This window comes from Paracoccus sp. (in: a-proteobacteria), from assembly GCF_047605025.1.
In the GTDB taxonomy this organism is placed as follows: domain Bacteria; phylum Pseudomonadota; class Alphaproteobacteria; order Rhodobacterales; family Rhodobacteraceae; genus Paracoccus.
Genome location: NZ_JASGGO010000002.1, coordinates 113,252 through 170,532, shown reverse-complemented (window position 1 = coordinate 170,532; position 57,281 = coordinate 113,252). Strand labels below are relative to the sequence as shown.

The window sequence follows — 57,281 nt, the reverse complement described above, 5'->3', positions numbered from 1 at the left end:
CCCGCGCCATCTCGGCGGCGATTTCCTCGCTGACGGCGCCATGGGCGTCCAGCGTCTCGGGGCGGATGCCCAGCATCTGGATCTTGGCGGCGTTGGAATAGGTCACGAAGCCCCGGTCAACGGCGTCGGACGAGCCGGGCACATCCGTCAGCCGCCCCGCGATCAACCCGCCGGTGCAGCTTTCGGCGGTGGTGATCGTCACCCCGCGACGGCGGGCCAGGTGCAGCACATCGGCGGGATTGGTCACAGCATCGGCTCCAGCACGGCATGATAAAGCCCCGCCAGAATGACCGAAGAGACGCCCGCGAACAAGCCCGCCCACAGGTCGTCCAGCATCAGCCCGGCCGCGTCGCCCCGCCGGTCGGCGCGCCCGACCAGCCAGGGCTTCCAGATGTCGAACAGGCGAAACAGCAGGAAGGGGACGGCATAGGCGGGCCAGGCGTCCAGCATGGACACGCCGTGCCGGGCCAGCGGGATCGCGGTGAAGCACAGCGCGAGCCATTGCCCCGCCACCTCGTCGATGACGATCCAGGATGGGTCTTTGTCGGCGCTGTCGGCCAGCACCAGAGGCACCGCCCAGAAGCCCAGGCCCGTCGCCAGCACCATCCCCGCCGGCACCAGCCAGGGCGAAAGCCATTCATAGGCCAGCACCGCCAGCACCACGGCGGCGGCGGAACCCCAGGTGCCCGGCGCGGGGCGCAGGCGCCCGATGCCGAAGAAGGTGGCGATCATGCGCTCCATGGCTCAACTCCTGATCAAGGTGGCGGTGGCGATGGCGGCGATGCCTTCCTCGCGCCCGGTGAAGCCCAGCCGCTCGCTGGTGGTGGCCTTGACGCTGACGCGGTCGGCCTCGATCCCGATGATCTCGGACAGCCGCAGCGCCATCGCGCCGGCATGGGGACCGATCTTGGGCCGCTCGCAGATCAGCGTCACGTCCGCATTCGAGACCGCATAGCCCATCTGCCGCGCCAGTTCCGCCGCGTGGCGCAGGAAGACATGGCTTTCCGCGCCCTTCCATTGCGGGTCCGAGGGCGGGAAATGCCGTCCGATGTCGCCCTGCGCCAGCGCGCCGTAGATCGCATCGGTCAGCGCGTGCATGCCGACATCGGCGTCGGAATGACCCAGCAGGGCCTTGTCATGGGCGATCTTCACGCCGCATAGCCAGACGTGATCCCCCTGGGTAAAAGCATGCACGTCGAAACCGTTGCCAAGGCGAATGTCCATCATCCCCTCCAGAATGCGTTCGGCCCGCGCGAAATCGGGCGGATAGGTCAGTTTCAGATTGTCCTCGTGGCCCTGGGTCACGGCGACGGCATGGCCCGCGCGCAGGGCCAGTTCGACATCATCGGCCGCGCCCTCGGGAAAGGCGCGATGCGCGGCCAGGATCGCGTCCAGCCGGAAGCCCTGCGGCGTCTGGGCGCGGAAAAGTCCGTCGCGGGGCACGCTTGCTCGGACCGTGCCGGTCTCGGCCCGCCACAACGCGTCCGAGACCGGCAGCGCGGGCGCGGCGGCGGCGGCGCCCGCGTCCAGGGCGGCGATGACCCCCGTGATCACCCGGTCCGGGACCAGGGGCCGGGCGCCGTCATGGATCAGCACATGGGTCACGCCGCTGCCTTCCAGCGTCTCCAGCGCGGCCCGGACCGAGGCGCTGCGCGTCTCGCCGCCGGCGACCAGGATGACGGGGCCGGAAAGCTCGGCGATGCCATGCGCCATATCCTCGGGGGAAAGCGTCACGATGATGCGGTCAAAGCCCGCGAAGGCGGCGATGCTGCGCGACAGGACGCTTCGGCCGTTCAGCATCCGCCATTGCTTGGGCAGGCCCGCGCCCGCGCGGGTGCCCCGGCCTGCGGCGGTGATGATGGCGGCATAAGATGCGGGTCTGGTCATGATCCCGCAGCTTTAGGCGAGGGCGCGGGCTTCTGCAATCTTCGCAAGCGCGCGAAAACTGCCCGCGCGGCATTGGCCCTTGGCCGGGCTTTTGCTTATAAGTCTCGCGACCGCCCCTTTCCCCTACCGGAACGCGGGGGCCAGACCCTATATCGCCGGAGCAACCGCCATGACCAAGACCCCGCCCGTTGACCTCGCCAAGGACGCCGCCGCCCGCGCCGCCGTGGCGCTGGTCGAAAGCGGCATGAAGCTGGGCCTGGGCACCGGCTCGACCGCCAGGATCTTCGTCGATCTGCTGGCCGAGCGCGTCCATGCCGAGGGGCTGGACCTGCGCTGCGCCGCGACATCGAAGGCCACCGCCGACCAGGCCCGCCGCCTGGGCCTGGTGGTCGAGGAGTTGAACGATATCGGCTGGCTGGACCTGACCATAGACGGCGCCGATGAGGTGGACCCGGACCTGAACCTGATCAAGGGCGGCGGCGCCGCGCATCTGCGCGAGAAGGTCGTCGCCACCGCCTCGGACCGGATGGTGGTGATCGCGGATGCCGGCAAGGTCGTGGACATGCTGGGCGCCTTCAAGCTGCCGGTCGAGGTCATCGCCTTCGGCTGGAAGGCCACCCGCGTCCTGATCGAGCGCGCGCTGGACGATCTTGGCATGGCGGGCCGCGAGATCACCCTGCGCGAGCGGGACGGCCAGCCCGTCCTGACCGACGAGGCCAACCTGATCCTGGACCTGGACCTGGGCGAGATCCATGACGCGCCCGCCCTGGCCCACCGGCTTTCGGGTATCGCGGGGGTGGTTGAACACGGGCTGTTTCTGAATATCTGCACCCTGGCGATCATCGGCGGCGCCGATGGCTCGGTCGTGGAATTGCAGCGCGAGGACCTGGGACAATGACTTTCGACTATGACCTTTTCGTCATCGGCGGCGGTTCGGGCGGGGTGCGCGCGGCACGCATCGCGGCCAGCGAATACGGTGCCAGGGTCGCCCTGGCCGAGGAAAGCCGGATGGGCGGCACCTGCGTCATTCGCGGCTGCGTGCCCAAGAAGCTGATGATCTTCGCATCGCAGGCGCCGGCCATGGTGGCCGAGGCGCGGGCCTATGGCTGGCAGGCGGCCAGCGCCGGTCCCTTCGATTGGGCCATGTTCCACCAGAAGCTGGAAACCGAGCTGACCCGCCTTGAGGGCGCCTATACCGGCGGCCTTGTCGCGGCCAAGGTCGATATTCACAAGTCGCGCGCGCGGCTTGCCGATGCCCATACGGTCGAACTGGCCGACGGGCGGCGTTTCACCGCCAAGCATATCCTGATCGCCGTGGGCGGGCGCCCGCAACTGCCGGGCATTCCGGGCCAGGAACTGGGCCTGATCTCGGACGATCTGTTCCTGATGAAGGAATTGCCGGGCCGGGTGCTGGTCGTGGGCGGCGGCTTCATCGCCTGCGAATTCGCGACGATCCTTCGGGGCCTGGGCTGCGAGACCACGCTTTCCTATCGCGGCGACGCGGTGCTGCGCGGTTTCGACGGCGAGATGCGCCGCCACGCGACCGAGCAGTTGCGCGGCATCGGCGTGGATCTGCGGCTGAACTCGGCCCCCGTTGGGCTGGAAAAGGTTCAGGGCGGCATCCGCGTCGTCTATCGCGACGGCACCGGCGAGACCTATGATCAGGTCATGTTCGCCACCGGCCGCGCGCCCTATACCAAGGGGCTGGGCCTTGAGGAGATCGGCGTCAAGCTGGGCGAGAACGGCCGCGTGCTGGTCGATGAATGGTCCCAGACCTCGGTGCCGTCGGTCTTCGCGGTGGGCGATGCGACCGATCGCGTGAACCTGACCCCGGTGGCGATCCGCGAGGGGCACAGCTTCGCCGATACGGTTTTCGGGGCCAATCCCCGCAAGGTCGATCACGCGCTTTACGGCGCCGCCGTCTATGTCCGCCCGCATGAGGTCGCCAGCATCGGCCTGACCGAGGAAGAGGCCGCCGCGCTTGGCCCGCATGAGGTCTATGCGGCCAGTTTCCGGCCCATGCGCTCGCTTTTCGGGGGTTCGGATGCGCGGGCGGTGATGAAGCTGATCGTCCAGGATGGCAGCCGCAAGGTCGTGGGCTGCCATATCTTCGGACCCGAGGCCGGCGAGATGATCCAGCTTGTCGCCATCCCCATGGGCATGGGCGCCAGCAAGGAACAATTCGACGCCGCGATCGCGGTCCACCCGACCCTGGCCGAGGAATTGGTCACCATGCGTCGGCCCACGCGCCATATCGGCGGCCGGATTTCTGACAAAACCGTTGGTTCGGCTTGATTTTCGGCTGAACGGCACCAGTTACACCCAAGTGATGTTGCAAGGATAAGAGGCAGACGCGGATGGCAGGACAAGGCCCTTGGGGCAGCGGAGGAGATGACGGCAAGGGCGGCCAGCAGGGCGGCCCACGGCCTTGGGGCAATGCCGGGGGCGATCAGGGCGGCGACCGCAACCAGGGTCCGAACGGCCCGAAACGCGGCGACCAGCGCCCCGAGATCGAGGATCTGGTCCGCAAGGGCCAGGACAAGCTGCGCGTCCTGATGGGCGGCAAGGGCACCGGCACGGGCGGTCCTCGCGGTTCGGGCGGCGGACCGCGCCGTCAGCAAGGCCCGCAGATGCAGATGGGCCGCGGCACCTGGGGTATCGTGGGCCTTGGCGCGGCCGCGGTCTGGGCGTTCATGTCCTTTTATACGGTCAGCCCCGATCAGCGCGCGGTCGAATTGCTGTTCGGGCGTCCCTTCGCCACGGCGGGAGAGGGCCTGAACTTCGCGCCCTGGCCGGTCGTGCGCGCCGAGGTGGTTGCCGTCACGGGTGAGCGCACGACCGAGATCGGCACCGGCCGCGCCGGGCCGCTGGATTCGGGCCTGATGCTGACCCGCGACCAGAATATCGTGGACATGGCCTATCAGGTGGTCTGGAATATCTCGGACCCGGAAAAATATCTGTTCAACCTGGCCGATCCCGAGGACACGATCCGCGCCGTCGCCGAATCGGCCATGCGCGACATCGTGGCACGCTCGGAATTGGCGCCGATCCTGAACCGCGACCGGGGCACCATCGCCGAGGATCTGAAGCTGGCGGTGCAATCGACGCTGGACGCTTACGAATCGGGGATCAACGTGGTCCGCGTCAACCTGGACCGCGCCGACCCCCCGCGCGAGGTGATCGACAGCTTCCGCGAGGTGCAGGCCGCCCAGCAGGAACGCGACCGCCTTGAAAAAGAGGCCGACGCCTATGCCAACCGCGTGCTGGCCAGCGCCCGAGGCGAGGCCGCGACCCTGATCGAGCGCGCCGAAGCCTATCGCGCCGATGTGGTCAACGCCGCCGAGGGCGAGGCCGCGCGCTTCAACTCGGTCTATGATGAATATGTCAAGGCGCCGGATGTGACCCGCCGTCGTATGTATCTGGAGACGATGGAGAAAGTTCTGGGCCAGGCCAATAAGGTCATCATCGACGGCGAAGGGGGGCAGGGCGTCGTGCCTTATCTGCCCCTGGATCAGTTGCGCAGCGGCGCCTCGAAACCGGCCAATGAGGAGAACCAGTGATGGCGCGCGCGATTTCGCTTCTGGCCTTGCCCTTCCTCGTGGTCTCGGGGCTTTTGATCTCGGCCTCGGTCTATATCGTCGATGTGCGCGAAAAGGCGCTGGTGCTGCGCTTCGGCGAGGTGGTCGACGTGCGGGAAAATCCCGGCCTGGGCCTGAAGGTGCCCTTCATCGACCAGGTGGTGCGCTATGACGCGCGGATCCTGGGCATCCCGACCCCGCCGATGGAGGTGACGCCGCTGGACGACCGCCGCCTGGTGGTCGATGCCTTCGCGCGCTGGCAGATCACCGATGTGGTGCAATTCCGCCGCGCCACCGCCGCAGGGGGCGTGCAATTCGCCCAGCAACGCCTGGCCGATATCGTGACCAACGCGATCCGGCAGGTGCTGGGCTCGGTTCCCTCGACCACGGTGCTGTCGGATGACCGCACGCCGCTGATGAACCGCATCCGCGACCTGGCCCGCCAGAACGCGCAGGATCTGGGCGTGCGCGTGATCGATGTGCGCCTGACCCGCACCGACCTGCCCGAGCAGAACCTGAATGCCACCTATGCCCGGATGCGGGCCGAGCGCGAGCGCGAGGCGGCGGATGAGATCGCCCGTGGCGGCGAGGCAGCGCAGCGCGTCCGCGCCGCCGCCGACCGGACCGTGGTGGAACTGACCTCGGAAGCGCGCAAGAAGGCCGAGATCGTGCGCGGCGAGGCCGATGCCCGCCGCAACGGCATCTATGCCTCGGCCTTTGGCCGCGATCCCGAATTCTTCGCCTTCACCCGCTCGATGACCGCCTATGAGCGGGCGTTGAAGGGCGAGAACAGTTCGCTGGTGATCAAACCCGAGGGCGAGTTCTTCGACTATCTGCGCAATGACGGCGCGGATCGGGCGAACCCGGTCCCCGCTGCCGCCAGCACCGCGCTGTCGGTGGTCACGGGCGCCGAGGGCGAGCCGGCCCAGTCCGCGACCGAGCCGGCCGCCGTGGCTCCGACCGAGACCACGCGCGAGGGCGAGCCCTTGGGCGAGGCGGCGGGCGTCAAGCTGACGCCGATGCCGGAATTGCTGTCCAGCCCACCGCAAGAGGGTAGCGTCGTGCCCAGCACGCAGGGTAATTGATGTGCCCAGCACGCAGGGTAATTGACGTGCCTGCTAAGCCGGCAAGCGCCCGGCGTGATGGGCGCCGACGTAGCGGATAGGCGATGAGAAAGAGAAAGGGCGAAGCTTCGGCTTCGCCCTGTTTCGTCCGGGATCCTACATCACGTCCAGGCGCAGGCCATGGCCGTCTTCGGAACCGCGCGCGCCGCGCCGGACGATTTCGGTGCCCGGTGCCTGCCATTCGGCCACGGCCGGGCTTTGGACCAAGGCTTCCTCGATATCGACGCTATGGCTGCTCTCCTGGCCGCCGTCCAGGCGAAGCACACCCTGGACCGGGGCCACATCGTCGTAATCCTGGCCGAAACCGATCTCGATATGGTCGCCAAGCGCGAAACAGGCATTGGTGGGGTCATAATCCAGCCAGCCGGTCTCGGTCCCGCACCAGGCGCGCAGCCAGGCATGGGTGGCGTCCGCACCGACCAGACGGGGCTGGCCCGGCGGCGGCAGGGTGCGCAGATAGCCGGCGACATAGGCCGCCGGGATCCCCAGCCCGCGCAGGCCCGAGACCATGATCTGGGCGAAGTCCTGGCACACGCCCTTGCGCTGCGCGAAGGCACGGGCGGGACTGGTGTTCACATCCGTCGCCTTGGCGTCGAAGGCCATGTCCCGATTCAGCGCCAGGCCCAGCATCTGAAGCGCTTCGCGCGCGGTGGCGGCATCGCGGCAGGCGGCGCGGGCATAGGCCGCGATTTCGGGGACATGGGGGATGCGTTTGGTCGGTTGCAGGAAATGATGCGGCGCCGCCGGTCCCAGGCCGCGCTGCGCCGCGATCTCGGCCGGCAGGCGCGCCAGCGGCGCCGAGATGTCCAGCCCCATGTCATGCGCGATGCGCTCGACCTCGGCCTCAAGGACGAATTCCAGCTCGGTCAGGCCGGGGGGCATGACCAGTTCGATCACCCGTGTGCCCCAGAAATCGGTGAATTCGTCGGTTTCCAGCGGGTCCGGCTCGATTCGGACCTCGGCATGGATCAGGCTTTGCAGGCCGGGGATCTCGGCGGGCAGGATGCGGAACTGTTGCCGCCCCGCCCCGGTGGGGCGGTCGAACTTGTAGCGGAAGACGACCTGCATGGCATAGATGGTCATCGCAGATAAGCCTCGGTCATCAGGTCCGAGAGACTGGCGATCTGTTCCTCAAGCAATTCGAGGGCGGTGGCGTCCAGGGTCTCGGCGGTCTGGGTTGCGACATCGGCATGAACGCGCAGCATGGCGCGGGCAAGCTGGGAATATTCGCCGTTCTGCGCCGCGCCGGGCAGATGCTCGACCTGGGCCATCATGTGATCCAACTGGTAGCGGACCGAGCGCGGGTTCAGCGGATCCAGCACCAGAAGGTCGATCACCGTCTCGCGCGAGGTGGCGACGCTGAAGCGGCGGCGATGGGTCAGCACGCTGTCGCCCAGTTCGACGCAAAGATCCAGCGCGCCGGGCGGTGCATCGGCATGGGCCAGGGCGGCGACGGTCGCGGTCATGCCCAGGGCACGCTCATGCATGCGGCCCAGCGTCAGGAAGCGCCAGCCGAAGAAGCGATACATGTTTTCATGCACCAACCCCGAGAAGCCGGCCAGCTTGCGCAGCAGCGCCGAAAGCGCGCGCGCGGCGTCGTCGCCTGGGGTCACCCGCTCGGCCATGCGGCGGGCGGTCTTTTCCAGGTCCGTCAGCGCCGACCAGCCATCGGTCGAGAAGCGGTCCCGCACCTGTCCGGCACTGGCCACGGCGGCCGAGAGCGTGTCGAGCAGCCCCTCGGGGATGGGCTTGTCATTGTCGATGCCATAGCTTTCCAGCAGCGGCTGGGTCGCTTCCAGCAGGGGCATGGCGCCGCGCCCGAATTCGGCCTGGCGGATGGCGCGGGCGCGCAGGATGCGCACGATCCCCTCGGTCCGGTCCACATAGCGGCCCAGCCAGAACAGGTTGTCCGCCGCGCGCGAGGGCAGCGCGCCCGGCGAGGTGCGGCGGAACGGCCCCTTAAGCGGCGGCGCCATGGTCACGGCGGGCACGCCGCTGTCGCTGACGATCCAGACATCGGCCGCGCCGCCACCGCGCTGCATCGCGATGGCGGCCGGCTCGGTCGTGGCGCCGATGCGCGCGAAGCCGCCCGGCATGACCTGCCATCCGCTTGCGGTGCGGGCCAGGAACACCCGCAGGCTGAAGGGGCGCGGCACCAGCCGCCCCTCGATCATGGCGGGGGTGGTCGAAAGCGTCACGGTTTCCTGGGCCACAAGCTGCGGTCCCCTGGTCTCCATCCGCTCGCGCAGCCGTTCGGGTCCCAGCGACGAGGCCAGAAGCGGGGGCGTGGCATTGTCGAAGGGCAGGCCCGTGTCCAGCGCGCGCGACAGCACCAGATGCGACGGGTCCGAGAGAACCGCCTGCCGCTCGGCCTCGCCGCCCAGCCACCAGGTCGCGATATTGGGCATGGCCAGGGGCTTGCCCATCAGCACATGCGAGAGGTTAGGCAGGAACGCCATCATCGCCCGCGCCTCAAGCACGCCCGATCCCAGCGCGTTCAGCATGGTCAGCCGGCCATGACGCAGCGCCGAGACGATTCCCGGCGTGCCGATGCGCGATGCGCGGTTCAGTTCCAGCGGGTCGCAATAATCGCTGTCCATGCGCCGCCAGAGCATCTCGATCGGATGCAACCCCGAGACGGTGCGCACCATCAGCCGTCCGTTCGTCACCGCCAGGTCGTCGCCCTGGACCAGCATGAAACCCAGATAGCGCGCCATCCAGGCGTGTTCGTAATAGGTTTCGTTGAGGGGGCCGGGGGTCAGGATGGCGACGCGGCCCTCACGCTCGCCCCGCGCCTGCATCACGTTGTCGCGGAAATCGCGGAAGAAACCGGCCAGGCGGTGGATGTTCTGCTTGTCGAACACATCCGAGAAGGCGCGCGAGGTCGCGACGCGATTCTCCAGCGCATAGCCCGCGCCCGAGGGTGCCTGGGTGCGGTCCGAAAGCACCCACCATTTCCCGTCCGGGCCACGCCCGATCTCGAAGGCGATGAAATGCAGGTGATGGCCGCCGCGCGGACGGATGCCGACCATGGGCCGCAGCCATTGCGGGTTGGCGGCGACCAGCCCCGGCGGCAGATGACCGCCCGCCACCAGCCGGTTCGGGCCGTAAAGATCGGCCATGACAAGTTCCAGCAACTCGGCCCGCTGGATCAGCGCCGCGCCCAGTGCCGCCCAATCCCATTCCGAGATCAGGACCGGGATATGGCTTAGCGGCCAGGGCCGCTCGGTCGAGGTGCCGGTGCCGTATTGGCGATAGAAAACCCCGGAATCGTTCAGATACTGATCGGCGCGGGTCAGCGCGCGGGTCATCTCTTCGGGAGAAAGGCCGGCCAGGTGGCGCAGAAGCGGCTGCCAGAGCGGGCGGGGCTGTCCCTGCCAGTCCATCAACTCGTCCGGAACGCCGGGCGGCGGCGCGTATTCGGCCAGCCCCGGCACCGGGCGGTCGACCCGGTGCAAGTTGTCATCTTCGGACGAAATCTGCGTCTGCTCCATGAGCCCGACTAGAGGCCCAGAGGCCGCCGCAGGTCAAGGGTCATTGGAAATTCAAATGAATTTCGCTCGGCCTGTGGCCGCATGGTGAAGCCCGGCGTATGACCCTTGGGTTCGAACCGGGCCAGGCGGCGGGCCTCCGCCTCGTTGCCGTTGACGGGGAAGGTGTCATAGTTCCGCCCGCCGGGATGGGCGACGTGATAGGTGCAGCCACCCAGGGGCCGGTTCGACCATGTATCCCACAGATCGAAGGTCAGGGGCGCATCGACGCGCAGCACCGGATGCAGGGCCGAGGCCGGCTGCCACGCCTTGTAGCGCACGCCCGCCACCGCCCTGCCGCCGCCCACATCCTGCAAGGGCATGCGCCGGCCATTGCACAGGACCTGATAACGGGCGGGATCCGAGGTCGTCATCTGCACCTGCAACCGCTCGGTCGAACTGTCGGTATAGCGCACCGTGCCGCCGATGGCGCCGGTCTCGCCCAGGACGTGCCAGGGTTCCAGCGCCTGGCGCAGTTCCAGATGCGTGCCCTCGTATTCGACCTCGCCGCAGAAGGGGAAGCGGAATTCCTTCTGCGCCTCGAACCATTCCTCGCGCAGCGGGAAGCCGTGCTGTTCCAGGTCGCGCAGCACATCGCGGAAATCCTGCCACAGGAAATGCGGCAGCATGAAGCGATCGTGCAGCATCGTGCCCCAGCGCGTCAACTCGCCCTGGGCCGGGCTTTGCCAGAACCGCGCGATCAGCGCCCGGATCAGCAATTGCTGGGCCAGAGACATGCGCGCGTCGGGCGGCATCTCGAAGCCGCGGAATTCGACCAGGCCCAGCCGGCCGGTGGGTCCGTCGGGGGAATACAGCTTGTCGATGCAGATCTCGGCCCGGTGGGTGTTTCCGGTCACGTCCGTCAGCATGTTGCGCAGCAGCCGGTCGGTCAGCCAGGGCATGGGCGAGATGCCCTCGCCCGGCGCGGGGATGGCGGCCAGGGCGATCTCCATCTCGTAAAGCGCATCGTGGCGCGCCTCGTCGATGCGGGGGGCCTGGCTGGTCGGGCCGATGAACAGCCCCGAGAACAGGTAGGACAGCGAGGGGTGCCGGTTCCAGTGCAGGATCAGGCTTTTCAGCAGGTCGGGGCGGCGCAGGAAGGGGCTGTCCATGGTGGTATGGCCGCCCACGACGACATGGTTGCCGCCGCCGGTGCCGGTATGCTTGCCGTCGATCATGAACTTGTCGGCGCCCAGCCGCGACTGGCGCGCCTCTTCATAGACGGCGGTGGTGATGTCCACGCAATCCTGCCAGCTATGGGCGGGGTGGATGTTCACCTCGATCACGCCGGGATCGGGGGCCACGCGGATCACGTTCAGGCGCGGGTCCTGGGGCGGGGCATAGCCCTCGATATGGATCCTGAGGCCCAGCCGCAGCGCCGCCGATTCCGCCGCATGCAGCAGGTCCAGATAATCCTCAAGCATGGTCACGGGCGGCATGAAGACGCAAAGCCGGCCCTCGCGCGGTTCGATGCTGAGCGCGGTGCGCACGAAGCCGTCGATCTCGACCGTGGTCTGGGCGTTGATCACCTGCTGCGGGCCCGAGGCCACGAAGCTTGCCATGGCCTGGGTCTTGCGCTGCTTGTCCAGTTCCGGCGCCTCGGGCAGGTCGGGGCGCGGGATGGTCGGGTCCATCGGGTTGATATAGGGATATTGCGCCGCCGTCAGATGGGGCAGCGAACTTAGCGGCAGGCGATAGCCCACGGCGCTGTCGCCCGGGGTGAGGTAGATCCTGCCACGCCGCAGCCGCCAGCCTTCGGAATACCAGCGGCGCTTGCCCGCGCGGCCCTGCCAGGGCTGCACCGGCAGGACGAAGCCCACCGGCGTCGTCAGGCCGCGATTGAAGACCTGGGCGATGCGGTGGCGCTCTTCGGGGTCTTTCAGCTTGTTGTTCTCGGGCGTGACGTTCTCGGGCAGGTTGGCCTCGCGCACCAGCCATTCGGCGGGGTCCTCATAGGCGGGGAAGATGTTCTCCTGCGGCACTTCCAGTTCGGCCGCGATCTCGCGCAGAAGCTCCTGGGATTGCAGGGTGGTGGCGCCGTAATCCTGGCCCTCTTCGGCGATCAGGGCCGGGTTTTGCCAGATCGGCTGCCCGTCGCGGCGCCAGTAAAGCGAGAAGGTCCAGCGCGGCAGGCTTTCGCCCGGATACCACTTGCCTTGCCCGTAATGCAGAAAGCCCCCCGGCGCGAAACGCTTGCGCAGCCGCCGGATCAGCTTGTCGGCCAGTTCGCGCTTTTGCGGACCGACGGCGGCGGTGTTCCATTCCTCGCTTTCGAAATCGTCGATGGACACGAAGGTCGGCTCGCCCCCCATGGTCAGGCGAACATCGCCCGCCGCCAGCGCATCGTCCACCTTCTGGCCCAGGGCGTTCAATTCGTCCCATGCCGCGTCGCTGAAGGGCTTGGTGATGCGCGGATGCTCGGCCACGCGCCGGATCTGCATGTCGAAATCGAACTCGGTCACGGCCTGGCCGAAATAACCGCCCGAGATCGGCGCCGCGTTGCGGTAATGCGGCGTCGCCGCCAGCGGGATATGGCTTTCCCCGGTCAGCAGCCCCGAGGTCGGGTCCAGCCCGATCCAGCCCGCGCCGGGAATATAGACCTCGGCCCAGGCATGCAGGTCGGTGAAATCGTGATCCGTGCCCGAAGGCCCGTCCAGCGCCTGTAGATCGGGCTTCAACTGGATCAGATAGCCCGAGACGAAGCGCGCCGCGAAACCCAGGTGGCGCAGCGCCTGCACCAGCAGCCAGCTTGAATCCCGGCACGATCCGCGCGCCAGGCCCAGCGTCTCCTCGGGGGTCTGCACGCCCGGTTCCAGCCGGATGGTATAGTTCACCACCTCCGAGACGCGGCTGTTCAGCCAGACGATGAAATCGGTCGTGCGCCGGCTTTCGCGCGGCACGCCGTCCAGGAATTTCCGCAAAAGCGGGCCTGCCGGCTCGGGCTGGCGATAGATCACCAGTTCCTCGGCCAGTTCCTCGGGGTAATCGAAGGGCCAGCTCTCGGCGCTTTCCTCGGTGAAGAAGTCGAACGGGTTATAGACCGTCATGTCGGCGACCAGATCGACCTCGATCTTCAGTTCGCGCACCGGATCGGGAAAGACGAATCGTGCCAGCCAGTTGCCGAAGGGGTCAAGCTGGTGGTTCACGAAATGCCCGCCGGGGCTGACCTTCAGCGAATGCGAGATGACGCGGGTGCGGGAATAGGGTGCGGGGCGCAGCCGGATCACCTGTGGCCCCAGGACCACCGGGCGGTCGTATTTGTAATGCGTCAGGTGATAGATGCTGGCTTTGATCGACATGTCCCTTGCGCCCTTCGCTAGATTTGTCTCTGGGTAGCAGCCCGTTTCGCCGCAGGGAATATTGCCCGGCGCGGCGGCAGGGGCCGCCGACGCCATTGACGGAATACGACGGAGGATTGCCAGAAAACGGCATTTATTGCTGTAAACTTAGGCAAAATCGAGGCTCTCATGACAGGATCACGGCTGGTCCGGGCCAGAGCGGGCGCGGCGCAGCTCGTCCTCGGAAATCTCGCGCTGCCATTCGCGCCAGATCGAGACCAGAAGCGCCATCAGAACCGGCCCCACGAAAAGGCCGACGATTCCCATGGTCTTGACCCCCCCGATCAGGCCGAAGAAGGTCGGCAGGAACGGCAGCTTGACCGGCCCGCCGACCAGCAACGGCCGGATGGTCTTGTCCACGACGAACAGTTCGACCGCGCCCCAAAGGAAAAGGCCCAGGCCCGCGAAGGGCGTGCCGCTGGCGACCAGGTAGATCGAGACCAGCGTGAAGCAAAGCGGCGCGCCGCCGGGGATCAGCGCCATGAAGCCGGTGATCACGCCGAAGGTCACGGGCGAGGGCACGCCCGCGATCCAATAGGCCGTGCCTAGGATCACGCCCTCGCCGATGGCGATCAGCGTCATGCCGGTCACGGTCGCGCTGATCGTGGCGGGCACCACCCGCGACAGCCGGTCCCAGCGGTCGGGCAGGATGCCCGCGCCGACCCGGTCCAGTTGCCCCACCAGCCGGTCGCCGTCGCGATACAGCACGAACAGCGTGATCAGCATGAACAGCAGTGTCAGCGCCAGATGGAAGGTCAGCGACCCCGCCGTCACCGCGCCGCGATAGATGGTCCCGATATTCGAGCCCGAAATCGCCTGGACGATTTCTGAAATGCCGCCGGGATGGCCGATATAGTTGCGCCATTGCTCGTCCAGCCAGGGGCCGAGCTGGGGCAGGTCCAGCATCCAGTGCGGCGTGGGCGCGCCCGCCGCATTGACCAGAATCGCCCAACTGATCCAGTCCCGAAGCTCGCGGAAGGCATAGACCAGGGCCATGGCGATGGGCACGACCAGAAAGCAGACCAGCAGCAGCACCATCGCCGTCGCGGTCAGCGTGCGGCCCAGGCCAAGCTGATGGACGCCGCGATTGCGCAGAGGCCAGCTTGCCAGCCCGATCACCGTCGCCGCCAGCACGGGGACGATGAAGCCGTGAAAGAAATAGATCGAGGCCACCACGATCGCCAGAAGCAGCCAGCGCGCCGCCGAAATGTTGGTCAGCAGGGGCTGGCGGTGCGGCCGCAGGCCGGTGGCCTGGACCTGCCGCCTTGCCGTCGATGCGCCGGAGGTCTGGGCGGTCGTGTCGGTCTGGGTCATCTTCCTCGTCCAGGATGTGCTGGCAATACCACAACGCAATATGGCGCTGGCCGCAAGTCGCTATTGCCGCAAGCGCCCGCATGGCCGGCGCGCGGCGGCCAGGATCGCGCCGTTGCCGATGAGCGGGGCGGCTATGGCCTGGGAAGGCGGCGGGCGCCTGGCAAGGTGTGGGCGCATGGCCGACTCGGTCATGCCGGTGCGGACCATGCCGATCCCCGCAAGCATCCGGTCCCGGCGCATCAGGCGCGATGATCCGGCGATTGGCCAGGGGCCGGGCAAGAAGGCGTGGATCTGGCCCGCAGCGGGCATGATGGCGGTCCTGGCGCGGATGAAAGCCACCCTCATCCCGGAATGCGGGCTGTTTCAACCGTTTGTGCCCATGCCTTGACCGATCCGGGTGCATGGGGCTGGTTTTCTCGTATTGGGCGATTGTGGCATTAAATCGACACGAACCAGACACAATCGCGCCCGTCTTGCCGGGAACATGGGAAATATCCGCCTGATTTAGTAAAGAAATACGCACCGGCGGACGGCCGGCAAGAACGGTCGGGGGCAGAGTGCCGGTCACGGGAGATCCGAAAGGCGAATTGCATGCGCTTTACGCCGCCCATCACGGCTGGTTGCAGGGCTGGCTGCGCGGCAGGCTGGCCGATGGCGGCGATGCGGCGGACCTGGCGCAGGACACTTTCCTGCGGCTGCTGGCCTCGCATCGAAGACCGTCGCGGCTGGGGCCGCGTCCGCGCGCGCTGCTGACCCATATCGCCAAGGGGCTTCTGGTCGATCACTGGCGGCGAAAGCGGGTCGAGCGCGCCTATCTGGACATGCTGGCCCATCTGCCCGCTTGCCAGGTGCCCTCGGCCGAAGAGCGGCTGATCGTCGTCGAGACCCTGACCCGGATCGACGCGATGCTGGCGCGCCTGCCCGCTATGACCCGCGACGTGTTCCTGCTGGCGCAACTGGACGGGCTGACGCTGCAACAGATCTCGGACCGGGTGCAGGTGCCGGTGATCACCGTGCGGCGCCATATCCGCAAGGCGCTGCTGGCCGCGATGGAGCTGGCCTAGGATGCCGCAGCCCCAGGCCGACGACCTGCTGCGGCAAGCCGCCGACTGGGCGCTGGTCCTGCGCTATGACACGCCCGACGAGGCCGAGCGCGCCGCGTTCCGGCGCTGGCTGGCGCAGGGACCCGAGCATGCCGCCGCATGGGAGCGGGCCGAGGCGGCGCTTCAACTGTTCGACCGCCTGCCGCGCGGGCTTGCCCGGCAGGTGCTGACCCAGGCCGAGCCGTCGCCGGACCGGCGTCGGGCGCTGGGGATGCTGGGCGGGCTTGGCCTGGCCGCGGCGGGCGGGCTGGCCTGGGGGCAGCCCTGGCGGAAATGGCGCGCCGATCTGGCGACGGCGGTGGGGCAGCGCAAGACCGTGACCCTGCCCGACCGCTCGGAACTGGTGCTGAACACCGACAGCACCGCCGATATCGCGTTCACCCCCCTGGAGCGTCGCATCCATCTGCTTCAGGGTGAATTGCTGCTGACCTCGGGCGCGGATCCCGCGCCGCTGTATCGCCCGCTTCTGGTCCAGGCCGGGGCCGGAGAGGTGCGCGCCCTGGGCACCCGCTTCAGCGTGCGCCAGATGCAGGACCGGGTGCGCGTCGCCGTCTTTCGCGATGCGGTCGAGATCCGGCCCCGCAACGCCCCGGCTCAGGTGCTGCGGGCGGGCGCGCAAGCGGATTTCATGGCCGATGGCATCCTGCCCCCGGCGGCGGTCGATGACAGCGCGGCGGTCTGGACGCAGGGGATGCTGCTGGCGCAGGACATGCCCCTGGGCGAGGTGATCGCGGAACTGGCGCGCTATCGCCATGGCGTCCTGCGCTGCGATCCCGAGGTGGCGGGGATCCGCGTCTCGGGCGCGATTTCCCTGGCGGATACGGATAGCGGGCTGGACCTGCTGGCGCGCACGCTGCCGGTGCGGATCCTGCGCCGCACGCCCTGGTGGGTCGTGGTCGCGCGGCGCGGCTGAAATTCTTTGCGCGCGGGGTGATCACTTTGCGCCGCTCATGCGGTGAAGGGGAAAGGTCGCCAGCCAGATCCCCAGCCCGCCGCCGTCCCTTCAGCCCAAGGAACACGCCGCATGAACCCGACCACCCGCGCCCCGGCGGCCGCCGCCCGCGCCATTGCCCTTTCGACCGGCCTTGCCGTTCTACCCGCCCTGATGCTGGGCACCGCCATCGGCACCGTCATCGCCGCGCCGGCGCTGGCCCAGTCGCGCGACTATGCCATCGGGCCGGGCCGGCTCAGCGATGTGCTGGCGCGCTATGCCGCCGCCTCGGGGGTGCAACTGGTCTATCGGCCCTCGGACCTAGCCGGGCGGCAAAGCGCGGGGATCAGGGGCAGCTACACGGTCGAGCAGGGCTTCGCCGTGCTGCTGGCGGGCAGCGGCTATCGGTTACAAGCGGCGGGCGCGGGCAGCTATGTGCTGGTCGGCCCGTCCACGCAAGGCGGCACTGCCGCGATCCCCGAGGACGGCGTGGTGCTGGACACGGTGACCCTGTATGGCGGAAGCGCCACGACCGAGGGCAGCGGTTCCTACGCCACCGGATCGGCCAGCATCGCGCGCGGCGCGGATTCGCTGCGCGAGGTGCCGCAATCGGTCACCGTGCTGACCGACCAGGCCATCAAGGACCAGAACCTGACCATGATGAGCCAGGCCATGGCCAAGGCGCCGGGCATCGTCGCCACGACCGACGGCATGGGCAATCCCGAATTCCGCTCGCGCGGGTTCGTGATCGACAATTACCAGATCGACAATCTGGGCACCGCCTATACCTCGACCTTCCGGCCGGATTTCGACCTGGCGATCTATGATCGGGTCGAGGTTCTGCGCGGCGCCGAGGGCCTGTTCTCGGCCGCCGGAGAGCCGGGCGGCACCATCAATCTGGCCCGCAAGCGCCCGACGGATCAGGTGCGCTCGTCGGTGTCGCTGGCCTATGGCAGTTGGAACAACCGCCGCGTCGAGGCCGATATCGGCGGCCCGATCGCCCTGGACGGCCGGCTGCGCGGCCGGGTGGTGGGGGTCTGGCAGGACCGGGATTACTTCTACAAGCCGGCGGATGAGGAAAAGCAGGTCCTTTACGGCATCCTGGAATACGACCTGACGCCCTCGACCACGATCAGCGGCGGGGTCAGCTATCAGCATCAATACGGCGCGCATTGGCAATCGGGCCTGCCGACATTCACCGACAGCCGCCAGCTGGGCCTGCCGCGCGACGTGGCGCTGAACCAGGACTGGGCCAAGCGCGACACCACCATCCGCGAGACGTTCTTCACCGCCGAGCACAAGTTCAGCGACGACTGGTCGCTGAAGTTCAGCGCCATGAAGCAGAAATACGATTTCGACTATCTGAAGCTGAATGTCGGCGGGCCGGTCGATCCGGCGACGGGGCTGTTCGGCGCGCCTGGCGCCTTCTCCGAGGATGACGGCAACCATTCCAAGGGCATGGACCTGAGCGTCAGCGGCCGCTTCCGCGCCTGGGGCGTGGATTACAAGCTGACCGCCGGCACCGATTGGCGGATGAGCGAAGGCAAGCAGATCCGCAACCTCTACACCACCGCCTTCCCGGATGGCGCGCTTGGCATCGGCGATTTCCCCGGCGTGGACCTGCCAGCGCCGACCTTCGTGCGACGGGATCACGGCTGGCCCGCCTGGGGCGCCAAGCAGCAGGGCGTCTATGCCCGGCTGGACATGGCGGTCAGCGACCGCGCCCATGTCATCGTCGGCGGCCGCTACGGCAATTACAAGCATCGCGATGTCTATGAGCTTTACGGCGACGATGGCAGCGTCACCCTGCGCGACACCAGCTATCACTGGAAGGAAACCGGCATCTTCACGCCCTATGCCGCCGTCACCTATGATCTGACGCCGGATTGGACCGCCTATGCCAGCCTGACCGAGATCTATACCCCGCAGGGCAACCGCTATGCCGGCCCGCCCGAGAACCCGACCCAGCTTGACCCGATCACCGGACGCAATTTCGAGCTTGGGGCCAAGGGCGCGGTGCTGGACGGGGCGCTGAACATCTCGGCCGCGCTTTATCACATCGAGCGCAAGGGCGAGGCGGTGCAGGACCTGCGCTATGGCGCGAACAGCGCCTTCTATCTGCCTTTGGGAAAGATCGTCAGCGAGGGCTTCGAGATCGAGGCGTCGGGCGAGGTCGCGCCGGGCTGGCAGATCTTTGCCGGCTATACCTGGAACCGCAACAAGAACGAAAAAGAGGATGCGGTCTATAGCGAGTTGACGCCAAGGCATATCTTCAAGCTGTGGACGGATTACAACCTGCCGGGCGATCTGTCGAAATGGACCGTCGGCGGCGGCGTGACGGTGAAAAGCAAGCACGCCAATTCCGGCACCTATTGGGTCTGGACGGATGATGGCTGGAGCCAGCCCGCCTTTGCGATCCGGCAGGGCGGCTATGCGGTCTGGGACGCGCATGTGAACTATCGCATCGATGACCGCTGGAACCTGGCGCTGAACGTGAACAACGTCTTTGACCGGAACTATTATGCCACCATCGGCACCCCCAGCGGCGGCAACTGGTATGGCGAGCCGCGAAACGCCACCCTGACCCTGCGCGGGCAGTTCTGATCCTGCCGCTGGGCGGCGCCTAGTCGCCCAGCAACTGCCTGTCATCCCCGTCTCGGCTGCGCACCAGTTCCTCCTTGATCCGCCGCAGCACGTCCAGGGCGCGCTGCCGGTCGGCATAGGCCACAAGGTTCGCCAGGATGTCCACGACCGCCAGGAAGGCGTAGCGGGTCGAGGTCGGGCGATAGATGTTGCGCCCCTCGGGCAGGTCGATGGCGATGGCGATATCCGCCGCCAGCGCCACGGGCGAGGCGCTTTGCGTCAGGGCGATGGTCGGCACGTTCTGACGGCGCATCAGTTCAAGGCAGCGCACCAGATCGGGGTTGCGCCCGGTCATCGACGAGATGATCGCGACCGTCCCTTCGGTCGCGGTGGCCGACAGCATCAGGTCCATGGCGTGGTCGTTCGAGCTGTGGATGCGGCAGCCCAGCCGGAAAAGCCGGTTGTGCAATTCGTTCGAGATCATCGAGGAATTCCCGCCCGAGCCGAAGGCCAGCACGAAATCCGCCGCCCGCAGCACCTCGGCCGCGCGTTGCAGCGCCGCGATGTCAAGCTGCTGGTGAACATGAAACAGCGCGTTCTGGGCCTTGGTCACGATGTCCTCGGCCACCTCGGCGGGGATCGATGTGGGTGTCTCGGGGCGCAGGTAGCGCAGGCCCACATGGTTCATGCCGGCAAGCTGCATCTTGAAATCGGAAAAGCCCGAACAGCCCACCCGGCGGCAGAACCGCGTCACCGTGGGCGGAGAGACGCCCGCCTTCGCCGCCAGATCGCCGATCGAGGAATGCACGACTAGCCCACGTCCTCCAGCGCCAGCCCGGCCAGCGTCCGGTCATGACCCGAGAGGCGTCCGTCCCTGTCGGCAAGGATGTGGTAAAGATCCATCGGCTTCCTCGGCAGCGGATTTTCAGGAATTAAACTGCGATCATCCGGGGCATGGTCGATGTTTTATGTAAAGGAAGTGGATTTTTTGCCTGTTTGTGAAATTCAGTAACGCAAATTCCCTGCATATCCTGGAGACGCACATATCCTATCCCTGGCCCGAACCGGGCAGGCCGCTTTCGCGGGTCCCGACGCCCATGCCCATCATCGACGAGGATCGGCTGGCGCGGAACATCGCGCGGGCGCAAGCCTATTTCGACCGGCACGGCAAGGCGTTCCGGCCCCATATCAAGACCCACAAGATCGTCGCCCTGGCCCGCCGGCAGATCGCGGCGGGTGCCGTCGGGATCAATTGCCAGAAGATCGCCGAGGCCGAGGTCTTCGCCGATGGGGGTATCGGCGACATCCTGATCACCTACAATATCATGGGCCCCGAGAAGCTGGGGCGGTTGCGGGCGCTGCATGAGCGGGTCCAGACGCTGACCATGACCGCCGACAATGCCGCCGTGGTCCAGGGGCTGGCGGCCAGCTTCGACGCCGCGCGGCCCTTGCGCGTGCTGGTCGATGCGACACCGGCGCCAGGCGATGCGGCGTCCAGTCCCCGGCCGATGCGCTGGCCCTTGCCCAGGCGATCCATGCCGCGCCGGGGCTGGCCTTCATGGGGCTGATGACCTATCCGCCGGTCGGCGCCGCCGCCAAGGTCGAGGCGTTCAGGGCCGAGACCATGCGGCTTCTCGATCAGCGCGGCATCGCCTGCCCCATCCGCCCGAACGGCGGTTCGCCGGACCTGTTCAAGGCGCATGAAGTTTCGCTGGCGACCGAGCACCGTTCGGGAACCTATGTCTATAACGACCGCAGCATGGAACGCGCCGGCTATTGCGCCCCCGATGACATGGCGATGCATGTGCTGGCCACCGTGGTTTCGCGTCCGGTGCCGGGCCGGGCGGTGCTGGACGCGGGATCGAAGGCGCTGACCTCGGATCTGTTGGGCTTTTCGGATCACGGCTGCATCGAAGGGCACGAGGATGCGCGCATCGTCGGCCTGTCCGAGGAACATGCCGTGGTCGAGATCGGCGCGGATTTCCCGCCGGTCGGCGCGCAGGTGCGGATCGTGCCCAACCATACCTGCGTTGTCAGCAATCTGTTCGACCGAATCGTCTTTCATCGCGACGGCAGGGTAACGCGGGTTGAGACGGTCGATGCGCGGGGCACCGTCTGGTCGGGCAGGGCGCCCAGGAAAGCAGCAGAAATGGGAAAGGGGGCGGATGAAAATCCGCCCCCTTTTCGCCGCGCATATTTTCACCCGCCGTGCGCCGGGGCGACCACCCCCTTGCCGTCTCGCCATGAATTCGCGGTGGATAAACCCGCGCGCGCCCTGGTGCGCCACGAAACCAGGCGGCATCGGATTTTCACGATATATGAAACTAAGTTACGGAATCGTCCATGACCTCGCCATTCCTCCGCTGCTCCTGTGTCCCTGCCGCCTGGGTCGGGTGAGGGGCGCACGCGGATTTTCACGGCCTCGCTCGCGATCGAGACGAACACCTTCTCTCCGGTGCCGACCGACATGCAGTCGTTCCGCGCCGCCTTCTATGCCGGTCCCGGTGCGCATCCCGACACGCCGACGCTATACTCTTCGGTGGTGCCGATCCTGCGCCGCCGCGGCCAGGCCGAGGGGTTCACCGTGATCGAGGGCACATTGTGCTGGGCCGAGCCCGCGGGCCTGATCCAGCGCCAGACCTATGAGATCCTGCGCGACCAGACCCTGGGAGAGTTGCGTGCCGCGCTGCCCGTCGATGGCGTGGTGCTGGGCCTGCATGGCGCGATGGTGGCACAGGGCTATGACGACCCGAGGGCGATCTGCTGGCCCGGCTGCGCGCCATCGACGGCCCCGATGTGCTGGTCGCCGCCGAATTCGATCCGCATAGCCATCTGACCGCCAAGCGCGTGGCGAACCTGGACCTGATGGCCGCCTTCCTGGAATTCCCGCATACCGACTTCGAAGAGCGCGGCGAGCATGTCGTGGACCTGGCCCTGCGCACCCTGCGCGGCGAGATCCGGCCGGTGATTTCCACCTTCGACTGCCGGATGATCACCATCTATCCGACCAGCCGCGAGCCGATGCGCGGCTTCGTGGATCGGCTGAAGGCGCTTGAGGGGCAGGGCGGCGTGCTGTCGATTTCCGTCATCCACGGTTTCATGGCGGGCGATGTGCCGGACATGGGCACGCGGATCGTCACCGTCACCGATGGCGGCAGGGCAGGTGCGAGGCGCTGGCCCGCCGCCTGGGCCACGAGCTTTATGTCATGCGCCGCGACACCGCGATGCCGATGCTCGGCACCGAAAGCGGGCTTGACCGCGCGCTGGCGCTGCGGGCGGCGGACCCCGCGTGGCCGGTGGTGATCACCGATGTCTGGGACAATCCCGGCGGCGGGGTGGCGGGGGACGCGACCCATATCCTGCGCCGGATGCTGGAGCGGGGCATGGACGATCTGGGATCCTGTCGCGGTCGACTTTTGCCACGCGGCGGGCGCGGGGGCCGAACGGCAACTGCGCATCGGCGGCAAGTCCAGCGGCATGGGCGGCGAGCCTTTGGACCTGTGCGTGACCGTGATGCGCGTCCTGGACGAGGGCTGGCAGGGCTTTCGCAACAGCCGCGTGACCCTGGGCCGCGCGGCGGTGGTCCGGCCTTTGGGCACCCGCGCCGACATCATCCTGATCACCAGCCGGACGCAGACCTATCAGCCCGACATCTTCACCAATCTGGGCATAGATTTCGCCGCCAAGGACTGGCTTCTGGTCAAGTCCACCAACCATTTCCACGCCGGTTTCGCGCCGATCACCTCGGAGATCGTCTATGTTGCCGCGCCGACCTCTTATCCCACCAATCCCGCCGAAACCCCCTATCGCAAGGCCAGCCTGCAACTTTGGCCGCGCGTCGCCGATCCGCTGGGTCTCGATACAAAGACTTGACGCTTTTCATCCCCGCAAGACCCGAAAACGGGTTGCGCTCAACAGGAAAGAAATACCATGCCGAAACTTGCCCTGACTTCTGCCCATGCCGCGCTGCCCTTGCCGACCGGCATGGCGCTGGCGGGGGGCGTGCTGACCGTCGCCACCATCGGCGAGCCGCCGACCCTGGACGCGATGCAGACGCCCACCGATATCGTGCTGACCATTGATCAGCACATCTTCGACACGCTTTACACCTAGGACGCGCAATGGAAATCCGTGCCGCTGCTGGCCTCGGCGATGCCCGATGTCTCGGGGGACGGTCTGACCTGGCGCATCCCGCTGCGCGAAGGCGTGACCTTTCATGACGGCTCGGCGCTGGATGCCGGCGATGTCGTCGCCTCGCTCACGCGCTGGATGCAGGTCAATTCGAAGGGCAAGCAGGTCGCCGAGGTGGTCGCCAGCATCAAGGCCGATGGCGATCATGCCGTCGCCATCAAGCTGAAATCGCGCTATGCGCCGCTGATCGCCACCATCTCGCAGGCGGCGATCATCATCCCCTCCGAAACCGTGGCTGAGCAGTTGGCCAGCTTCGTCGGCACCGGGCCTTACAAGCTGAAGGAGCGCAAGCCCGACCAATATACGCAGCTTGTCCGCTTCGACGCCTATGTCCCGCCCGAGGGCGGGATCAGCAATTACGCGGGCAAGCGCGAGGCCATCGCCGACGAAATCCGCTTCATCCCCGTGCCCGACGCCAATACCCGCGTCGAGGGGCTGATCGCGGGCCAGTTCGACTTTGCCGATTCGCTGCCGGTCAGCGCGTATGAGCGCATCGAGGCCAGCGGCGCCGCGAAGCCGGTGATCTTCCAGAACCAGGGCTGGGCATCGCTGAACATGAACATGAAGCAGGGCCTCCTGACCAGCAAGGACCTGCGCCATGCGGTGCAGCTTGCGCTGAACCCCTCGGACATGCTGCTGGCGGCCTTCTCGGATGACCGCTTCTTCGGGGTGGACGGCGCGATCTTTCCCGAGGGCTTTTTCTGGCATAGCGAGGCGGGCGTGACCCGCTGTGGCGAGGGCGATCCCGAGGCGGCGGCGAGGCCGCTTTCCGACGCTGGCTATGACGGCACGCCCCTGCGCATCCTGACCAGCCGCCAATACGAATTCCACTACAAGATGGGCGAGGTCGCCAAGGCTTATCTGGAAGCCGCGGGCTTCAAGGTGGCGCTGGATGTGGTCGATTGGGCGACCCTGACCACCCGCCGCGCCGATCCGGCGCAATGGGGCATCTTCATCACGCATTCGAACTTTCCCGGCGATCCGACCACGATCAACACGATCACCGATACCTATCCCGGCTGGTATGCCTCGGAGGCCAAGGCCAAGGCCGTCGCGGCCTATATGGCCGCCGCCTCGGACGATGAGAAGCTGGCGGCCTGGGAAGGCATCCAGACCGTGATCTATGAGGATGCGCCCCTGTTCAAGGTCGGCAATTTCAACGGGCTGAGCGGCGTGTCGGGCGGGATCAAGGGCTATGATCCGACCTATTGGCCGCATTTCTGGAACGTCACCCCCAAGGAGTAATGGCTGATGAACCGGACCATTCGCGCCTTGCTGCGACGGCTAGGGGGCATGATCGTCGTGCTGGCCATCGCCGCCACCGTGGTTTTCGTCATCGTCCGGGTCACGCCGGGCGATCCCGCCGCCGTCATGCTTGGCTCGGATGCCAAGCCTGAGGACGTGGCCCGGCTTCGCCGTCAGATGAGGCTGGATGCGCCGCTGATCGTGCAATACGGGCAGTTCATGCTGGGCCTGCTGCGCGGGGATCTGGGCCAGTCGATCTTTCTGGGCCAGTCGGTCGGGCAGGCGCTGCTGGCGCGGGCCGAGCCGACCTTTTTTCTGACGCTCTTCTCGATCCTGATCGCCTCGGCCATCGCGCTGCCGGTGGGCATCGTCTCGGCGGTCAGGCGCGGCACGTTGTTCGATCAGGCGGTGGTGACGCTGACCATGATCGCGGCCAGCATCCCCAGCTTTTGGCTGGGGCTGATCCTGATCCAGGTCTTTGCCGTGGGCATGGGCTGGTTTCCGGCCTCGGGCTATGGCGGGCCGGACAGCGCCTTTCTGGTGCGGTTGCGGCACCTGATCCTGCCGGCGGTGGCGCTGGGGGTGGTGAACTAGGCGCTGATCACGCGCTTTATCCGCGCGGCGATGCTGGACGTGCTGGGCGACGACTATGTGCGCACCGCCCGCGCCAAGGGCGCGAGCGAGCGGCGCGTGGTGCTGAAGCACGCGTTGAAGAACGCGCTGGTCCCGATCATCACCGTCATCGGCCTTTCGGTTGCGATGCTGGTCGCGGGCGCGGTGGTCACGGAAACCGTGTTCGGCCTGCCGGGTATCGGCAATCTGGCCGTCTCGGCCGTGCTGCGGCGCGACTATCCGGTGATCCAGGGCACGCTGCTGGTCGTGGCCGCGATCTATGTGCTGATCAATTTCGTGGTGGACATGCTTTACATCGCCGTCGATCCAAGGGCGCGCCTATGACCTCCATCCGCAACCTGCTGATTTCCGTCCGCCCCCTGCTGCGCAACCGCGCGGCCATGCTGGGGGCGCTGATCCTGATCGCCGTGGTGCTGGCCGCGATCCTCGCGTCGGTGCTGGCGCCCTATGCGCCGAACAAGCTTTCCATCGTGAACAAGCTGCAAGCCCCGTCCGGCGCGCATCTGTTCGGCATCGACGAATTCGGGCGCGACATCCTGTCCCGCGCGATCTATGCGGGCCGCGTTTCGCTGATGGTCAGCCTGGGGGTGGTGGCGCTGTCCACCGTGCTGGGGGTGATCCTGGGCATCGCGGCCGGGTTCTTTGTGCGCCTGGACGGGCCGATCTCGCGGCTTCTGGACGCGATGATGTCCTTTCCCGACATCCTGCTGGCCATCGCGCTGGTGGCCGCGCTGGGGCCGTCGCTGCCCACCGTCATCATCGCGCTGGGGATCACCTATGCGCCTCGGCTGGCGCGGATCGTGCGCGGCTCGACCCTGGTGCTGCGCGAGATGCCTTACATCGAGGCCGCGATCACGCTGGGCCTGCCCACCTGGAAGGTGCTGTCGCGGCACCTGCTGCTGAACCTCGCTTCGCCGATCCTGGTTCAGGCCACCTTCGTCTTCGCCTCGGCGATGCTGGCCGAGGCCAGCCTGTCGTTCCTGGGCGTCGGCGTCTCGGCCGATATGCCGACCTGGGGGACGATGCTGGCTTCGGGGCGCGAGTTCATGAACAACGCGCCCTGGCTGATGATATTCCCCGGCCTGACCACATCCTTCCGCGCCTCGCAGGGCTGGAAGGACGTGGTGCGGGGCATCACCTTCGGCATCCATGCCGGGGAAACCGTGGCGGTGGTGGGCGAATCCGGCTCGGACCAATCCGTCACCGCGCTTTCGGCGATGCGGCTTTTGTCGCGCGACAGGTCGCGGTCCACGGGGCGCATCCTGCTGGAAGGGCGCGACCTGCTGACCCTGCCCGAAGCCCAGATGCGCTCCGTGCGCGGCGGCAGCATCGGCATGATCCTCCAGGAGCCGATGACCTCGCTGAACCCGGTCTTCACCATCGGCAACCAATTGGCCGAGGCGCTGGTCCTGCCCTGCTCCACGTCCTGGAAAGAGGCCGAGGCGCCGCGCCTGATGGAGCGCGTCCGCATCCCCGCGGCCAAGATCCGCCTGCACGAATATCCGCACAAGTTCTCGGGCGGGATGCGTCAGCGGGTGATGATCGCCATGGCGCTGGCCTGCCGGCCCAAGCTTTTGATCGCGGACGAGCCTACCACGGCGCTGGATGTGACCATCCAGGCCGAGATCCTGTCCCTGATCCGCGAATTGCGGGCGGAAAGCGACATGGGTGTGCTGTTCATCACCCATGACATGGGCGTTGTGGCCGAGGTCGCGGACCGCACCGTGGTGATGTTCCGAGGCGACATGGTGGAAACCGGGGATACCGCCGCGATCTTCGCCCGGCCGACGAAGCCCTATACGCGGGCGCTTCTGGCCTCGATCCCCCGGCTGGGGACCATGGGCGGCGCATTGATGCCGCGCCGCTTTCCCCAGGTCGATCCGGCGACCGGGCTTGCCAGCGAGGGGACCGAGACCGCGCCGCCGCCGCCCAGCGACAAGCCGGTGGTGCGGGTCTCGAATCTGTCGATCCGGTTCGACCTGCCGAATGGCCGCGTCCATGCGGTCGAGGACGTGTCCTTCGAGCTGTATCCCGGCGAGACGCTGGCCCTGGTGGGCGAATCCGGCTGCGGCAAGTCCACCACCGGGCGCGCGATCATGCGGCTGAACACGCCGACGGCGGGCGAGATCCTGGTCGATGGACAAAACGTCGCCACCGCCAGGCCGGGCAAGATGCGCGCGCTGCGGCGCTCGGCCCAGATGATCTTTCAGGATCCCTTCGCCTCGCTCAATCCGCGCATCACCGTGGGTTCCGCCGTGATGGAGCCGACCTGACCCATGGGCTGATGAACCGCCCCCAGGCCCGCGCGCGGGTGGCGGAACTGCTGGAGCAGGTGGGTCTGGCCGCCGACATGGCCGAACGCTATCCGCATGAATTCTCGGGCGGGCAGCGGCAGCGCATCTCGATTGCCCGCACTTTGGCCTTGCAGCCGCGCTTCATCGTCGCGGATGAGGCGGTCTCGGCGCTGGACGTTTCGGTCAAGGCGCAGGTGGCGAACCTGATGATGGATCTTAAGGCGCAATACGGGCCGGCCTATCTGTTCATCAGCCACGACATGTCCGTGGTCCAGCGCATCAGCCACCGCGTCGCGGTCATGTATTTCGGCGAGATCGCCGAGATAGGCCCGCGGGTGCGCATCTTCGACGATCCGCGGCATCCCTATACGCGGCGGCTGGTTTCGGCGGCGCCGATCCCGGATCCGGCGCGGCATGACCCCCCCCCGCGCAAGAGCCGCGCAGCCCGATCCGGTCGCTTGACTATGTGCCGCCCCGGCGGCGCTATCGCGAAGTCCCGCCGGGCCATCTGGTCCAGATTGAGGAATGAGAAAGATGATGACAATCAAACGGCCGGCGTGGGCCAGGGCATCGTCAAGCAATCCCGCATCGCCATCGAGAACATGCCGAAGATCGTGACGGATGTGGGCTACGGCCCCCAGGACATCATGCGCGTCGGCGTCTGGCTGGACGATGCCCGCGATTTCTGGAGCTTCAACGACGTGTTCGAAAGCTGTTTCGCCGACCATCCCCCGGCGCGGGCCTGCGTGCAATCCGCGATGGTCGTGGATTGCAAGGTCGAGGTGGATTGCATCGCCTATCGCAAGCCGGCCTAAGCGGCGAAAGATGCGCGGCGCGGGCGGCCGGGGTCCATGCCTCAGCCTCTTGCGGGCAAGGCTTGCGATCTCTCGGGGGGGGCGGTCGGGCGGCAGCGATGCCGCCCTTGCCACGAGGGGGCCTTAGAACCGTGATTGCAGGTTGAAGCTGACCCGCCGGGTCTCGCCGTAATAATTGCCGCCGCCGACATAATCGATCTCGGTGTAATAAGCCTTGTCGAACAGGTTATCGACATTCAGCGATGCGGTCGTGCCGGCGCCGATCTGATAGGCCATGCGTGCGTTGACGATCCCGTAACCCGGCGCCTTGACGCGGTTGGTGTCGCGCTGATCGGTGGAATAGCCCTTGAAGGGGCCGCTGAACCGGATGCCCGCGCCCAGGCTTAGCCCGTCGAGGCGCCCGGACTGGAACTTGTAGCTGCTCCAGATGTTGCCCGAATGGCGCGGCGTTCCGATCTCGGTTCCCTGCACGAAATCGTCGCGGGTATATTTCGCGTCGATATAGGAGTAGTTTGCGGCAAGGTTCCAGCCGGGGCGGATTTCGCCGGTCAGGCTTAGCTCAAGCCCACGGCTGCGGGTCTCGCCCGTGGCGATGCTGAAGCGGGAGCCGTCGTTGGCGACATGCCCGGCATCGGTATCCTCGCGGGCGCGGTTGGCCTCTTTGATCTCGAACAGCGAGGCCGTGGCCAGCGCGCCGCCGCCGAAAAGCGCGGCCTTGACGCCGATTTCGCGCTGGGTGCCGGTGACGTTCGGCAGCAGGACACCATCCTCAAGCGCGTGGGAACTGCCCTCGGCCCATTCCGGCCGCCAGGCACGGTCCCAGGTATTGGCCGAGAACATCCGCGCATATTGCGCATAGACGGTCAAATCGTCGCTGACCTCATAGACCGCCGCCAGCGAGGGCGTGAATTCGCCCTTGGCCGTCCAGTCCCCCTCGCTTGTGCGCAGCCAGGACCAGCGGGCGGCGACCGGGAAGGTCAGCTTGTCCATCGCGCGGATGTCGATCTTGGCGAATGCCTGATATTCGTTCGTGGCCGCGCCCTTTTTGCCGAAGGGCCGGGTGACGAAGAAATCGGGGCGGTCGATCACGTGGTGATGCGGGTCGAAGATATCGACCAGGAATTCGTCCGAAGCATCTGCGGCGCCGAATTGGCGGCGGAACCAGCTTCGCTGTTGGGTCACGCCGAAGACCAGATCGTGGCTGCGGCCGAACGCATCCACCGCGCCGTTCAGCGTGGCATCGAAGATTTCGTATTGGTTCCAGTCGTTCCAGGTGGACAGGGTGTGGCATTGCCGGCCATCGGGATCGTCGCGGTCGATGCCGGTGTTGATATAATCGTGGACCGCCAGGGGACCGCTGCATGTCCAGGGGCCGCTGCGGCGCGAGGGGTGGAAGCTTTCGCCGTTCATATAGCTTAGCTTGCCGTGCCAGCGGTCGTTGAACCGATGCTCAAGATCCGCCGTCACCCAGTCCGAGCGGAACCTGAACAGGCTCCAGTCCTGGGTGGCGGTGGTGTCGGGATCGAAGTCGATCAGGCCGCCATCGGAATAGGTGGGCAGCCCCTCGCGGAAATCGCGCACCTCGTTATTGCGCTGCCGCCAGGCACCCATCCGCAGCATGGTCCGGTCCGTCAGGTCGTATTCCAGCGTCCCGAACAGCGAACTGCGGCGGTATTCCTCGGGATAGCGGTTCGACTTGTGGTGGTCATACGAGCCGACGACCCTCGCCCGCAGCCTGCCGTCCAGCATGGGCGCGGCGTTGTAATCCACCGTCAGCCGCCCCGCGCCGGGATCGCTGAGGCCGGTCGTGACGTGCAGATGCTCGCGGTCCAGCGGCCGCTTGAAGCTGTAATTGACCACCCCGCCGAAGCCGCCATTGCCGGTGAAAAGCGCCGCCGGTCCTTTCAGCACCTCGACCTGCTCGAAGGGGCTGAGATCGGCGCCGTTGCGGCCGACGAAATTCCCGACCGGAATGCCGTTGATCGACCTGTCGGCCCAATAGCCGCGCACGGTCAGGAAGCCTTCGCGCAGGGTGGCGTCGACGCCGGGCAACCCGCTTAGAAGATCCAGGTCCGAGCGGATGTCTTGCTCGGCGATCTGCGCGGCGGTGACGGCGGCGATGGTTTGGGGCGTGTCGATCGGCGCGGCATTGCTGCGATTGATCGAGGTCGGGGCGACATATTCGGTTTCCGCCGCCGGCTCCGTCGAGGATTGTATGGTCACGGTATCCAGCACCACGGCGCCAGGCGGGCTTTCCGCGACCTGGGCCAAGGCCCCACCCGAGGTGGCCATCAGCGCGAAGCCCGTCAGCGCGCCTTGCAGCAAGGTCTGGTTTGGCAAAGCAGTCATGTCTTGATCCCCAAATGAATGTCCAAAAGGGGTAGCTGGCTGGAAGAGCGATGCTGCCGTGCGAAAATATTAACCAATATGGCCGCCACCGTATGCCCGCAGTCTTTTCAGCGGCCGGGATTCTTCAGGTTTATTGCGGAAATGCAACTTTTCGCTTGAATGGGCGGGCGCGTTCATTCCGGGCTCCGGCGAAATCCCTTGCTCCATGTGCCCCGCTCGGCTACTGCTCGAATGTCGGTTTCCGAAAGGAATTGAAAGGGAATCCGTTGGGACGCCTTGCGCGTGCCGAACCGGAACTGCCCCCGCAACTGTAGGCGGCGAGGAGGAATGCAATCGCCACTGTGGCCCCGGCCATGGGAAGGCGCATCCCGCCCGCGACCCGCCAGTCAGGAGACCTGCCGACATATCGACCAAACCCAAGCGGGTCGGCTTGGGCGGACAATCCTTCAAGCGCGAGCCTTGCCCGCCGCTGTCCGCCTGCCCGGCCCGACATGATGTAGCGGAAGGACACATTATGTTAAGGCTGACTGCGGCGCTGATCGCCACCTGCGCGCTTGCGCCCATGGCGCTTGCCACCGAATACCCGCTGACGCTGACAAGCTGCGGCCATGAGATCACGCTGGAGCACGCGCCCGAAAGCGTCGTCAGCGTCGGGCAAAGCACGACCGAGATCCTGTATATGCTGGGCCTGGCCGACAAGGTGGCGGGCACGGCGCTGTGGATCAATCCGGTCCTGCCCGAATTCGCCGAAATCGATGCCAAGGTCGAGCGTCTGGCCGACAACGCCCCCAGCTTTGAAAGCGTGCTGGCCAAGAAGCCCGCGCTGGTCGTCACCGCTTATGAATGGATGATCGGTCCGCAAGGCGCGGTCGGCACCCGCCAGATGTTCGACGACGCCAAGATCCCGACCTGGATCATGCCGACCGAATGCGTGGGCAAGGACAATACGCAAAGCATGGACGGCACGCGCACCGTGATGTTCGACACGGCGACCCTGTATCAGGGGATCGAGGAGCTGGCGTCGATCTTCGACGTTCAGGATCGCGGCGCCGAGGTGATCGCGGATCTGAAGGCACGCGAGGATGCCGCCGTCGAAAAGGCCCGCGCGCTGAAGCTGCCCAAGGATGTCTCGGGCGTGTTCTGGTATTCCTCGGCCGATATCGAGATCGACCCCTATGTGGCGGGCGTGAACGCGGCGCCGGGCTGGATGCTGTCCAAGCTGGGCGTGCGTAACGTCGTCACCTCGCAAGAGGAATGGCCGACCGTGGGATGGGAGACCATCGCCCAGGCGAACCCGACCTTCATCGTCGCGGCCGAGTTGAACCGCCGCCGCTTTCCCGCCGACGATATCGCGGTCAAGCGCGAATTCCTGATCACCGACCCGGTGACCAAGGAATTGGACGCGGTGAAAAACGACCGCATCGTGCTGATGCCGGCGAATGCGATGGACCCCTCGGTCAGGTCGATCTACGGGCTGGAATCGCTGGCGGATGCGCTGGCGGGATACGACCTGAAATGACGTTGCACGCCGCGACCTTCAGGCTTGGCCGGCCCTTTCTGGCCCTGCTGGTGCTGGTCGCGGCGCTGCTGTTCGGGATGGCGGTGGGCGAGACGCGGATACCGCTTTCGACCGTGCTCGATGTGCTGGCGGTCAAGCTGGGGCTGTCGGGCCGGCCGCTTGACCCGATCGAGGCCAGCGTGATCTGGCATTACCGCGCCTCGCGCGCGGTGGTCGCGGCCTGCGGCGGCGCCAGCCTGGCGCTGTCGGGGCTGATCCTTCAGGCGCTTTTGCGCAACCCTCTGGCCGAGCCTTACCTGCTGGGCATCTCGGCCGGGGCCTCGACCGGGGCGGTGCTGATCGCGGTGGCGGGCATGGGCGCGGGGCTGGTCGGCATGTCGGCGGGGGCCTTCGCGGGCGCGCTGACCGCCTTCGGGCTGGTCGCGGCGCTGGCGCGGATGGCGGGCGGCGGCACCGGGTTGCGCGGCGCCGGCGTCATCATCCTGGCGGGCATCGCCGGATCGCAGATGTTCAACGCCCTGACGGCGCTGATCATCGCGGGATCGGCCAGCGCCGAGCAGGCGCGGGGCATCATGTTCTGGCTGCTGGGGAATCTGTCGGGCGTGCGCTGGCCCGACACCTGGCTGGCGCTGCCCATGGCGGCGCTGGCGCTGGGGGTCACGTTCTGGCATGCGCGGGCGCTGGACGCCTTCACCTTCGGCGCCGATGCCGCCGCCGCGCTGGGGATCGAGCTGAGGCGCACCCAGGCGGTGCTGATCGGCACGGCGGCGCTGGTGACCGCGGCGATGGTCTCGATCGCGGGAGCCATCGGCTTCGTCGGGCTGGTCGTGCCGCATGCGATGCGCTTTCTGGTCGGTAGCCGGCACGCGCGGCTGGTGCCGGCGACGGCGCTGGCAGGGGCGGTGTTCCTGGTCGTCTCGGACGTGGTTTCGCGCATCGCGATCCCCGGCCAGGTGCTGCCCATCGGCGTCATCACCGCGCTGGTCGGCGCCCCCGCCTTCGCCGTGGTCATGATCCGGGGCCGCGCGCGATGAGCGCGGTGCTTGAGGTCATCGGCGCCGGCCGCACCGTCGCGGGTCGCGACATCCTGGCCGATGTCAGCCTGGCCCTGCATCCGGGCGAGACGCTGGGCCTGATCGGCCCGAACGGCTCGGGCAAGTCCACGCTTCTGGGGCTGATGGCCGGGCTGATCCGGCCCTGCCGCGGCGAGATCCGGCTGGAGGGCCGCCCGATGCACCACCTGCGCCGCCGCCAGATCGCGCAGCGCCTGGCGCTGGTGGCCCAGCAGGCCGAGACAGGCGACCGCATCACCGTGCGCGAAGCCGTGGAACTGGGCCGCACCCCCTGGCTTGGCCCCCTGCGCGCCTGGGGTCCGGCGGATGACGAGGCCGTCGCGCGGGCGCTGGATGTGGTGGGTCTGGCGCATATGGCTGGTCGAGACTGGTCCACCCTGTCGGGCGGAGAGCGCCAGCGCGTCCATATCGCCCGCGCCCATGCGCAATCCCCGCGCATCCTGCTGCTGGACGAACCGACGAACCATCTGGATATCCACCACCAGATCGCCATCCTGGATCTGGTCGCGGGGCTGCCGCTTACCAGCGTGATCGCGCTGCACGACCTGCATCACGCGCTGCGCTGCGACCGCCTCCTGGTGATGCAGGCCGGCCGCGTCGCGGCGCTTGGGCCGCCCGCGCAGGTCCTGACCCCGGCCCTTATCCGCGAAATCTTCGCCGTCGAGGCCGAGATCGTCCCCCATCCGCGCCAGGGCCACCCGCTTTTCGCCTTCCACAAGATCAGTTGAAAGGAAATCCCATGCTGACCCGCGCCGTCCTGCTGGCCTGCCTTCTGCCGCTTTCCGCCCTGGCCGAGACCCATGAGGTCAGGATGCTGAACCGCGACGACACCGGCCCGATGCCGTTTCAGCCGGATTATCTGGTGATCCAGCCCGGCGATACGGTCAAGTTTCTGGCCACCGATCCCGGCCACAACGCCGCCACCATCGCCGGCATGATCCCCGAGGGCGGCAAGAAATTCATCGGCAAGATCAACGAGGAAATCGAGGTGACGCTGGACGCGCCCGGCATCTGGGGGATCAAATGCTCGCCGCATTACACCATGGGCATGGTGATGCTGATCCAGGTCGGGGACAGCCCGGCGACCGAGGCCGATCTGCCCCCCGATCTGCCTGATGCCGCCCGCGCCCGTATGGTCGAGATCCTGGCCCGGCACGTCTCCGCCCGCTGATGCTCCGGCGCCGTGGGGCGCTATTTCGGGGCCTGGGCCGCGCGGGCGGTTCCGGCCCTGTAAAGCTCGGGCGTGACGGTGACAAGCGCGGGGCCTTGTGCGCCCTGTTCCAGCAATTCATAGGCGCGGAACACCAGTTGCCGATGGCGCTGCCGGATCATGTGAACCGGCAGGCGCAGCAATTCGCCGTAAGGCTCGTAATCGAAGCAGCCGACCGAGATGCCTTGCAATTCCTTGTCCGCAAAGCGCAGCAGGTAGCGCATGATCCCGTCGAAAGCATTGATCGAATTGGCGAAGATCGCGGCGGGCAGGCCGCCCAGCCGGTCGTGCAGCGCGATGAGCCGGGCCAGCGCGGCCTGGGGGTCATAGCCGCAAGCCATGACCTGATCGGGCGCGCAGGTGCCGAAACGCTCCTTGACGACGGCGCGAAAGCCGGCGATCCGGCGCGAGGTCGCGTGCAGCCGCGCATCCCCGCCGATCAGATAGATCCGATCCCGCGCGCCCGTGCCACAGGGCCGCATCGTGTCGATGATCGCCTGCGTCAGCCACCGCGCCCCCTGCTCGTTATCCGTGATCACCGAGGGCGAGCCGGGGCAGGGCTGGTCGATGAAGACATGCGGCAATTGCGCCTGATGGCAGAGGTCGCGGATGCGCAGCGGATCGGCGGCCCCGGCGATGAAAAGCGCATCGACGGAATAGGCCATCAGGTCCTGGACGGTGCGCTCTTCCTCGGCGGGATCGCGCTGGGTGGCGATGGTGATCGGGCATTTCCCGCGCCGGCGCGCCTCAAGCATGAAGCTTTGGCTCAGGTCCGAGAAGAAGCGGTTGTTATGTTCGGGCAGCAGCAATCCCGTCAGCCCGGATTGCGCCGTCCGCAATCCCCGCGCCTGAAGATTGACCGAATAGCCCAGGCTGCGCGCGGCCCGCATGATTTCGTCGGCGGTCTCGGGCCTGATGCGGCGCGCCTTCCAGGTGCCGTTCAGCGCCGCGCTGACCGTCGATGCGGACTTGCCTGTCTTCTGGGCGACATCGTAAATGGTTTGCTTCTGGATGGGCTTCACGAAAATCTCCGGCGAGCATTCCTTGCTTGACAGCGCGAGATGGAATCAAGCTAGTATGCAAAATCGATTGTGCAAAGGGAAAAGACGGACGGAAAATATGGCCGACTTCGGTTCGGCTTGGGGGTGTTTTCCTGATCTGTTTTGCGCAGCCGACCGTTTAAGAGCGCCCTGAACAGGGCGGGACAGACCCGGCACGGGTTGGGAGGGGAAAATGAACAAATTTCTGGCATTCGCCAGCGTGGCGGCCTTGTCGCTGGGCCTGTCATCGGGCGCGGCGCTCGCCACCGATATCGGCGTGGTCGTCAAGATCGGCGGCATTCCGTGGTTCAACGCCATGGACGAAGGCATCAAGACCCAGGCCGCCGCCGAGGGTGTGAATGCCGTGATGATCGGCCCGGTTTCGGCCGACCCCGCCTTGCAGGTCCAGGCCATCGAGGATCTGATCGCCAAGGGCGTCGACGTGATCGGCGTGGTCCCCAATGACGAGGCCGCGCTGGAGCCGGTGCTGAAAAAGGCCCGCGACGCCGGCATCAAGGTCATCTCGCATGAGGGGCCGGGCCTGAAGAACGTCGACTACAATTTCGAACTGGCCTCGGCCAAGGGCTTCGGCGAGGCGCATGCCAAGCTGCTGGCCGAAAAGATCGGCGGGCCGGGAAAATACGCGGTTTTCGTCGGTTCGCTGACCGTGCCGCTGCATAACGCATGGGCCGATGCCGCCATCGCCTGGATGAAGGAAAACCACCCCGAGATCGAACTGGTGGGCGAACGCTATGGCGTGGCCGAGAACGTGGACGACAGCCGCTCGACCGCGCTGGACCTGATGGCCGCGAACCCGGACCTGAAAGGCTTTCTGGCCTTTGGCAGCCAGGGTCCGATCGGCGTCGGCCGCGCCATCGAGGAGCGCCGCAAGACCGGCGAAATCTTCGTCCTGGGGCCGTTCTCGCCCGGTCAGGGCCGCAAGATGCTGCATCAGGGCGTGATCTCGGGCGGCTTCATGTGGGATCCGATGCAGGCGGGCGAGGTCTTCGTCACGCTGGGCAAGATGGTCGCCGAGGGGCAGGAGATCAAGGACGGCATGGATATTCCCGGCCTTGGCGTGATCCATCCCGAGGGGCATCTGATCGTCACCGACAATCTGGTCGAACTCAGCAAGGACAGCGTGGACGCACTGGCCGACAAGGGCCTTTGATCCGCCCATCCCGCCGCGGGCGCGCCTTGCCCGCGGCCCTTATCCCAGGACATTGCCATGCAAGAGAACGCGGCCGCGGGCCACGCCTTGCGCCTGAAGGGTGTCACCAAGGCGTTTGGCGGCATCAAGGCGCTGGATAATGTCGATTTCGAGGTCAGAACCGGCGAGGTGCATTGCCTTGCCGGCGAGAACGGCTGCGGGAAATCGACCCTCATCAAGATCGTCACCGGGGTTTACCGCCCCGAATCCGCCGAGATGATCGAGCTTTTCGGCGAAAGGATCGACGCCATCACCCCCTCGCTTGCGCGCGAGAAGGGGGTTTCGGTGATCTGGCAGGATCTCGCGCTGTTCCCGAACATGAGCGTGGCCGAGAACATCGCCTTCGACGAGATGGTCGGGCTGCGCCTGCGCGGCGTGGACTACACGGGCATGAAGACGCGCGCCGCCGCCGCCCTGGCCCGGCTGGGCGTGACGCTGAACCTGGACGTGCCGCTGGAAACGCTGCCCATCGCGCAGCGCCAGGTCGTGGCCATCGCCCGCGCGCTGATGAACGACGCCAGGCTGATCTTCATGGACGAGCCTACGGCCTCGCTGACGCAATCGGAAACCGACAAGCTCTTGGACATCGTGCGCAAGCTGTCCTCGGACGGGGTGGCCATCGTCTTTGTCAGCCACCGGCTGGCCGAGGTGCTGGAGATCGCCGCCCGCGTGACCGTGGTGCGCGACGGCCACCTGATCGGCGTCTATCCGACCGAGGGCATGACCCAGGCCCGCCTGGGCGAGTTGATGACCGGCCACCTGTTGCAAGAGGAAGTCGTGGCCCGCGACCTGGGCGACGCCCCGGTGATCTTCCAGGCCAGAAACCTGTCCGTGCCAGGCAAGATCGCGGGGGTGGACCTGACCATCCGCGCGGGCGAGGTGGTGGGGCTGATCGGCCTGATCGGGGCCGGCCGGACGGAAACCGCGCTGGCGATGATGGGGATGCTGCAACCCTTCGGCGGACAGATGCAGCTTGACGGGCAGGATTACCGGCCCGCCTCGATCCGTGAGGCCATCGGCAAGGGTATGGCCTATGTCTCGGAAGATCGTCTGCAACTGGGTCTGCTGCAAAAGCAGTCCATCGCCGACAATGCCGCCATCGCGGTGCTGGACAAGCTGCTGGACGGGGCCGGGCTGATTTCCTCGAAAAAGAAGCGCGACCTGATCATGGGCTGGGTCAAGCAACTGGGCATCAAGATAGGCCAGCCAGAGAACGCCGTTTCCACCCTGTCGGGCGGCAACCAGCAAAAGGTGGTGCTGGCGAAATGGCTGGCGACCCAGCCGCGCCTGCTGATCCTGGACAGCCCGACGGTGGGCGTCGACGTGGGCGCGCGGGCGGGCATCTTTCGCATCGTGCGCGACCTGGCCGAGCAGGGGCTGGCGATCCTGCTGATCTCGGACGAGGCGACCGAGGTGATGTATAACTCGGACCGGGTGCTGCACATGGCGCAGGGCCGCATCGCCGGAGAATACGACCCAAGGCGGATCTCGGTCCATGAACTGGAGGCGGCGATCTATGCGTGAATTCCTGCAAAACCGCCAGGTCGAGCTGCGTCTGGGCATCGTGCTGGTGCTGATCTGCATCGGACTGTCGCTGGCGACGGGCAGTTTCCTGACCATGGGCAACCTGACCTCGCTTCTGAACAACAACTCGGTCAACCTGATCTGGGCCGTGGGTCTTTTGGTGGTGCTGATCGCCGGGGGGATCGACATCTCGTTCGCGGTGGCGTCCTCGGTCGTGCAATATGTGGCGGCCAAGTGCCTGATCGGCATCGGCGGCGGCAACTGGGTGCTGGGTTTCCTGCTGTGCGGGGCCTTTGGCGTCGGGCTGGGGCTGCTGAACGCGGCGCTGATCCACGGCTTTCGCATTATCTCGATCGTGGTGACCATTGCCACCTTCAATGCCTTCTTCGGGCTGCTGATGTATTTCAGTTCCGGCCGCAGCATCTACGACCTGCCCGATTGGTGGACCACGCGCGTCGTGCTGTTCGAGCATCAGGCCGCCGATGGCACCTGGTCGGAACTGACCCTGCCGGTTGCGGTGATGGTGGTCTGCGTCGGCGCGACCTGGTTGCTGATCCGCCGCTCGAATCTGGGCCGCCAGCTTTACGCCTTCGGCGACAACCCCGAGGGTGCGCGCCGCGCCGGGGTCAACCTGGCCGTGATGCAATGCCTGGCCTTCGGCTGGTGCGGGCTGATGGCCGGCATGGCCGGGCTGATGCAGGCCAATATCGTGCAGGAAGTGGTCCCCAACGCCCTTTACGGCCGCGAGCTTGAGGTGCTGGCCGCCGTGGTCCTGGGCGGCGCCCGCCTGGGCGGGGGCAGGGGCACCATCACCGGATGCGTGCTGGGCGTGCTGTTCGTCGCGGTGACGCAGAACGGCCTGAACCTGCTGGGCATCTCGCCCTTCGCCTTCCAGATGATCATCGGCGCCGCGATCCTGGTCGCCATCTCGACCTCGAACGTCTCGCTTCGCCGCCGCGTCCGGGTCAGCAAGGAGAACATGTGATGGCCGCGATAATCGACAAGGCCCGCAAGACGCTGGGCCGCGAAAGCTTTGGCCTGCTGGTGCTGATGGTGATCATGATCGTCGGATTCAGCATCGCCTCGCCCAAGTTCCTGACGCTGGCCAGCTTTTCCTCGATGGGCTATCAGGCGCCGATGCTGGGGCTGCTGACGCTGGCGATGCTGGCGCCGATGATCTCGGGCGGGTTCAACCTGGCGATCATCTATACCGCCAATATCTCGGGGCTGACGCTGGCCTGGGTCATCCTGCAATTCGGCGGACCCGAGGCCGGGATCGGTGCCATCCTGCTGGGCGCGGTCGCGGCCATGATCGTCGGCGCCATCGCCGGCGCGGTGATGGGCGCCGTCATCGCCTATATCGGCGCGCATCCGATCCTGGTGTCGCTGGCGATGATGATCTTTCTGCGGGGCCTGGGCGAGTTCCTGACCAAGGGCGGCGACATCTCGGGCTTTCCGCCCGCGCTGGCGGTGCTGGGCCATGGCAGCCTTCTGGGCATCCCGGTGCCGCTGATCCTGTTCGCGCTGGTGGCGGTGGCCTGGACCATCCTTCTGGGCCGCAGCCGGCACGGCTTCGCGGTCTATATGGTCGGCTCGAACATCCGCGCCTCGGAATATTCCGGGCTGCGCACGAAACGCACCCTGGTCGCGATCTATGCGCTGTCGGGGCTGATCTGCGCCATCGCCGGCATCCTGATGGCGGCGCGCTTCAACTCGGTCCGTGTCGGCCATGGCGAGGCGATGCTGCTGATCACCGTGCTGGCGATCTTTCTGGGCGGGATCGACCCCTTCGGCGGGCATGGCAAGGTGGCGCCGGTCATCATCTCGATCCTGCTTTTGCAACTGCTGTCCTCGGGGTTGAACCTGGTGGGGGCCAGCCAGCATCTCGTCACCGCCGTCTGGGGCCTGTTCCTGGTCGCGGTGATGATCCTGCGATCCGACCAGATCGCGGCGCTTTTTCTTAGAAAGGACTGAAGACCATGCAAGGATTTGGCGTCCATACCAGCATGTGGACGATGAACTGGGACCGCGCGGGCGCGGAGCGGACCATCCCCGCCGCCGCCGCTTACAAGATGGATTTCATCGAGATCGCGCTGCTGAACGCGCCGGCCGTGGATGCGGCCCATACCCGCGCGCTGCTGGAAAAGCACGGGATGCGGGCCGTCGCCTCGCTGGGCCTGCCGGAAAAGGACTGGGCCAGCATCAACCCCGAGGGCGCGGTGGCGCATCTGGTCCAGGCGCTGGACGTGGCCGCCGCCATGGGCTGCGAGGCGCTGTCGGGCGTGACCTTCGGCGGTATCGGCCAGCGCACCGGCCTGCCCCCGACCGAGGGCGAATATGAAAACATCGCCCGCGCGCTGGACGCGGCCGCCAAGCACGCCAAGAAGGTCGGCCTGGCCTTCGGCATCGAGGCGGTGAACCGCTATGAGAACCACCTGATCAACACCGCCCGCCAGGCGGTGGACATGATCGAACGGGTCGGCGCGGACAATATCTTCGTCCATCTGGACACCTATCACATGAATATCGAGGAAAAGGGCCAGGCGAACGGTATCCTGGATGCGCGCGAGCATTTGCGCTATATCCACCTGTCGGAATCCGACCGGGGCACGCCGGGCGAGGGCACCGTGGCCTGGGACGAGGTTTACGGCGCGCTGGCCGCCATCGGCTTCAAGGGCGGGCTGGCGATGGAGAGCTTCATCAACATGCCCCCCGAAGTCGGCTATGGCCTGGCCGTCTGGCGCCCCGTGGCCCAAAGCTTCCAGGAAGTCATGGACAAGGGCCTGCCGTTCCTGCGCAACAAGGCCGCGCAATACAGGCTGATCTGATGGCGCGGCGGGTCGATCTTGGCGCCTTGACGACGGTGGCGCGCGAATTGCTTGCGCGTCCCGGCCGGCAGGTCATGGCCATCGCAGGCGCGCCCGGCGCGGGCAAATCCACCCTGGTCGAGCGGCTGGCGGCATCGCTGCCCGCCGAAAGCGTGGCGATCCTGCCGATGGACGGGTTTCACTTTGACGACCGGCTGCTTGAGGCCATGGGCCGCCGCCCCTGGAAGGGCGCGCCCGACACGTTCGACGTGGGCGGGCTGCGCAGCGCCCTGAAGCGGCTGCGCGATCCCGACGAGGGGGCCGTGGTCGTCCCGGTCTTTGACCGTGACCTGGAAATCTCGCGCGGCAGCGCGCGGATCATCGCGCCCGATATGCGGCTGATCCTGGCCGAGGGCAATTACCTGCTGCTGGATCAGGCGCCCTGGAACGGTCTGCGCGATCTTTTCGATGTCACCGTGATGATCGAAGTGCCCGAGCCGGAGTTGAAGCGCCGGCTGCGGGAACGCTGGATAGGTTATAATCTGACGCCCGAACAGATCGACTTCAAGCTGGAGCAGAACGATCTGCCAAACGGCCGCCAGGTGATCCAGGCCAGCGCGACACCGGATCTTGTTCTTGGCCAGGACTAAGCGGCCAGGCTGAACGGCCAGGCTGGACAACAAGGCGCGGCGCCGTTTTTCCCGGTGCCGCGCCCTTTGCGTTTGTTTTGGGTATGTTCTTTTTTGCCGGGTGGGTCTTTGGCCTTCAGTTTTCTGGTTTGAAGCCGAGCTTTTTCGCGGTTTTGGATGCGAGTGCCTCTCCGACGAGGCCGCGGCGGAACAGCAGGACACAGATCATGAAGACGACGCCGGTAATGATGGTGACCGGGAAGTCCGAGGTGGCGAGGTAGTTTTGCAAGCTGACCACCAGCCCGGCGCCGACGATGGGGCCGAAAAGCGTGCCGATGCCGCCCAGAAGCGTCATCAGGATCACCTCGCCCGACATCTGCCAGGCCACGTCCGTCAGCGTCGCGAACTGAAAGATCAGCGCCTTGAGGCCCCCGGCCAAGCCCGCCAGCGCCGCCGACATCACGAAGGCACCCAGCTTGTAGCGCGCCACCGAATAGCCCAGCGAGATGGCGCGCTGTTCGTTCTCGCGGATGGATTTCAGGATCATGCCGAAGGGCGAGTTCACGAAGCGCCAGATGATCAAAAGCCCGATGATGAACACGGCCAGGACGAAGTAATACATCGTCATCGTGTCCCTAAGGTCGATCATTCCGAACAGCCGCCCGCGCGGCACGGACTGGATGCCGTCCTCGCCATGGGTGAAGCGGGCTTGCAGGCAGAAGAAGAAGAACATCTGCGACAGCGCCAGGGTGATCATGGCGAAATAGATGCCCTGGCGGCGGATGGCGATGGCGCCCATGATCAGGCCCAGGACCGCGGCGCCGGCGACGCCCAATAGGATGCCTGCCTCGGGCGGCCAGCCCCATTCCTTGACGGCATGGGCGGTGAAATAGGCCGCGCCTCCGAAGAAGGCGGCATGGCCGAAGGACAGCAGCCCCGTATAGCCCAGCAGCAGGTTGAAGGCCGAGGCGAAAAGCGCGAAGGCCAGCAGCTTCATCAGAAAGATCGGATAAAGCAGGTGCGGCACGATCAGCAGCCCCAGCAATGCCGCCGCCAGCAACACCAGGCGGATGCGGCCGGCCTGCGGATGGGCGGCGACGGTCTTGGCCGGGATGGGGCCGGTTTCACCCGTCTTGGTCTTGGGGGCCATGTCAGGCCTCCTTTCCGAAAAGGCCCGCAGGCCGCAGGATCAGCACGATCGCCATGATGACGAAGATCACGATATTGGACGCCTCGGGGTAGAAAACCTTGGTCAGCCCCTCGACCACGCCCAGCAGATAGCCGGTGACGATGGCCCCCAGGATCGAGCCCATGCCGCCGACGACCACGACCGCGAAGACGATGATGATCAGGTTCGTCCCCATCAGCGGGCTGACCTGATAGACCGGCGCGGCCAAGACCCCGGCGAAGCCCGCAAGCCCGGCGCCAAGCGCATAGGTCAGCGTCAGCAGCAAGGGCACGTTGACGCCGAACGCCTGGACCAGCGTGGGGTTTTCCGTCGCCGCGCGCAGATAGGCGCCCAGCCTGGTCTTCTCGATCAAAAGCCAGACCGCGATACAGACCGCAAGCGAGGCGACGACCACCCAGCCGCGATAGATCGGCAGGAACATGAAGCCCAGGTTCACCGCCCCGGTCAGTTGCGAGGGCGGGGCATAGGGCTTGCCCGAGGCGCCGAAGAAATAGCGAAAAGTCCCCTCGATCGTCAGGGCCAGGCCAAAGGTGAACAAGAGCCCGTAAAGGTGGTCCAGCTTGTAAAGCCGCGACAGCATGGTCCTTTCGATCAGGGCCGCGAACAGCCCCACTATCAGCGGCGCCAGGATCAGCGCGAACCAATAGTTCACGCCACCCCATGTCAGCAGCAGAAGTGCCGTGAAGGCGCCCAGCATGTATTGCGCGCCATGGGCGAAGTTGATGACGCGAAGCAGGCCGAAGATGATCGCCAGGCCCAGGCTCAGCAGCGCATAGAAGCTGCCGTTGATCAGCCCGACCAGCAATTGCCCCATCAGCGCCTGAAGCGGCACGCCGAAGATCGTGGTCATGTCACACCCCCAGTTCGCGATGCAGCAGGTCCATCTGACCGGCCAGGTCGGCCACGGGGAATTCCGCCGTCATGCGGCCGTGGTCCATCAGATAGAATCGGTCGGCCACCTTGGCGGCGAAGCGGAAGTTCTGCTCGACCAGCACCACGGTCATGCCGCGCTGCTTCAGCTTGCGCAGAACGTCGCCGATGGCGTTGATGATGACCGGGGCCAGGCCCTCGGTCGGCTCGTCCAGCAAAAGGCAGCGCGCGCCGGTGCGCAGGATGCGGGCCAGCGCCAGCATCTGCTGCTCGCCCCCCGACAGCTTGGTGCCCGGACTGTCGCGACGCTCCAGCAGGTTCGGGAACAGCTCGTAGATTTCCTCGACCGGCATGCCGCCCTCGGCCACCTTGGGCGGCAGCATCAGGTTTTCCTGGACCGAGAGGCTGGCGAAGATGCCGCGCTCTTCGGGGATGAAGCCCAGGCCGGTGCGCGCCGTCTTGTGCAAGGGCAGCGCCATCAGGTCCTGGCCGGCAAAGACGATCCTGCCCTGGCGCTTGCGCAGGATACCCATGATCGTGCGCAGCGTCGTGGTCTTGCCCATGCCGTTGCGGCCCAGGATGCAGATCATCTCGCCCTGATCGACATGCAGGTCCACGCCATGCAGGACATGGCTTTCTCCATACCAGGCATGAAGCCCGGCGACTTCCAGCAGTCGGGCGGTCATTCCTCGTTCCCCATATAGGCGGTGCGCACGCGCGGATCGGCCGAGACTGTGGCGTAATCGCCCGTCGCGATGATCTTTCCGCGTTGCAGCACGGTGACGTGATGGCAGATATCGGCCACGACGTTCAGGTTATGCTCGACCATCAGCACGGCGCGTTCCTTCGCCACGTCGCGGATGATCTCGGCGACCATGCGCACGTCCTCCTGCCCCATGCCGGCCATCGGTTCGTCCAGCAGCAGAACCTGTGGATCCAGGGCCAGCGTGGTCGCGATCTCCAAGACGCGCTTTCTGCCATAGGACAGGTCTGCGGCGCGGTGGTCGCGATATTGCGCCAGGCCCAGCCGCTCGATCAACTCGTCGGCGCGGGCGTCCAGCCGGTCCAGCGAGGACAGCGGCAACCAGAACTGGGTGGCGAGGCCGGCCGGGCGTTGCAGCGCGACCTTGACGTTTTCCCGCACGCTCAGATGCGGGAAGACGGCCGAGATCTGGAAGCTGCGCACCAGCCCCATGCGCGCCACCCTGTCGGGCGGCGTGCGGGTGATGTCCTGGCCCAGCAGCGTGATCTGGCCGCGGCTGGGTTGCAGGAACTTGGTCAGCAGGTTGAACACGGTGGTCTTGCCAGCGCCGTTCGGTCCGATCAGCGCGTGGATCCGGGCGTGATGCACGTCCAGATCCACGGCATCCACCGCCGTGAAACCCGCGAAGTCACGCCCAAGACCCCGAGCCGAAAGAACAACCCGAGCCTCGGGCTCATTCGCCGTCGCCGCAACCATCACTGAACCAGCGGGCAGCCGCTTTTGGCTGGGTCCAAGAATGCCTGATCGCCCGGAATGGTGGCAAGCACCTTGTAATAGTCCCAATCCTCGGTGATGTCGGCGGGGGCCTTCACCTCCATCAGATAGGCATCCTTGATCAAGCGGCCATTGGCGCCCACCTTGCCGCCTTGCGCGAAGACATCGTCCACCGGCATTTCATGCAGCTTGGCGGTGACCGCATCGGCGTCGTCGGTGCCCGCCGCCTGGATCGCCTTCAGATATTGCGTCACAGCCGAATAGGTGCCGGCATGGACCATGTTCGGCATCGCGCCGGTCCGTTCCATGAAGCGTTTACCGAAGGCGGCGGATTCCTCGTTGCGCTTCCAGTAGAAGCTTTCGGTCAGCGTCAGCCCCTGCGCGGCCTCGGCGCCCAGGCCATGCACCTCGGCGATCGAGAAAAGCAGCGCGGCCAGCTTCTGCCCGCCCTGGGTGATGCCGAATTCGGCCGCCTGCTTGATCGTGTTCTGGGTATCCAGCCCCGCATTGGCCAGGCCGATGACCTTGGCGCCCGATGCCTGCGCCTGCAACAGGAAGGACGAGAAATCGGTCGTCGCCAGCGGGTGGCGGACCGAGCCCACCACCGTGCCGCCATGTTCCTTGACCACATTGCTGGTCTGCTCTTCCAGCGAATAGCCGAAGGCATAGTCGGCGGTCAGGAAGAACCAGCTATCGCCGCCCTCCTTGACCAGCGCGCCGCCGGTGCCCACGGCCAGCATATGGGTGTCATAGGCCCAGTGGAAGCCATAGGGCGTGCAAGCCTTGCCGGTCAGGTCCGTGGTCGCGGCGCCGGTATTGATGGTGATCTTCTTCTTTTCCTGCGAAAGCGCCTGCACCGCCAGGCCCACGGATGAGGTGGTCAGCTCCATGATACTGTCCACCTGTTCGGTGTCATACCACTGCCGCGCGATGTTCGAGGCGATGTCGGCCTTGTTCTGGTGGTCGGCGCTTACGATCTCGACAGGCGTGTCCAGCACCTTGCCGCCGAAATCCTCGACCGCCATCTTCGCGGCCTCGACCGAGTTCTTGCCGCCGAAATCGGCATAGACGCCCGACTGGTCGTTCAGGATGCCGATCTTGACCTTGCCATCCGAAACCTGGGCCATTGCGGGTGCGGCGGCAAGGCCCGCCGTGGCGGCCGTCAACAGAAACTTGCGCATGTATCCTCCCTTGAAGCCCCTTGCGCCGGCTGCGTTTTCCGCCGGTTCGGGACGTTTGTTGCGGGGATGACCGTTCCTCCTCTCATCCCACGGGTGGTAGGATGCTAGGAAATGCCCCCCGATACAAGGGTTCAAGCGGGTTCGTTTCCGTCCGTTCCGCAGCGTTCCGAAGGCGACCCCAGGCATCGCCATCCATGCGGGCGGCGCGCCTTCATGCCGCAACGCCGCGCGAGGCCGTCAGCCCTCGAACGGCTCGCCCAGCGAGGCGACGCCGTTGATCTTCAGCAGCCTGCGGTTGGACGAGATGATGCCCAGCACCAGGATCGTCACGACATAGGGCAGCGCCGCCAGAAGCTGCGAGTTCAGCGCGACGCCTCCGGCCTGGGCGGCAAGCTGCGATAGCGACACCGCTCCGAAAAGCACGGCTCCGAAGAATACCCGGCTTGTCAGCCAGGTCGCGAAGACCACCAGCGCCAGCGCGATCCAGCCGCGTCCGGCGATCATCCCGTCCGCCCAGAGCGGGGTGTAGACCGTCGCCGCATAGGCCCCGGCCAGTCCCGCCATCCAGCCGCCGAAAAGGATCGCCCCGCAGCGGATCCTGGCCACCGGATAGCCGATGGCCTGCGCGGCCCTGGGATTTTCGCCCACGGCGCGGATCACAAGGCCAAGCTTGGAAAAGCGCAGCGCGGCCCAGATCGCCAGGGTCGCGGCCAGCGACAGCCAGACCGCCGCGTCCTGCGCGAAAAGCCCGCCCACCATGGGCAGCTCGAACAGGCCGGGGACGGCCAGGCGCGGCAGGCCCGGCACGGTCAGGCTTTCATAGCTTTTCCCGAACAGCGCCGAGAGCCCTTGCCCAAGGACGCCTATGGCCAGTCCCGCCGCGACCTGGTTCGCCCGCAGCCCCACGGCCAGCCAGGCAAAGACCAGCGCCAGGGCCGCGCCCGCCAGCCCCGCCGCCAGAAAGCCCAGCGAATGCGCGCCGCTGTGACGGACCACGATGAAGCCTATCACGGCGCCAAGGGCCATCATGCCCTCGATCCCCAGGTTCAGGACGCCCGCGCGCTCGGCGACAAGCTCGCCCAACGCGGCCAGCAGGAAGGGCGTGGCCGCCGCCAGCATGCCGGCCAGGATAAAGGACAGCCCGCTCATGCCCGCACCTGGGCGGAGCCGAGGCGGCGCAGGCGATAGCGCACCAGCGTCATCGCGGCCAGGTAGCACAGCAGCAGCGAGCCCTGGAACACCCGAACCGCCGCCACCGGCAGATCGGCCGAGACCATGGCGTTGTCGCCTCCGATATAAAGCGCGGCCATCAGGAACGAGGCGAAGACGATGCCCACCGGATGCAGCCCGCCCAGATAGGCCACGATGATCGCGGCATAGCCGTATCCCTGCGCGACCGAACGCTGCAACTGGCCAAGCGGACCGGCGACCTCGGCCGCGCCCGCGAGGCCGGCGGCGACGCCCCCGATCAGCAGCGACAGCCAGATCGCGCGCTCCTCGGAAAACCCGGCATAGGCGCCGGCGCGGGGCGCCAGCCCGCCGACGACAAGCTGATAGCCCTGAAAACTGCGCCGCATGTAAAGCCAGCAGCCCGCCGAACAGGCCAGCGCCAGCACCAGCGCGACATTGACCCGGGTGCCGGGGATCAGCAGGGGCAGCAGCGCATCCAGCGGGAACATCACCGATTGCGGGAAATTGAAGCCCATCGGGTCCTTCCACGGTCCGGTCAGCAGATAGTTCAGCACCTGCGCGGCGATCAGGCTCATCATCAGGGTGACGAGGATCTCGGAGGCGTTCAGCCGCGCGCGCCAGAAGGCCGGCAGTGCCGCCCACAGCCCGCCGCCAAGCGCGCCCAGGACCAGCATCGCGGGCCAGACCCACCAGCCCGTCACCTCGGGCCGCCAGACCGGGATGGCCGAGGCGAAGATGGCGCCCAGGATGAACTGCCCCTCGGCGCCGATGTTGACCACCTTGGCACGAAAGCCGACGGCCAGCCCCTGCGCGATCAGCAGAAGCGGGGTCATCTTCAGAAGCACCTCGGAAAGCGAGGACCAGGAGACGAAGGGCTCCAGCAGCATGGCGTAAAAGACCGCGCCGGGGTTCTTGCCCATGGCCATGTAAAGCGCAAGGTTCGCGGCGACGGCCAGGACCAGCGCCGCGAAAGGGGCCAGGACCATCATCCGGCGCTCGGCGACGGGGCGGCGGACAAGCTGGAACGGGAACCTCATGCGGCCTCCTCATCACCGATCATGTAGCGGCCGATTTCCTCGACATGGGTTTCGGCCACCCTCAGCGAGCGCGAGAGGCGGCCTTCGCGGATCACCTGGATGCGGTCGCAGATCTCGAAAAGCTCTTCGATTTCCTCGGAGATGACCAGGATGCCCATGCCGGCATTGCGAAGCTGGATCAGGCGGTGGCGGATGGCGGTGGCGGCACCGATATCGACGCCCCAGGTCGGCTGGGCCAGAAACAGCAGGCGCGGAGCCAGCATGATCTCGCGCCCGACGATGAATTTTTGCAGGTTCCCGCCGGACAGGGCCCCGGCCTCGGCCTGCGGCCCCGGCGTGCGCACGTCGAAATCCTTGATGCAGGTCCGGGTGAAATCGCCTTCCCGCGCGCGGTCGATCAGGCCGCGCCGGACCAGGCCCAGGCGATGCGCGGTCAGCAGGCTGTTATCGGCCAGCGACATTTCCGGGACCGCGCCGCGACCCAGCCTTTCCTCGGGGACGAAGGCAAAGCCCATGGCGCGCCGCCGCGCCGCGTCCAGATGCGCGACGGGCTGGCCGAACATGCGGATCTCGTCCGCCTCGGCGGCCGGGCGCCGCGTCTCGCCCGAAATCAGCCGCGCCAGTTCCGCCTGACCATTGCCCGAGACGCCCGCGATGCCCAGGATCTCGCCCGCGCGCAGCTTCAGGCTGACGCCCGAAAGCGCGGTGGCGAAAGGATCGTCCGGGCGATGCTCCAGCCCCGCCAGTTCCAGCAGCACCTCGCCCGGAGCACGGGCCGAGGGGGGCAGGGGCGCGGGCATCTCGCGCCCGATCATCATCCGGGCCAGCGCGCGGGCGTCATGCGCGCGGGGATCGACATTGCCGGTCACGGTCCCGTCGCGCAGGATCGTCGCGCGGTCGCAGATCGAGCGGATCTCATCGAGCTTGTGCGAGATGAACAGGATCGACACGCCCCGGTCCCGCAGCCGCCGCAAGGTCTGAAACAGCCGCTCGACCGATTGCGGCGGCAGGACCGATGTGGGCTCGTCCAGGATCAGCAGGCGCGGATCGGTCATCAGGCAGCGGATGATCTCGACCCGCTGGCGTTCGCCCACGGAAAGCGCATGGACATGGGCCAGCGGATCGACGGCAAGGCCGAATTCCTCGCCCAGGGCGCGCACCCGCGCCGCCAGATCGGCCCGCCTGCCCGGCACGACCAGGGCGATATTCTCAACGACCGTCAGCGTTTCGAACAGCGAGAAATGCTGAAACACCATGCCGATGCCCCGCCGCCGCGCCTCGGCGGGCGAGGCCAGGGCCAAGGGCCGGCCCTGCCACAGCATCTCGCCGGCATCGGGGGTCTCGACGCCATAGATCAGCTTCATCAGCGTGGATTTGCCCGCGCCGTTCTCGCCCAGGACGGCATGGATCGAGCGTTCCGCCACGTCGATGTCGATGCCCCGGTTGGCCCGCACGCTGCCATAGCTTTTGCTGAGGCCCCGAAGCGAAAGAAGCGGCGCGGACATGGCTTAATTCGGCAGCGGCGTGGAGACGCCCTTGACGTGCCAATCCATCGCCACGATCTGCTCATCCGTCATGGTCTGGCCCGCGGCCACGCCTTCGCTGCCGTCCTGCCTGGCCAGCGGCCCCGCGAAGGGAGAGAAGCTGCCCGTCGCGATCTCGGCCTCGCGGGTTTTCAGCGCGGCCAGCGTCTCGGCGGGGATGTCGGGGTTCAGGTCCAGGACCGCCACCACCTTGTCGGCCATGCCGAGAAAGGCGTTGTGCCCCTTGAAGTCGCCCGCCAGGTGCTGTTCGACCGAGGCGGTGAAGAAGGGCGACCAATCCGTCGCCACGCAGCCCAGATATTTCGTCGGGGCGTATTTTTGCATCGAGGAGTTCAGGTTGAACACATAGGCCCCGGCCTCTTCGCAGGTGGCGACCACCGAGGGCGTGTCCTGGGCATTGGAAAACAGCACGTCGCAGCCCTGCGCCAGCAGGGCCTTCGCAGCCTCTTGTTCCTTGGCCGGGTCGAACCAGGAATTGACCCAGACCCCCGAGACCTCGATATCGGGGCGCACCGATTGCGCGCCCAGCGTGAAGGCGTTGATCGAGGTGATCAGTTCGGGAATGGCGAAGGCCGAGACGCAGCCCAGCTTGCCTGTCCTGGTCAGCGCGGCGGCGGCCATGCCCATCAGATAGGTGCCCTGATAATAGCGCGCGGCGAAGGGGGTGAAGTTCGGCGCGACCAGGAAGCCCGAGGCATGCAGCACGCTGACCTTGGGATTGCGCCGGGCGATCTGCATGGCGCCGTTCTGATAACCGAAGGAACCGGCGATCAGGAATTGCGCGCCATCCGCCACCACCTTGGTCATGATCCGGTCCGCATCCGGTCCTTCCATGATGTTTTCCAGGATGGTGACCTTCAGCTTGTCGCCCATCCGCGCCTTGATCGGGTCAAGCCCGGCGGTCAGCGCATGGGACCAGCCCACATCCCCAAGGGGCGAGGGCAGGACCAGCGCCAGGCTCAGCGTCTCATCCGCCGCCAGCGCGCGCGAGGCCAGCGCCGGCAGAAGCCCGGCGGCCAGTCCGGCCCGAAGGAAGCTGCGTCGTTTCAGATATGTGCTCATCGAGGGCTCCCTTGAGGGTCAGAGGTCAATCCTGGAAAGCGCGGTCTCGGCCTCGGCGGCCATGCCCGCCTCGTCCAGGCCGGGGAATGCGCCATCGGCCCAGACGATGCGGCCGTTCACCATGGTCAGATCGGTCGCCATGCCGATGCCGACGCGGGCGATCAGGCTTTCGGGATCATGGCGGGTGCCGACGTAATCCATGCGCCGGCTGTCGATGGCGAAAAGATCTGCCGCCATGCCGGGCGCAAGCCGGCCGATGTCGTCGCGCCCCAGCAGCGAGGCGCCGCCCGCAGTCGCATAGCGCAGGAAGGCCGCCGGTTCCGGCACCGCGTGCCGGCGGGTCGAGGCGACCAGGCATTGCAGCATATAGGCCGAATGCAGGCAGTGCATCAGGTTCGAATTGTCATTCGAGGCCGCGCCGTCGCAGCCCAGCCCGATCCGCACCCCCAGCGCGGCCATCGCGGGGATCGGCGTCACCTCGGCGCCGACCAGATAGACCGGCTCGGGGCAATGCGACACGCCGGTGCCGGAGGCGGCCAGCCTGGCCAGCTCATCCCCGGTCAATTCCCAGCAATGGGCATAGAAGGTATCGGGACCGGCAAAGCCCATCTCCTCAAGGTAATCGACCGTCCGCATGCCGTGCCGGGCGCGGATGACCTCGCTTTCGCCCTCGCCGACATGGGTATGCAGCATCAGCCCGTGCCGGCGGGCCAGGGCGATGGATTCGGTGAAGGTCTCGCGGTAGCAATTGACCGGCTGGCAGGGCGCGATGGCCACCTGCCGCATCGAGAAGCGGGCGGGGTCGTGATAGGCCGCGACCAGCCTTTCGCAATCGGCCAGGAATTCGTCGGTCGTCTCGCGCATTTCCTCGGGGATGGTCGAGCCTTCGGATTTCGGCAGCGTGTTCGTGCCGCGCCCGGCATGAAAGCGCAGCCCGATCCGTTCGGCCGCCTGGAACTGGCGGTCCACGATGCCCTTTCCGGCCCGGCGCGGGAAGCAATATTGATGATCGAAGGCCGTGGTGCAGCCGTGCTTTGCCAGTTCCGCCATGGCGGTCAGCGAGGCGTGATAAAAGCAATCCTCATCCAGCCGCGCGAAGATCGGATAGATCCGGTCCAGCCATTCGATCACCGACAGCCGCGTCCAGTCCAGATCCACCCGGTTGCGCACGAAGCACTGGAAGAAATGATGATGCGTATTGACGAGGCCGGGATAAAGAAACCAGCCCGAGGCGTCGATCACCTCGGCCCCCGGCGGCGCGGTCAGGCCCGGCCCGATGGCGGCGATGGCCGGGCCATCGGTCAAAAGATCCGCGTCCCGCAGCAGGCCCGAAGCCGTCAGAATGGCGGCGCAGCCCTTGAAAAGATAGGCGGGCATTCAGGCTTTCTCCTTTCGCACGACATCGGGCAGCATGTCCGGTTCGGGCAGAAGCTCGTGCAGGCGGTGGATGCCGGGCATCTCGACAAAGCCCGGCAGGCCCCTGATGGCCCGCATCCAAAGCCGGATCGAGGGATAGGGATCCAGCGCCAGCCCGCCGTCCGGCGCCAGCGCCACATGCGGAAAACAGGCAATATCGGCGATGGTGGGGCGGTCGCCGGCCAGGAAAATGCCGCCGCGCCTGCGCGCGGCGCTGATCGCGGCCTCAAGCTCGCGCAGGGCCTGGGTGGCTGTGGCGCGCAGGGCGCGGATGTCGCCCGGCGCGCGCAGCATGTCATGCGCCCGCGCGGCCCCGGCACTGGCGGAAAGCCGCCCCGCGAAGGCCAGCCATTGCGCCACGCGGGCGCGCATCCGGGGATTGTCCTCGCCCAGCCATTCCGGCGCCGCCGTCGCGGCCAGATAGGTCAGCATGGCGGCGGATTCGGTCAGCACCAGATCGCCATCGGTCAGGATCGGGATCGTTCCCGCCGGGTTCAGCGCCATCAGCCCGGCCCCGCGCTGCTCGGCGCCGGGATGGACATCTACCGGGCGCAGTTCCAGCCCGACCCCGGCCAGCGACGCCATCAGCCGCACCCGATAGCAGGACGGCGACAGGATCCAGTCATAAAGCCTCATGCCGCCACCAGTTGCGCGCCATAGGTGAAGCCGTTGCGTTTCAGCCAGCGGCGATAGGCGATCGACAGCATGTCGGCCCGCGTCGGGATCTCCTTGCCGGGGTCCAGCGGCAGCAGCGCCGGGATCTGGTTTTCCAGGATCGAGCGGTCCTGCACGAAGATCATCTGCTGGAAATGGATCATGTCGGTCATCGAGGTTTCGTCGTCGTAAAGCGCCATCCAGGGCCAGACATCGCAGGTCTCCTCGGTCAGGGGCTGGACGAACAGCGTGATCACGTCCCATTCGCCCGGACGCGGCGGGCAGGTCTTGTAAAGCACCGAGGCCGTGGGCGCGGGCACGCGATACATGTATTGCGTGGTGATCCCGCCCTGCGCCGATTTCGCGGCCTGGGGCTGGTAGAATTCGACCTTGGTGGCCCAGACCTCGTCCACATCCTCGCGGATCTCGACCTCGTATCGCTTGACCTCGGTATGGGGCTCGGACCCCAGGATGTCGGTATGGACGAAAGGAAAATGCGCGATGTCCAGGAAGTTCTCGACCGCCCGCAGGGGCGAGCAGCGGACCCGGCAGGGGCCGACATCGACCAGGCGACGACCGGGCTGGTCGGCCTCGGGGATGGTGAAAAGATCGCGCGCGGGACTGCCGGGCGATGTCCAGACATGGCCGAAGCGGGTGATGACCGGCAAGGCCCGCCCCGTGCCGTCGATGACGGCGGGTCGGCCCAGGGCGTCCAGACCCACGCGGATCCGCTGGCCCAGAAGCAGGCTTTCCGCCATGTCGCGGGACAGGCCCCGGACCATGCCGACCGGATACCACTGATCCCTCATCGCGCCGATCATGCCGTTTTCTCCCTTGCCTCAAGCTCGCGCCGCAGGGCCTCGGCCGCCGCCGACAGCGCATCCAGCGCCGGGCAGTCGGCCCCCTCGGGCGCCAGCAGATGCAACCGGCAGGCGCCGCCGCGCAAGGGCTGAACCAGCGCCGCCCCCTTCAGCGGGGCATCTGCCAGGCGGGCCGCCAGCCGTTCGGCGGGGGTCTCGATCTGAAGGCTGCGAAAGCCGGTCATGCCGGGATATTCCGGCGGCGTGCCTTCGGTCCCCGCTTCGGCCGCCCAGATCACGCCCGAGACCTCGGCCCCGGAAAAGGCCGGCACGCGGATCGCGGCGGGCGGTTTCAGGTCGGGATGGGCGGGGATGCGGATGCACTGGCCCCCCTCGGCATAGCGCCAGCCGTGATAGATGCAGGACAGCGCCTCGCCCCGCACGAAGCCATGGGACAGGCGCATGCCGCGATGCGGGCAGCGATCCGCCCAGACGGAAAGCCGCCCCGAGGCGCTGCGCCAGATCGCCAGGTCATGGGGGCCAAGCTGGCCGGGCGCGGCCGAGCCGACGGGAATATCCATCGACAGGGCCACGGGGGTCCAGGGGGTTCGCTGGCTCATCTGGGGCTACGCTTGCTCATGGATTTCGGGCTTGCTCATGGCTTCTGGCTATATCGACGGGCTGTGGCTTGTTATCCATCGCGGCCCGGCACGAGCAAAGGAAATGCCGCAAACCTCCCCTGTTTGCCCATGCCTTGCGCTTCAAGATCAAAAATCATGCAGCTTCGGGTGGGGCGCCGTGACGGTCTATCGTCTCGACCCAGACCTCGCGCGGACCTAGCAGGCAGCCCATCTCCATCGCGTCCAGAAGATCGGGCGGACCGTCCAGCAGCAGCGTCAGCCGGTCTGGCGCGGGGGCCGTGACGCGCAGGGACAGGCCCAGCCGCCGTGCATGACGTTCGATCCAGGGAGTGAAGTCGGGGGGCGCGAACCGGCCGGTGATGGTGAAGGCTTCGCGGGCCATCTGCTTCCTTTCCGCCGCCGCGAGGATGTCCGCCCAGATCGTCACCGCAGGCGGCGCGGGTCAAGGGCCTTCGGCGGCCAGCCTCCGTCCGCCAATCGACGCGGCGGTGATCCCGCTTTTCCACGCCGACGCCCGGTCGCATCGAGATAGCCTTGGCCCTTCTCCTGCTTTTTTCAGGCGGGCCGCTCTTTCACGGCACGCTCGGTATCCGCCTTGCGCCGATCATGGTCCCGACCCAGTTGCGTCGATGCGGTGGTGACGCCGCTGATCCAGATACCGCCGCTGGACCTGCTTGCGGCCCGGCATAGGCGGAGGCGCGGATCGTGGCGGCGCCTATGCCGATGCTCTCGGCTCTTTCGGGCAGCGCGCCGTCGCGGCGGATCCATGTCCTTCGCATCTTGGGTCCGCCGCCGCGACTGGGCGGGGCCTTTGCCATCGCCAGGGCACGGTCCTGATCCTCGGGGCATAGGCTGATAGCCTCGGCCTGGCGCAAAGGGCCTGCGTGATCGATGGCCGGGGGCGGCGTTTCGCCACAGGTTTCGGCCGCCCCGGCCTTTGCCGCTTAGGCAGAGGATCGCGCCTTTGGGAACCATGCGCATCCTCGACCGCATCGCCCGTCTTCACCTGCGCGATCAGGGTCGGATCGGTCGATTTTCCTGCCGCGCAGGATCCGCGTGGCAGACCCTCGGCGCCAAGCTACCGCCATGTTCTGCATACTTTTAATGCATATGCATAAATTTAATGCAATATATAAATATGTTTATTTAGCACACATTGAAAAAATATATAAAAATAGATTTATAAGATGGATATAATACAATAGTTTATTACTCGCCCACGAAGGTTTTGTAATATTGATTAATAAACTTATGGTTGTGTCATTCTTTATTGCCGCGCTACTGCAGGGATATCACACCCCTGCATTCAGCGAGTCCATCATGCCAGATCTGTCGAAATACGAGATTGTCCTTCATGACGATTTTGATACCGGACTGAACGCCTATCGGGGGGAGAGCGGCATCTGGTCCACCTCTCCCCGGCGCGACGACCTGATGACCAATGGCCCGAAATCCGTCTTCCTGTCGGATGCGACGGTGACGGCGGATGGCGAAACGGTGGGGATCAACCCGCTTTCCGTTTCGGACGGGTCGCTGCATATCTCCTCGGGCGTCATTCCCACCGACAAGCTTGCGGTGGTGCGCGAGGCGTTGCAGGACGTGGGGCGCGGCGCCCAGGCGGATAATGTCCGGTATTATACCGGCATGGTGACCACCGCCGATACCTGGGCGCAGGCTTACGGCTATTACGAGATCACGGCCGAGATCCCTGTCGGCAAGGGCCATTGGCCGGCGTTCTGGCTTGCCCCCGCGGGCGTGGGCTGGCCGCCCGAGATCGACATCTTCGAGATCTACAGCAAGGGCGTCGGGGGGCAGTCGACCGCGGCGGACAACACCTTCACCGTCGCCTCCTTCTTCGACCGCTACGACCTGGACGGCAACCCGACCCAATCCGTCGATGTGCAGAACCCCTATGCACTGGATAAATACGGCCAGCCCAGCGATCCCGTCATTCGCCATCAAGCCGGCGGCGAACAATACATGTTTCAGGACAGAATCAACGCCTTGACCGAATACGGCGCGGATATCTTTACCGGAAAATGGACCTGGGCCTGCGAATGGCTGCCGGATTACATTGTGTTCTATTTCGGCAAGGACCGCGATTCCATGGTCGAAATCTATCGCACGCCGACGCCGCAGGATCTGACCTCGCCGATGTATACGATCATCAACGATCAGATCAGTTCGACCTGGGGCTGGGATCCGGTCGAAGGGCTGGACGACCTGACCTTTGCCAAGGGCAATGATTTCAGCATCGATTCCGTCTCGATCTATGCGCTGCGGCCGGACCGG

At 66.5% G+C, this 57,281-nt stretch carries 48 protein-coding genes, 5 pseudogenes and 1 riboswitch (2 of these 54 running past the window's edge); of the genes and pseudogenes, 29 read left to right on the top strand and 24 right to left on the bottom strand.

Annotated features, from left to right (window positions below; genetic code table 11):
• The 3 genes in view from QM682_RS02640 to QM682_RS02630 are tightly spaced (at most 3 nt apart) and all read right to left on the bottom strand, a layout consistent with a single transcriptional unit that may run on beyond the window.
• Positions 1–247: the 5' portion of a CinA family protein gene (locus QM682_RS02640; RefSeq protein WP_415126807.1), read on the bottom strand. The gene continues 224 nt to the left of window position 1, outside the view; 247 of the gene's 471 nt are visible here — the first part of the coding sequence; its start codon is at positions 245–247; the stop codon falls past the left edge of the window.
• Positions 244–741 carry a phosphatidylglycerophosphatase A gene (locus QM682_RS02635; RefSeq protein WP_415126806.1) on the bottom strand — a complete coding sequence of 166 codons (498 nt, stop codon included), beginning with the start codon at positions 739–741 and terminating at the stop codon, positions 244–246. Before QM682_RS02635 ends, QM682_RS02640 begins: the two co-directional genes overlap by 4 nt.
• Positions 742–744: 3 nt before the next feature.
• Positions 745–1,887 carry a bifunctional 2-C-methyl-D-erythritol 4-phosphate cytidylyltransferase/2-C-methyl-D-erythritol 2,4-cyclodiphosphate synthase gene (locus tag QM682_RS02630; RefSeq protein WP_415126804.1) on the bottom strand — a complete coding sequence of 381 codons (1,143 nt, stop codon included), beginning with the start codon at positions 1,885–1,887 and terminating at the stop codon, positions 745–747.
• A 169-nt stretch (positions 1,888–2,056) separates the two neighbouring features.
• Between QM682_RS02630 and rpiA the strand changes: the two genes are divergently transcribed.
• The 4 genes from rpiA (at position 2,057) to hflC (ending at position 6,550) form a co-directional block, all read left to right on the top strand.
• Positions 2,057–2,785 carry a ribose-5-phosphate isomerase RpiA gene (gene rpiA / locus QM682_RS02625; protein ID WP_415126802.1) on the top strand — a complete coding sequence of 243 codons (729 nt, stop codon included), beginning with the start codon at positions 2,057–2,059 and terminating at the stop codon, positions 2,783–2,785.
• Positions 2,782–4,182: a glutathione-disulfide reductase gene (gene gorA, locus QM682_RS02620; RefSeq protein WP_415126800.1), complete on the top strand. Its 1,401-nt coding sequence runs from the start codon at positions 2,782–2,784 to the stop codon at positions 4,180–4,182. The genes rpiA and gorA overlap by 4 nt, the downstream gene beginning before the upstream one ends.
• A 62-nt stretch (positions 4,183–4,244) precedes the next feature.
• Entirely contained in the window at positions 4,245–5,447 is a 1,203-nt protein-coding gene (hflK, locus tag QM682_RS02615; RefSeq protein ID WP_415126798.1) for an FtsH protease activity modulator HflK, read from the top strand.
• Positions 5,447–6,550, top strand: coding sequence for a protease modulator HflC (gene hflC / locus QM682_RS02610; protein WP_415126796.1), 1,104 nt, complete (start codon positions 5,447–5,449; stop codon positions 6,548–6,550). The genes hflK and hflC overlap by 1 nt, the downstream gene beginning before the upstream one ends.
• Before the next feature lie 135 nt (positions 6,551–6,685).
• Here hflC and QM682_RS02605 read toward each other — a convergent pair whose 3' ends face one another.
• The 4 genes from QM682_RS02605 to QM682_RS02590 all read right to left on the bottom strand — a co-directional run bounded on the left by QM682_RS02605 (position 6,686) and on the right by QM682_RS02590 (position 14,771).
• Complete coding sequence (locus QM682_RS02605) at positions 6,686–7,672, bottom strand: transglutaminase family protein (RefSeq protein ID WP_415126794.1); 987 nt, start codon at positions 7,670–7,672, stop codon at positions 6,686–6,688.
• The gene (locus QM682_RS02600) at positions 7,669–10,047 is read right to left on the bottom strand and encodes a circularly permuted type 2 ATP-grasp protein (RefSeq protein WP_415126792.1); all 2,379 of its coding nucleotides are present in this window, start codon (positions 10,045–10,047) and stop codon (positions 7,669–7,671) included. Before QM682_RS02600 ends, QM682_RS02605 begins: the two co-directional genes overlap by 4 nt.
• Before the next feature lie 44 nt (positions 10,048–10,091).
• A complete protein-coding gene (locus QM682_RS02595; protein WP_415126790.1) occupies positions 10,092–13,418 on the bottom strand; it encodes a DUF2126 domain-containing protein in 3,327 nt (1,108 codons plus the stop codon).
• Between the two features lie 177 nt (positions 13,419–13,595).
• Positions 13,596–14,771 carry an AI-2E family transporter gene (locus QM682_RS02590; protein WP_415126788.1) on the bottom strand — a complete coding sequence of 392 codons (1,176 nt, stop codon included), beginning with the start codon at positions 14,769–14,771 and terminating at the stop codon, positions 13,596–13,598.
• Between QM682_RS02590 and QM682_RS02585 the strand changes: the two genes are divergently transcribed.
• From QM682_RS02585 to QM682_RS02570, 4 genes are all read left to right on the top strand, one after another.
• Positions 14,755–15,159, top strand: coding sequence for a hypothetical protein (locus QM682_RS02585; protein ID WP_415126786.1), 405 nt, complete (start codon positions 14,755–14,757; stop codon positions 15,157–15,159). The two genes, QM682_RS02590 and QM682_RS02585, sit on opposite strands and share 17 nt — an antisense overlap.
• Before the next feature lie 169 nt (positions 15,160–15,328).
• Positions 15,329–15,835 carry a sigma-70 family RNA polymerase sigma factor gene (locus tag QM682_RS02580; protein WP_415126784.1) on the top strand — a complete coding sequence of 169 codons (507 nt, stop codon included), beginning with the start codon at positions 15,329–15,331 and terminating at the stop codon, positions 15,833–15,835.
• A gap of 1 nt (position 15,836) precedes the next feature.
• Positions 15,837–16,787 carry a FecR domain-containing protein gene (locus tag QM682_RS02575; RefSeq protein WP_415126782.1) on the top strand — a complete coding sequence of 317 codons (951 nt, stop codon included), beginning with the start codon at positions 15,837–15,839 and terminating at the stop codon, positions 16,785–16,787.
• Positions 16,788–16,898: 111 nt separating this feature from the next.
• Positions 16,899–19,409 (top strand): TonB-dependent siderophore receptor, encoded by a 2,511-nt coding sequence (locus QM682_RS02570; protein ID WP_415126780.1) that lies wholly within the window; start codon positions 16,899–16,901, stop codon positions 19,407–19,409.
• Positions 19,410–19,428: 19 nt separating this feature from the next.
• Here QM682_RS02570 and QM682_RS02565 read toward each other — a convergent pair whose 3' ends face one another.
• Complete coding sequence (locus QM682_RS02565; RefSeq protein WP_415126778.1) at positions 19,429–20,196, bottom strand: MurR/RpiR family transcriptional regulator; 768 nt, start codon at positions 20,194–20,196, stop codon at positions 19,429–19,431.
• A 289-nt stretch (positions 20,197–20,485) separates the two neighbouring features.
• Here QM682_RS02565 and QM682_RS02560 point away from each other — a divergent pair, with 289 nt between their 5' ends.
• The 10 genes and pseudogenes from QM682_RS02560 (at position 20,486) to QM682_RS02515 (ending at position 28,566) form a co-directional block, all read left to right on the top strand.
• Positions 20,486–20,956 (top strand): alanine racemase, encoded by a 471-nt coding sequence (locus QM682_RS02560; RefSeq protein WP_415126776.1) that lies wholly within the window; start codon positions 20,486–20,488, stop codon positions 20,954–20,956.
• Complete coding sequence (locus QM682_RS02555) at positions 20,902–21,735, top strand: hypothetical protein (protein WP_415126885.1); 834 nt, start codon at positions 20,902–20,904, stop codon at positions 21,733–21,735. The genes QM682_RS02560 and QM682_RS02555 overlap by 55 nt, the downstream gene beginning before the upstream one ends.
• A gap of 120 nt (positions 21,736–21,855) precedes the next feature.
• A pseudogene (locus QM682_RS02550) lies at positions 21,856–22,691 on the top strand (M81 family metallopeptidase).
• Positions 22,595–23,261 (top strand): annotated as a pseudogene (locus tag QM682_RS02545) (MlrC C-terminal domain-containing protein). The pseudogenes QM682_RS02550 and QM682_RS02545 overlap by 97 nt, the downstream one beginning before the upstream one ends.
• A 57-nt stretch (positions 23,262–23,318) precedes the next feature.
• Positions 23,319–23,501 (top strand): hypothetical protein, encoded by a 183-nt coding sequence (locus QM682_RS02540; RefSeq protein WP_415126774.1) that lies wholly within the window; start codon positions 23,319–23,321, stop codon positions 23,499–23,501.
• Positions 23,502–23,519: 18 nt separating this feature from the next.
• Positions 23,520–24,824 (top strand): ABC transporter substrate-binding protein, encoded by a 1,305-nt coding sequence (locus QM682_RS02535; RefSeq protein WP_415126772.1) that lies wholly within the window; start codon positions 23,520–23,522, stop codon positions 24,822–24,824.
• A gap of 6 nt (positions 24,825–24,830) precedes the next feature.
• Positions 24,831–25,781: pseudogene (locus QM682_RS02530) on the top strand (ABC transporter permease).
• A pseudogene (locus QM682_RS02525) lies at positions 25,778–26,479 on the top strand (ABC transporter permease); the annotation flags it as partial. The pseudogenes QM682_RS02530 and QM682_RS02525, both read left to right, overlap by 4 nt.
• 24 nt (positions 26,480–26,503) lie before the next feature.
• A pseudogene (locus QM682_RS02520) lies at positions 26,504–28,280 on the top strand (dipeptide ABC transporter ATP-binding protein).
• On the top strand, positions 28,216–28,566 hold the full coding sequence (locus QM682_RS02515) for a RidA family protein (protein WP_415126770.1): 351 nt from the start codon (positions 28,216–28,218) through the stop codon (positions 28,564–28,566). Before QM682_RS02520 ends, QM682_RS02515 begins: the two are co-directional and overlap by 65 nt.
• Positions 28,567–28,689: 123 nt before the next feature.
• On the opposite strand, the gene QM682_RS02510 is transcribed toward QM682_RS02515, so the two are convergent.
• On the bottom strand, positions 28,690–30,915 hold the full coding sequence (locus QM682_RS02510; RefSeq protein ID WP_415126768.1) for a TonB-dependent siderophore receptor: 2,226 nt from the start codon (positions 30,913–30,915) through the stop codon (positions 28,690–28,692).
• Between the two features lie 218 nt (positions 30,916–31,133).
• Positions 31,134–31,333: riboswitch (cobalamin riboswitch) on the top strand.
• Between the two features lie 96 nt (positions 31,334–31,429).
• On the opposite strand from QM682_RS02510, the gene QM682_RS02505 reads away from it, so the two are divergent.
• From QM682_RS02505 to QM682_RS02490, 4 genes are read left to right on the top strand one after another with little or no spacing between them, the layout of a single operon-like run.
• Positions 31,430–32,434 (top strand): ABC transporter substrate-binding protein, encoded by a 1,005-nt coding sequence (locus QM682_RS02505; RefSeq protein ID WP_415126766.1) that lies wholly within the window; start codon positions 31,430–31,432, stop codon positions 32,432–32,434.
• Positions 32,431–33,468: a FecCD family ABC transporter permease gene (locus QM682_RS02500; protein ID WP_415126764.1), complete on the top strand. Its 1,038-nt coding sequence runs from the start codon at positions 32,431–32,433 to the stop codon at positions 33,466–33,468. Before QM682_RS02505 ends, QM682_RS02500 begins: the two co-directional genes overlap by 4 nt.
• Complete coding sequence (locus tag QM682_RS02495) at positions 33,465–34,235, top strand: ABC transporter ATP-binding protein (RefSeq protein ID WP_415126762.1); 771 nt, start codon at positions 33,465–33,467, stop codon at positions 34,233–34,235. The genes QM682_RS02500 and QM682_RS02495 overlap by 4 nt, the downstream gene beginning before the upstream one ends.
• A gap of 11 nt (positions 34,236–34,246) precedes the next feature.
• A complete protein-coding gene (locus tag QM682_RS02490) occupies positions 34,247–34,678 on the top strand; it encodes a pseudoazurin (protein ID WP_415126760.1) in 432 nt (143 codons plus the stop codon).
• A 20-nt stretch (positions 34,679–34,698) separates the two neighbouring features.
• On the opposite strand, the gene QM682_RS02485 is transcribed toward QM682_RS02490, so the two are convergent.
• Entirely contained in the window at positions 34,699–35,739 is a 1,041-nt protein-coding gene (locus tag QM682_RS02485) for a LacI family DNA-binding transcriptional regulator (RefSeq protein WP_415126758.1), read from the bottom strand.
• 211 nt (positions 35,740–35,950) lie between these two features.
• Between QM682_RS02485 and QM682_RS02480 the strand changes: the two genes are divergently transcribed.
• From QM682_RS02480 to QM682_RS02455, 6 genes are read left to right on the top strand one after another with little or no spacing between them, the layout of a single operon-like run.
• Complete coding sequence (locus tag QM682_RS02480) at positions 35,951–36,928, top strand: substrate-binding domain-containing protein (RefSeq protein WP_415126756.1); 978 nt, start codon at positions 35,951–35,953, stop codon at positions 36,926–36,928.
• A 57-nt stretch (positions 36,929–36,985) separates the two neighbouring features.
• On the top strand, positions 36,986–38,491 hold the full coding sequence (locus QM682_RS02475) for a sugar ABC transporter ATP-binding protein (protein ID WP_415126754.1): 1,506 nt from the start codon (positions 36,986–36,988) through the stop codon (positions 38,489–38,491).
• Entirely contained in the window at positions 38,484–39,476 is a 993-nt protein-coding gene (locus QM682_RS02470) for an ABC transporter permease (protein ID WP_415126752.1), read from the top strand. The genes QM682_RS02475 and QM682_RS02470 overlap by 8 nt, the downstream gene beginning before the upstream one ends.
• Positions 39,476–40,465 carry an ABC transporter permease gene (locus QM682_RS02465; protein ID WP_415126750.1) on the top strand — a complete coding sequence of 330 codons (990 nt, stop codon included), beginning with the start codon at positions 39,476–39,478 and terminating at the stop codon, positions 40,463–40,465. Before QM682_RS02470 ends, QM682_RS02465 begins: the two co-directional genes overlap by 1 nt.
• A gap of 5 nt (positions 40,466–40,470) precedes the next feature.
• Positions 40,471–41,319 (top strand): sugar phosphate isomerase/epimerase family protein, encoded by an 849-nt coding sequence (locus QM682_RS02460; protein ID WP_415126748.1) that lies wholly within the window; start codon positions 40,471–40,473, stop codon positions 41,317–41,319.
• Entirely contained in the window at positions 41,319–41,948 is a 630-nt protein-coding gene (locus QM682_RS02455; RefSeq protein ID WP_415126746.1) for a nucleoside/nucleotide kinase family protein, read from the top strand. Before QM682_RS02460 ends, QM682_RS02455 begins: the two co-directional genes overlap by 1 nt.
• 115 nt (positions 41,949–42,063) lie before the next feature.
• Here QM682_RS02455 and QM682_RS02450 read toward each other — a convergent pair whose 3' ends face one another.
• The 14 genes from QM682_RS02450 to QM682_RS02385 form a co-directional block, all read right to left on the bottom strand.
• Positions 42,064–43,077: a branched-chain amino acid ABC transporter permease gene (locus tag QM682_RS02450; RefSeq protein WP_415126744.1), complete on the bottom strand. Its 1,014-nt coding sequence runs from the start codon at positions 43,075–43,077 to the stop codon at positions 42,064–42,066.
• A 1-nt stretch (position 43,078) separates the two neighbouring features.
• Entirely contained in the window at positions 43,079–43,966 is an 888-nt protein-coding gene (locus QM682_RS02445) for a branched-chain amino acid ABC transporter permease (RefSeq protein ID WP_415126742.1), read from the bottom strand.
• A 1-nt stretch (position 43,967) separates the two neighbouring features.
• Complete coding sequence (locus QM682_RS02440) at positions 43,968–44,672, bottom strand: ABC transporter ATP-binding protein (RefSeq protein WP_415126740.1); 705 nt, start codon at positions 44,670–44,672, stop codon at positions 43,968–43,970.
• Positions 44,669–45,445, bottom strand: a complete 777-nt coding sequence (locus tag QM682_RS02435) for an ABC transporter ATP-binding protein (RefSeq protein ID WP_415126738.1) — start codon at positions 45,443–45,445, stop codon at positions 44,669–44,671. Before QM682_RS02435 ends, QM682_RS02440 begins: the two co-directional genes overlap by 4 nt.
• Complete coding sequence (locus tag QM682_RS02430; RefSeq protein WP_415126736.1) at positions 45,445–46,644, bottom strand: ABC transporter substrate-binding protein; 1,200 nt, start codon at positions 46,642–46,644, stop codon at positions 45,445–45,447. The genes QM682_RS02435 and QM682_RS02430 overlap by 1 nt, the downstream gene beginning before the upstream one ends.
• A gap of 237 nt (positions 46,645–46,881) precedes the next feature.
• Complete coding sequence (locus QM682_RS02425) at positions 46,882–47,793, bottom strand: ABC transporter permease (protein WP_415126734.1); 912 nt, start codon at positions 47,791–47,793, stop codon at positions 46,882–46,884.
• Positions 47,790–48,872 carry an ABC transporter permease gene (locus tag QM682_RS02420; protein WP_415126732.1) on the bottom strand — a complete coding sequence of 361 codons (1,083 nt, stop codon included), beginning with the start codon at positions 48,870–48,872 and terminating at the stop codon, positions 47,790–47,792. The genes QM682_RS02425 and QM682_RS02420 overlap by 4 nt, the downstream gene beginning before the upstream one ends.
• Positions 48,869–50,377 carry an ABC transporter ATP-binding protein gene (locus QM682_RS02415; protein WP_415126730.1) on the bottom strand — a complete coding sequence of 503 codons (1,509 nt, stop codon included), beginning with the start codon at positions 50,375–50,377 and terminating at the stop codon, positions 48,869–48,871. The genes QM682_RS02420 and QM682_RS02415 overlap by 4 nt, the downstream gene beginning before the upstream one ends.
• Positions 50,378–50,380: 3 nt before the next feature.
• Entirely contained in the window at positions 50,381–51,478 is a 1,098-nt protein-coding gene (locus tag QM682_RS02410) for a BMP family ABC transporter substrate-binding protein (protein WP_415126728.1), read from the bottom strand.
• An 18-nt stretch (positions 51,479–51,496) separates the two neighbouring features.
• Positions 51,497–52,855, bottom strand: coding sequence for an amidohydrolase (locus QM682_RS02405; protein WP_415126726.1), 1,359 nt, complete (start codon positions 52,853–52,855; stop codon positions 51,497–51,499).
• Positions 52,856–53,530, bottom strand: coding sequence for a glutathione S-transferase family protein (locus tag QM682_RS02400; protein ID WP_415126724.1), 675 nt, complete (start codon positions 53,528–53,530; stop codon positions 52,856–52,858). It lies immediately after the preceding gene.
• The gene (locus tag QM682_RS02395; protein ID WP_415126722.1) at positions 53,527–54,369 is read right to left on the bottom strand and encodes an aromatic ring-hydroxylating dioxygenase subunit alpha; all 843 of its coding nucleotides are present in this window, start codon (positions 54,367–54,369) and stop codon (positions 53,527–53,529) included. The genes QM682_RS02400 and QM682_RS02395 overlap by 4 nt, the downstream gene beginning before the upstream one ends.
• A complete protein-coding gene (locus tag QM682_RS02390; RefSeq protein WP_415126720.1) occupies positions 54,366–54,968 on the bottom strand; it encodes a Rieske 2Fe-2S domain-containing protein in 603 nt (200 codons plus the stop codon). Before QM682_RS02390 ends, QM682_RS02395 begins: the two co-directional genes overlap by 4 nt.
• A 154-nt stretch (positions 54,969–55,122) precedes the next feature.
• Positions 55,123–55,371 (bottom strand): acylphosphatase, encoded by a 249-nt coding sequence (locus tag QM682_RS02385; protein ID WP_415126718.1) that lies wholly within the window; start codon positions 55,369–55,371, stop codon positions 55,123–55,125.
• 938 nt (positions 55,372–56,309) lie between these two features.
• Between QM682_RS02385 and QM682_RS02380 the strand changes: the two genes are divergently transcribed.
• Positions 56,310–57,281, top strand: partial view of a hypothetical protein gene (locus tag QM682_RS02380; protein WP_415126716.1) — the 5' end (the start) only. Its footprint extends 1,551 nt past the window's final position; 972 of the gene's 2,523 nt are visible here — the first part of the coding sequence; its start codon is at positions 56,310–56,312; its stop codon lies off the right edge, out of view.

Coding starts and splice junctions, on each gene's coding strand:
- QM682_RS02635 (WP_415126806.1), bottom strand. CDS start 741: ATGGAGCGCATGATCGCCACCTTCTTCGGCATCGGGCGCCTGCGCCCC.
- QM682_RS02630 (WP_415126804.1), bottom strand. CDS start 1,887: ATGACCAGACCCGCATCTTATGCCGCCATCATCACCGCCGCAGGCCGG.
- rpiA (WP_415126802.1), top strand. CDS start 2,057: ATGACCAAGACCCCGCCCGTTGACCTCGCCAAGGACGCCGCCGCCCGC.
- gorA (WP_415126800.1), top strand. CDS start 2,782: ATGACTTTCGACTATGACCTTTTCGTCATCGGCGGCGGTTCGGGCGGG.
- hflK (WP_415126798.1), top strand. CDS start 4,245: ATGGCAGGACAAGGCCCTTGGGGCAGCGGAGGAGATGACGGCAAGGGC.
- hflC (WP_415126796.1), top strand. CDS start 5,447: ATGGCGCGCGCGATTTCGCTTCTGGCCTTGCCCTTCCTCGTGGTCTCG.
- QM682_RS02605 (WP_415126794.1), bottom strand. CDS start 7,672: ATGACCATCTATGCCATGCAGGTCGTCTTCCGCTACAAGTTCGACCGC.
- QM682_RS02595 (WP_415126790.1), bottom strand. CDS start 13,418: ATGTCGATCAAAGCCAGCATCTATCACCTGACGCATTACAAATACGAC.
- QM682_RS02590 (WP_415126788.1), bottom strand. CDS start 14,771: ATGACCCAGACCGACACGACCGCCCAGACCTCCGGCGCATCGACGGCA.
- QM682_RS02575 (WP_415126782.1), top strand. CDS start 15,837: ATGCCGCAGCCCCAGGCCGACGACCTGCTGCGGCAAGCCGCCGACTGG.
- QM682_RS02570 (WP_415126780.1), top strand. CDS start 16,899: ATGAACCCGACCACCCGCGCCCCGGCGGCCGCCGCCCGCGCCATTGCC.
- QM682_RS02560 (WP_415126776.1), top strand. CDS start 20,486: ATGCCCATCATCGACGAGGATCGGCTGGCGCGGAACATCGCGCGGGCG.
- QM682_RS02540 (WP_415126774.1), top strand. CDS start 23,319: ATGCCGAAACTTGCCCTGACTTCTGCCCATGCCGCGCTGCCCTTGCCG.
- QM682_RS02515 (WP_415126770.1), top strand. CDS start 28,216: ATGTGCCGCCCCGGCGGCGCTATCGCGAAGTCCCGCCGGGCCATCTGG.
- QM682_RS02510 (WP_415126768.1), bottom strand. CDS start 30,915: ATGACTGCTTTGCCAAACCAGACCTTGCTGCAAGGCGCGCTGACGGGC.
- QM682_RS02505 (WP_415126766.1), top strand. CDS start 31,430: ATGTTAAGGCTGACTGCGGCGCTGATCGCCACCTGCGCGCTTGCGCCC.
- QM682_RS02500 (WP_415126764.1), top strand. CDS start 32,431: ATGACGTTGCACGCCGCGACCTTCAGGCTTGGCCGGCCCTTTCTGGCC.
- QM682_RS02495 (WP_415126762.1), top strand. CDS start 33,465: ATGAGCGCGGTGCTTGAGGTCATCGGCGCCGGCCGCACCGTCGCGGGT.
- QM682_RS02490 (WP_415126760.1), top strand. CDS start 34,247: ATGCTGACCCGCGCCGTCCTGCTGGCCTGCCTTCTGCCGCTTTCCGCC.
- QM682_RS02480 (WP_415126756.1), top strand. CDS start 35,951: ATGAACAAATTTCTGGCATTCGCCAGCGTGGCGGCCTTGTCGCTGGGC.
- QM682_RS02475 (WP_415126754.1), top strand. CDS start 36,986: ATGCAAGAGAACGCGGCCGCGGGCCACGCCTTGCGCCTGAAGGGTGTC.
- QM682_RS02470 (WP_415126752.1), top strand. CDS start 38,484: ATGCGTGAATTCCTGCAAAACCGCCAGGTCGAGCTGCGTCTGGGCATC.
- QM682_RS02465 (WP_415126750.1), top strand. CDS start 39,476: ATGGCCGCGATAATCGACAAGGCCCGCAAGACGCTGGGCCGCGAAAGC.
- QM682_RS02460 (WP_415126748.1), top strand. CDS start 40,471: ATGCAAGGATTTGGCGTCCATACCAGCATGTGGACGATGAACTGGGAC.
- QM682_RS02455 (WP_415126746.1), top strand. CDS start 41,319: ATGGCGCGGCGGGTCGATCTTGGCGCCTTGACGACGGTGGCGCGCGAA.
- QM682_RS02450 (WP_415126744.1), bottom strand. CDS start 43,077: ATGGCCCCCAAGACCAAGACGGGTGAAACCGGCCCCATCCCGGCCAAG.
- QM682_RS02445 (WP_415126742.1), bottom strand. CDS start 43,966: ATGACCACGATCTTCGGCGTGCCGCTTCAGGCGCTGATGGGGCAATTG.
- QM682_RS02440 (WP_415126740.1), bottom strand. CDS start 44,672: ATGACCGCCCGACTGCTGGAAGTCGCCGGGCTTCATGCCTGGTATGGA.
- QM682_RS02435 (WP_415126738.1), bottom strand. CDS start 45,445: ATGGTTGCGGCGACGGCGAATGAGCCCGAGGCTCGGGTTGTTCTTTCG.
- QM682_RS02430 (WP_415126736.1), bottom strand. CDS start 46,644: ATGCGCAAGTTTCTGTTGACGGCCGCCACGGCGGGCCTTGCCGCCGCA.
- QM682_RS02425 (WP_415126734.1), bottom strand. CDS start 47,793: ATGAGCGGGCTGTCCTTTATCCTGGCCGGCATGCTGGCGGCGGCCACG.
- QM682_RS02420 (WP_415126732.1), bottom strand. CDS start 48,872: ATGAGGTTCCCGTTCCAGCTTGTCCGCCGCCCCGTCGCCGAGCGCCGG.
- QM682_RS02415 (WP_415126730.1), bottom strand. CDS start 50,377: ATGTCCGCGCCGCTTCTTTCGCTTCGGGGCCTCAGCAAAAGCTATGGC.
- QM682_RS02410 (WP_415126728.1), bottom strand. CDS start 51,478: ATGAGCACATATCTGAAACGACGCAGCTTCCTTCGGGCCGGACTGGCC.
- QM682_RS02405 (WP_415126726.1), bottom strand. CDS start 52,855: ATGCCCGCCTATCTTTTCAAGGGCTGCGCCGCCATTCTGACGGCTTCG.
- QM682_RS02400 (WP_415126724.1), bottom strand. CDS start 53,530: ATGAGGCTTTATGACTGGATCCTGTCGCCGTCCTGCTATCGGGTGCGG.
- QM682_RS02395 (WP_415126722.1), bottom strand. CDS start 54,369: ATGATCGGCGCGATGAGGGATCAGTGGTATCCGGTCGGCATGGTCCGG.
- QM682_RS02390 (WP_415126720.1), bottom strand. CDS start 54,968: ATGAGCCAGCGAACCCCCTGGACCCCCGTGGCCCTGTCGATGGATATT.
- QM682_RS02385 (WP_415126718.1), bottom strand. CDS start 55,371: ATGGCCCGCGAAGCCTTCACCATCACCGGCCGGTTCGCGCCCCCCGAC.